Below are 57,671 nucleotides of genomic sequence, written 5' to 3'. Positions count from 1 at the left end.
CCTTGATGATGCGACGCTTGATCTCGTCGGTGATGTGCGGAATGACCTGAATGGTCGCACCCAGGTAATCACCCCGGCGCTCGCGGCGCAGCACGTCTTCGTATACGCGACCGGTGGTGAAGTTGTTGTTCTGGGTCATGCGGGTGCGGATGAACCGCTCGTAGTGCCCCAGATCGAGATCGGTCTCGGCGCCGTCGTGGGTGACGAACACCTCGCCGTGCTGGAACGGGCTCATGGTGCCCGGATCGACGTTGATGTAAGGGTCAAGCTTGAGCATCGTGACCTTCAGGCCCCGCGCCTCCAGGATGGCCGCCAATGAAGCCGAGGCGATGCCTTTCCCCAATGAAGAAACAACACCACCCGTGACGAAGATGTAGCGCGTCATGAAAAACCCTAGAAGTCTGCGTTAAGCGGCCGGCGCCGCCGGGGGAAAGCGAAGATGCCATTGCTCGCGAGCGGCAATAGCGCAACTGCCACGGATTCGAAGAAACCGCAGAAGCTGTATTGAGACGGGAGCGTAGTCTACCGGAAAGGCCTTATCAGCTCAAACCACTTAGAAGTCCGGCACGCACCAATACAGGGCGAACCGCCCGTTAGCCAGGAGTGGCAGATTGGCTACGCCGATCAGTTCATCATTGCAGTAAAGCAATGGCAGACGACTGCGCGCAAAATGGGGAACGCCAGCCTCGTTAAGCAGACGTTTCAGGTCGCGCCGGCCGCGGCCAGGCACGAGAAGCGCCTCGCCACCGTGCCGATAGCGGACCTGGAGTTTACCGGCAGGTGGCTCACCCTCCCCTCGAAGCATGCCATTGCCTGGGAGATCCAGGGCTGTGGACGGATCCGACCAGTCGATCGGCTCGACAACCGGCTCAAGCCAGCTATCGGGCAGCCACCAGACCCGCTCGCCAGTGCGCTGCAGCTCGCCCCCTGCCAAGCACCATCGCGGCGTGGCATCCGGCCGGGCATTCAGCAGCGACGCCCAGCCGGCCCAGTGATCCTCATCCGGCGCCAGCGTGAAGCTCGCCAGCCAATGACGTAGCGCGTTGCGCTGACGCACCGGCGTCAATGCTCGCAACGGCGGTAGCGCAAGGCTGGGCAGGCGCAGCCACTCAAAAGCGCTGGCCATGTTCGCAATGAGCAGATCCTGTTGCGCCAGCTCGTCCAGCAGTTGCTGCGCTTCAGTCATATGAGCCGCTGCTCGAGCCATACTCGAAGCCGCCTGCGGCCAGCGCCGCTTTAAAAGCGGCATGACCTCGCAGCGCAGAAAATTACGCGAATAGTTGTGATCCTGATTGCTCGGATCCTCGACCCAGCGTAATGCGTTGCGCCGGGCGTAAGCCTCGAGTTCGATGCGCGATACCCCGAGAAGCGGTCTCACCAGCCTGCCCAGACCTAGCGACCGCTCCACCGGCATCGCTGCCAGACCGCGCACGCCAGCCCCTCGGAGCAGACGAAACAGCACAGTTTCGGCCTGATCGTCACGGTGTTGACCTGTCAGGAGCAACTCGCCCACCCCCAGGCATTCGGAGAACGCTTCATAGCGAGCCTCGCGCGCCGCACGCTCCAGGCTTGCGCCAGGCACGACCTTCACGCGGACCATCTGCAAAGGAACGTCTAAGCCGTCGCAGATCGCCTGGCAATGCGCCGGCCAGCCGTCACCAGCGGCTTGCAGACCATGATGCACATGGATCGCGCGAATCGCAGGCAGCTCATGCTGTCCAGCGAGCCGTACCAGCAAATGCAACAGGACGGTCGAATCAAGACCACCAGACAACGCGACCCACCACGTCGGTGAACCACGCCAGGGTGCGAGAGCTGAAAGCAGGAGGGAGTCGAGGGACATACGAGCGCTTCGATGACCGGCGTTGACGGCAAGCATAAAGCCCGGCGGCAGAAGCAGCGATAGGACGTTGGGGGCGATCAACCCACTGGCTTACGCGCCTCGATTCCGAACGGCGAAAATCGAGACGCGAATCAGGCGTGACGGATCAGGCGATACCGTAGCTCATCAGGCGCTCATAGCGGCGCGCGAGCAGCGCATCGGTATCCAGCGACTTGAGCATATGCAGCTGGCTGTTCAGCTGCTCACGCATGGCCGCCGCCATGACGGCAGGATTGCGGTGGGCGCCGCCCAGAGGCTCCGGGATCACCTTGTCGACGATGCCCAGGTCCTTGAGACGCTCAGCCGTCACACCCATGGCCTCGGCCGCTTCAGGTGCCTTCTCGGCGGTGCGCCAGAGAATCGAGGCGCAGCCTTCCGGCGAAATCACCGCGTAGGTGGAATACTGCAGCATGTTCAGCTGGTCGCAGACGCCAATAGCCAGGGCTCCGCCAGAACCGCCCTCACCGATCACGGTGGCAATGATCGGCGTCTTCAGACGTGCCATGACGCGCAGGTTCCAGGCAATGGCCTCGCTCTGGTTGCGCTCTTCGGCATCGATACCCGGATAGGCGCCCGGGGTGTCGATGAAGGTCAGGATCGGCATCTTGAAGCGCTCGGCCATCTCCATCAGACGGCACGCCTTGCGGTAACCCTCGGGGCGCGGCATGCCGAAATTACGGCGAACCTTCTCGCGCACCTCACGACCCTTCTGATGACCGATGATCATCACCGGCTGTCCGTCCAGACGCGCAGTACCGCCCACGATAGCGGCGTCATCGGAGAAGTGGCGATCACCGTGCAGCTCTTCGAACTCGGTGAACAGGTGATTGATGTAGTCGAGAGTGTAGGGGCGCTGCGGGTGGCGAGCCAGGCGGGCGATCTGCCAGCTGGTCAGATTGCCGAAGATGCTTTCGGTGAGCGATTCGCTCTTGTCCTGCAGGCGGGCAATCTCATCGCCGATGTTCAGCGAGTTGTCGTTACCAACCAGGCGCAATTCTTCGATCTTGGCTTGCAGGTCGGCGATCGGCTGTTCGAAATCCAGGAAATTCGGGTTCATAGGCATCCGTCATGCGTCGACGGCCAGGCGGCCGGGAGGCTGTTCCGTTTTTTGCGCCTTACCTTACGGGACGGGCGCATTCAGGTCGAACAAAAATTGTTCTGAACCATGACCCGGTCATCACCGGGCCGTTCGGGCCTGACCCGGAAAGCGCCATCGGCGACCTTCCGGGCCTCGGCCCTCTATCGGTATTGCAGGAAGACGTTGTCGCGTCCGAACTGGTCACGCAATGCCTGAATCAAGTTGTCGGCCGGGTCGATCCGCCAGGCTTCACCGAACTGCAGCAGGGCACGCGCGTCACGACCGGTATATTCCAGCGTAATCGGGCAGGCCCCGCGATGACGGCCACAGACCTCGGCCAGCCAACGCATGCGCTCACCCTTGAGCGCTTCACCAGCGACCTTGACCCGTAGACTTTCGGCGAGCCCGGTGCGCGCCTCTTCCAGGCTCATCACCCGCTTGGCGCGCAGCCGCAGGCCACCGGAAAAGTCATCGTTGCTTACCTCGCCCTCCACCACGACCAGCGCATCGGTTTGCAACAACGCCTGAGCAGTATTGAAAGCCTCGGCGAACAGTGACGCCTCGATGCGCCCCGAGCGGTCATCCAGGGTGATGAAACCCATCTTGTCGCCCTTCTTGTTCTTCATTACCCGCAGATTGACGATCAGGCCGGCAATGGTCTGCTCGCCACGCGCCGGACGTAGATCGACGATGCGCTGGCGTGCGAAGCGCCGCACCTCGCCCTCGTATTCATCGATCGGGTGACCAGTGAGATAGAGGCCGAGGGTGTCCTTTTCACCTTTCAGACGCTCCTTCAGAGACAGCTCGCGCGCCTTGCGGTGGTTGGCGTAGACGTCAGCTTCGGGCTCGGCGAACAAGCCGCCAAACAGGTCCATGTGGCCGCTCTCAGCGCTGCGCGCCGTCTGCTCCGCGGCCTGCACCGCTTCTTCCATCGCCGCCAGCAAAACCGCCCGATTGCGGTCGATGTTGGCCTGATAGGCCTTGACCTCTTCGAAGAAATACGGACCCAGACGATCCAGCGCACCGGAACGGATCAGCGCCTCGAGGGTACGCTTGTTGATGCGCTTGAGGTCGATACGCGCGCAGAAATCGAACAGATCCTTGAACGGCCCGCCTTCTGCTCGGCATTCGGCGATGGCCTCTACGGGCCCCTCACCGACGCCCTTGACCGCACCAAGGCCGTAGACGATACGACCGTCATCGTTCACGGTGAACTTGAATTCGGAAACATTCACATCCGGCGGATCGATGCGCAGCTTCATGCTGCGGCATTCCTCGATGAGGATCACCACCTTGTCGGTGTTATGCATATCCGCCGAAAGCACGGCAGCCATGAACGGCGACGGGTAATGCGCCTTGAGCCAGGCGGTCTGATAGGAAACCAGGCCATAGGCGGCCGAGTGCGATTTGTTGAAGCCGTAACCGGCGAACTTTTCCACCAGATCGAAGATGTTGCCTGACAGCTCCTTGTCGATGCCGTTGTTGGAACAGCCTTCGATGAAACCACCGCGCTGCTTGGCCATCTCCTCGGGCTTCTTCTTGCCCATGGCGCGGCGCAGCATGTCCGCACCACCCAGCGTATAGCCGGCCATGACCTGTGCGATCTGCATCACCTGTTCCTGGTACAGGATGATGCCGTAGGTGGGCTTGAGCACTGGCTCCAGCCCGGCGTACTGGTAGTCCGGGTGTGGATAGGAGACTTCGGCACGCCCGTGCTTGCGGTTGATGAAGTCGTCCACCATGCCCGATTGCAACGGACCGGGACGGAACAGCGCCACCAGTGCGATCAGGTCTTCCAGGCAGTCGGGCTTGAGCTTTTTGATCAGCTCCTTCATACCGCGGGATTCGAGCTGGAATACCGCGGTGGTCTCGGCCTTCTGCAGCAACTGGTAGGTTGGCTTGTCATCCAGCGGGATGAAGTCGATGTTGATCGGCTCCAGGCCCTTCTTGGCCTGTTCGCGGTTGATAGTTTCCAACGCCCACTTGATGATGGTCAGCGTCCGCAGGCCGAGGAAGTCGAACTTCACCAGACCGGCCTGCTCGACGTCGTCCTTGTCGAACTGGGTCACCAGGCCGCCACCCTCCTCGTCGCAGGCGATCGGCGCGAAGTCGGTGAGCTTGGTTGGCGCGATCACCACACCACCGGCGTGCTTACCGGTACCGCGGGTAATGCCTTCGAGCTTGAGCGCCATCTCCCAGATTTCCCGGGCGTCCTCGTCAACGGCGAGGAAGTCGCGCAGCGGCTCCTCCATTTCGTAGGCCTTTTCCAGCGTCATGCCGACTTCGAAGGGAATCATCTTCGACAACCGATCAGCCAGGCCGTAGGACTTGCCCTGCACCCGCGCCACGTCGCGCACCACGGCCTTGGCCGCCATGGTGCCGAAGGTGATGATCTGGCTGACCGCATTACGGCCATATGCCTCGGCCACGTAATCGATGACCCGGTCGCGACCATCCATGCAAAAGTCGACGTCGAAGTCGGGCATGGAAATACGTTCGGGGTTGAGGAAGCGCTCGAACAGCAGGTCATAGGCCAGCGGATCGAGGTCGGTGATCTTCAGCACGTAGGCGACCAGTGAGCCGGCACCCGAGCCACGGCCTGGGCCGACCGGTACGCCGTTGTTCTTCGCCCACTTGATGAAGTCCATAACGATCAGGAAGTAACCGGGGAAGCCCATCTGGATGATGGTGCCCAGCTCGAACTCAAGGCGATCGATGTAGACCTGCTTCTTCGCCTCGTAGTCAGGAGTGTCCTTGGGTAGCAGCACCTCGAGGCGTTCTTCCAGTCCTTCAAACGACACCTGACGCAGGTAGTCGTCGATGGTCATGCCCTCGGGCACGGGGAAGTTCGGCAGGAAGTAGGTACCCAACTGCACTTCGATGTTGCAGCGCTTGGCGATCTCGACGGTGTTTTCCAGCGCCTCGGGGAGGTCGCTGAACAGCTCGGCCATCTCTGCCGGAGTCTTCAGATACTGCTGATCAGAGTAGGTACGCGGCCGCCGCGGATCGTCCAGAGTTCGGCCTTCACCGATGCATACGCGGGTCTCGTGGGCCTCGAAGTCTTCCTGCTTGAGGAAACGCACGTCGTTCGTCGCGACCAGCGGCGTACCGCTGCGCTCGGCGAGCGCGACTGCAGCGTGCAGATACTCTTCGTCATTGACTCGGCTGGTGCGCTGAACTTCCAGGTAGAAGCGGTCGGCAAACACATCGCGCCATTCAGCCAGACGCGATTCGGCCAGTGCTTCGTCGCCATTGAGCAGCGCCTGGCCGACCTCTCCCTCCCTGGCGCCAGACAAGGCGATCACACCTTCGGCGGCCTGCTTGACCCAGTCGCGCTCGATGATCACCAGATCGTTGCGCTGGCCTTCGGTCCAGCCGCGAGAGATCAACTCGGTGAGATTGCGATACCCCTTGGGATTCATCGCCAGCAAGGTCAAGCGGCTGAGAGGACCGTCCTCGTCACAACCAGCCATCCAGATATCGGCACCGCAAATCGGCTTTATGCCGGCGCCCTGCGCGGCTTTATAGAACTTGACCAGCGAGCACATATTGCTCATGTCGGTCACCGCCACTGCCGGCATGCCACCTGCCGCGACCGCCTTGATCAGCGGCTTGACCCGAACCAGCCCATCGACCAGCGAGTACTCGGTATGCAGACGTAGATGGACGAAGGAAACAGGCATGAACAGACCTTGAGCTGGCAGAACGACAAGCGCGGAATTGTACCGGAAAGCACGGACGGGCTGGCGACCGCGCTAACGGTAGCCGACACGGCAAAAGGGTGTTCGGCGGCCCAGGACTTCATGAAGCACCTGGCTGGCCCGCGTACAGTTACCAGCTAGACCAGCAGCACGCTGGCCGGGATGTCGGTCTCGACAACTGCCTGCTCAAGCAGCGTACGCACGGGGGCGAAAGAGCGCCGATGAATGGGCGTTGGTCCTAGCCGACGAAGCGCTTCCAGATGGCTTGGAGTCGGATAACCCTTGTGCCCGGCCAGCCCATACCCCGGATAGCAGAGATCCAGGGCCTGCATTTCGCGGTCACGACTGACCTTGGCCAGGATGGATGCCGCAGCGATAGCCGGCACCTGACCGTCGCCCTGGATCACCGGTGCGCTGGGCACGTTCAGCTGAGGGCACCGATTGCCATCGATGAGTGCCAGCCGCGGCGTGACACACAGTCCATCAACCGCACGCTGCATGGCGAGCATCGTGGCGTGAAGGATATTCAGCTGATCGATCTCTTCGACCTCGGCTCGGGCAATGCACCACGCCACCGCCTTTTCGCAGATCTCGTCGAACAACGCTTCACGACGGGCTTCGCTCAGCTTTTTCGAGTCGTTGAGGCCTTTGATCGGACGCGCGGGATCGAGGATCACTGCGGCGGTCACTACAGGACCACACAGCGGCCCGCGCCCGACCTCGTCGACGCCGGCAACCAGCTCTTCGACCAGATTGAAATCGAGCCCGAACTGCATCAACGAACTCCAACCAGGCGCAACACGGCATCGGCGGCCTGACTCGACGCATCGCAACGCAGGGTGCGATGAATACTGTCGAAGCCTTCGGTTTGCACGTCACCATCGTCCAGCAGTGGCGACAGAGACTGCGCAAGCGCTTCGGGGGTAGCGGCGTCCTGCAGCAACTCGGGAACCAGCAGACGCTGGGCCAGCAGGTTGGGAAGCGCAACATAGGGGCTCTTCACTAGCCGCCGGAGGATGCGGTAAGTCATTGGCGCTACGCTGTAAGCCACCACCATAGGACGTTTGAACAACAGCGCCTCAAGCGTTGCCGTACCGGAAGCAATCAACACGGCGTTGCAGGCGGCCAATGCTTCATGGGACCGGCCATCGAGCAGGGTCAGCGGTAAATCACGCGTAACCAGCATCTGCTCAAGCTGCAGCCGCCGCTCGGGGCTGGCGCAAGGCATGACAAAACGAATCCCGGGACGCATGGCGCGCAACCGCTCGGCAGCGAAAAGGAACAGATCCCCCAGGCGAGCGACTTCGCCGCCCCTGCTACCGGGCATCAGCGCGACGACCAGGCCATCCGCTGGCAATCCGAGCGCTTGCCGTGCCGCGGCACGATCGGCGCAAAGCGGAATGGCATCAGCCAGGGGATGACCGACGAAGCGAACAGGTACCTGGTGCTCGTCGTAGAACCTGGCCTCGAATGGAAACAGCGTGAGCATCAGATCGCAGGCGTCACGGATCTTCAGTACCCGCTTCTGACGCCAGGCCCAGACCGACGGACTGACGTAGTGCACGGTCTTGATTCCGACCCGACGCAGCTTGAGCTCAAGCCCGAGATTGAAGTCCGGCGCGTCGATGCCGATGAATACATCCGGCCGCTGCTGGATCAGCGTGTCCACCAGGCGTTTGCGGCGGGCCAGCAGCTCCGGCAAACGACCAAGCACTTCGACCAGGCCCATCACTGCCAGACGCTCGAGCGGAAAGTACGACGGCAACCCTTCGGCCTGCATGCGCGAGCCGCCGACCCCGATGAATTCGACATTCGCGTGCTGAGCCTTCAGCGCCTGCATCAGGCCTGCACCAAGGATGTCACCGGAGGACTCCCCGGCTACCAAGGCAACCCTGAGCGGCCGGTTCATCTCAGCGGGTGATGCCACGAGTTGAAGCCTGGATCGAGTCGCGGAAGATCGCAACCTCGGGGAATGCCGCTGCACTTTCGGCCAGCTCGGTGAGTGCGGCCTCCACGGTCAACCCTTTGCGGTAGACGACCTTGTAAGCGTTGCGCAGGGCGTGAACGGCTTCGGCGCTGAAGCCACGACGACGCATGCCCTCGAAGTTCATGCTGCGCGCCTCCGCCGGATTGCCGAACACGGTGACAAATGCCGGTACATCCTTGCCGATCGCCGTGCCCATACCGGAAAAACTATGGGCGCCGATATGGCAGAACTGATGTACCAGGGTGTAACCGGAGAGAATGGCCCAGTCGCCCACATGGACGTGACCGGCCAGCGCGGTGTTGTTGACCAGAATGCAATGATTGGCGATCACGCTGTCGTGGCCGATGTGAGCATAAGCCATGATCAGGTTGTGATCACCGAGGGTGGTTTCGGAGCGATCCTGCACGGTGCCGCGATGGATGGTAACACCCTCGCGAATCACGTTGTGATCGCCAATCACCAGGCGCGTCGGCTCACCCTTGTACTTCAGATCCGGCGTATCTTCGCCAACCGAGGAGAACTGATAGATGCGATTGTGCCGACCGATACGGGTCGGCCCTTTGATGACCACATGCGACGCGATCACCGTACCCTCGCCAATTTCGACGTCCGGACCAATGATCGACCATGGGCCGACCTGGACGTCATCCGCCAAGCGAGCCGCAGGGTCGATGATGGCGCGAGGGTCGATCAAACTCATATCTTCTGTTCCGCGCAGATGATTTCTGCCGAGCAGACCGGCTTGCCCTCGACGCTCGCACGACAATCGAACTTCCAGATGCCGCGTTTGGCGCTGATGAAGGAAGCTTCCAGCACCAACTGATCGCCCGGAACCACCGGCTGACGGAAGCGCAGCTTGTCAGAGCCGACGAAATAGTAAAGCGTGCCATCGGCTGGCTTGACGCCCATCATCTTGAAACCAAGCAGACCGGCCGCCTGCGCCATGGCTTCGATGATCAGCACGCCTGGCATGATCGGATGCTGTGGAAAATGCCCATTGAAGAACGGTTCGTTGATGGTCACGTTCTTGTAGGCACGAACGCGCTTGGCCTCGACGTCCATCTCCGTCACACGGTCCACCAGCAGGAACGGGTAGCGGTGAGGCAAATATTCGCGAATCTCGTTGATATCCATCATGTCAGGAAAGAGCCTGTAAAAAAGTATAGGGCCGCCTGCGCTGAAAGCCCGCGCGAGCACTGACAGGCATTAACCCCGAAAAAAACCGGATCAGACGGTAAGCTCAGGCATCAGAAGCCGGATTCTGACCCTGAGTCACGGTAGCCAGGCTTTTCTCCAGCTGTTGCAGCCGGCGAGCCATGTCATCCAACTGACGAATACGCGCCGCACTCTTTCTCCAATCGGCAGCATTCTGCATCGCCGTGCCCGAGGAGTAGCTTCCGGGTTCCGTGATCGAGCGCGTGACCATCGTCATACCCGTCACGAACACGTTGTCGCACACTTCGATGTGCCCAACCATGCCGACGCCACCGGCGATCATGCAATTGCGTCCGATCTTGGTGCTACCGGAGATGCCGGCACAGCCAGCCATCGCCGTGTTGTCACCGATCTGCACGTTGTGCGCGATCATGATCTGATTATCTAGCTTCACGCCGTTGCCAATCAGCGTATCGGAAAGGGCGCCGCGGTCGATGGTGGTATTCGAGCCAATCTCCACATCATCCCCGATACGCACACCGCCGATTTGAGCGATCTTCTGCCAGGCACCTTTTTCCTTGGCGAAGCCGAACCCCTCACCACCGATCACGGCACCGGACTGGATCACCACGCGCTTACCGATCTGCACGTCGTGATAAAGCGTGACTCGCGGTGCGAGTCGCCCGCCAGCGCCGATTCGGCTACGGGCGCCGACGAATGACTGCGCACCGATCACCACATCCGCCTCGATGGTTGCGCCGGACTCGATCACCACATAGGGACCAATGCTGGCCGACGAATCTACATAAGCATCGGCAGCGACCACCGCCGTCGGGTGAATGCCGCTATTCGCTACCGGTCGAGTCTCGAACAGGTGCGACGCGCGCGCATAAGCCAGATAGGGGTCGCTAATGACAATTGCCGCGCCTTCGTAGCCTTCAGCATCAGCGGGAGCCAACAACACCGCGGCGGCCTGGGTGGTCGACAGGTACTTGCGATACTGAGCATTGGCAAGGAAGCTCAAATGCGCCGGGCCCGCCTCCTGCAGGGTAGCGAGCCCGCTAATAGCCTGGTCAGCATCGCCGCGCAGGGTGCCACCCAGTTCCTCGGCCAGCTGGCCGAGTGTATAGACTGCGCCTGCCATATCAGCGCAGCTGATTCATGCGCTCGATGACCTGGCGGGTGATATCGAACTGCGGTTTGACATCCACCACGGCACCACGCTCGAACACCAGGTCGTAGTTGCCCTTCTTGATGACTTCTTCGACAGCCTGATCAAGCTTCGGCTTGAGCTGCTTGAGCATGTCCCGATCCGCCACAGCCTTTGCCTCGTTCAATTCCTTGGACTGGAACTGGAAGTCACGGGCCTTTTGCTTGAATTCGAGCTCCAGACGTTCACGCTCGGCCTGCTGCATCTTGTCGCCGTCCTTTACCAGGCGATCCTGAATACGCTTGGCGTCGCTTTCGAGTGTTTTCAGCTTGCTCAGTTGGGGGCCGAACTTCTTCTCCGCGTCGACCGCGTAACGTTTGGCCGCATCCGACTCAAGCAGCGCCATCTGATAGTTCATGACGGCGATCTTCATTTCGGCAAATGCTGGGGTCGCTACCAGCGCGGCAACGACGAAAAACAGTTGAGTCAACTTACGCACGGTAAACACCACTCCTGAAAGAAAACACTGAGGCATCACGCCGCAATGTTAGAACGTTTGTCCCAGCGAGAACTGGAATACCTGAGTATCGGCCTCGTCCGGCTTGACCACCGGCATAGCCAGACTGAAGCTCAGCGGGCCCATTGCGGTAATCCAGGTCAGACCTACACCCACCGAGCTGGCCATATCGCCGAAGTCGATATCGCTGCAATTACTCGACTCTGTTGGGCAATTGGTGTTGTACACATTACCTACGTCCCAGAACACTGAAGTACGCAGCGAGCGCTGATCCTTGACGAACGGCATGGGGAACAGCACTTCCAAGCCCCCCTGGATGAGTACGTTACCACCGAACGGGAGCGGGTCTTGGTCAGGATCGCGAATCGTTCCAGGCTGTCCGCCAGGATTACCTTCACCTCGGCTAGGCGTGCTACGCGGGCCAAGGCTGCTATCCTCGAAGCCGCGTACCGAGTTGAAGCCGCCGGCATAGTAATGCTCGTAGAACGGCAGGCTCGAGGTCGAGCCGTAGGCATCCCCGTAACCCAGGCGCGTATGCATGCGCAGGGTGTAGTCCTTGCTCATCGGCACGAACAGCTGGCCGTTGTAGTCGAGCTTGTAGAAGGACAGGTCGCTACCCGGAATCGTGCTTTCGAATACCAGGCTCTGCGAATGACCGCGAGTTGCGAGCACGCCGCGATTGAGGGTCGACTCGGACCAGCCTGCAGATGCCTTGAAATTGAGGAAGCTGTCGCCCTCCTCTTCCATGAACTTGAAGATCTCGTCCACGGTATAACGGCCAGTATCAAGATCATCCTGCTGCACAGTCAGGCCGAATGACAGTCGAGACGTCTCGCTGATCGGGTAGCCGATGTTGATGCCGCCACCAAGGCTATCCACCGAATAACTGGAAACGTCGTAATCGAGCTCGTCGTAATCGGTGGTGCGATAGAAGGCGTTATACCCCAGGCTGACACCGTCTTCGGTCCAGTAGGGGTCGACGAAACCGAAGTTGTAACGCGTCTGGTATTCGCTGCGGGTCAAGCCCAGGGAGACCCGATTACCGGTACCGAGGAAGTTGTTCTGGCTGATGGAGCCACCCAGAATCAGGCCTGCGTTCTGCGCAAAACCGATGCTGGCCATGATCGAACCGGACGGTTGCTCCTCGACGCTGTAGTTGACGTCGATCTGATCATCCGTACCTGGAACCTGCGGCGTTTCTACGTTCACTTCCTTGAAGAAGCCCAGGCGCTCGAGACGAGTCTTGGATTGGTCGATCAAATAGGTCGACGCCCAACCACCTTCCATCTGGCGCATCTCGCGACGCAGCACTTCATCTTCGGTCTTGGTATTCCCGCGGAAATTGACGCGATTGACGTACGCACGCTTACCCGGATCGACGACGAACGTGATCGACACCGTATTGTCTTCGTCGTGAGCTTCAGGAACACCGTTGACGTTGGCAAAGGTATAGCCTTCGTTACCCAAGCGCCGGGTAATCAGCTCGGAGGTGGTAGTCATCACCTTGCGCGAGAACACCTGACCTTCTTTTGCCAGCAACAGCGCCTCGATCTCTTCCTGCGGAACCTTGAGATCACCGCTCAGCTTGACGTCGCGCACGGTATAGCGCTCGCCTTCGTCGATGTTCACGGTGACATAGACGTGCTTCTTGTCTGGCGTTATGGATACCTGGGTCGAGGTGATATCCATGTTGATGTAACCGCGATCCAGGTAATACGAGCGCAGGCGTTCCAGGTCACCGGAGAGCTTTTCACGCGCGTACTTGTCGTCGTTGCGGAAGAACGACAGCCAGTTTGTGGTCTTCAGCTCGAACAGATCCACCAGATCTTCGTCCGCGAAGACAGAATTGCCCACGATATTGACGTGCTTGATCGCCGCCACCGAGCCTTCGTTGATCTTGATCTTCAACGCCACCCGATTACGCGGCTGCGAAATGACCTCGGTTTCGATGGTCGCCGAATAGCGCCCCTGGGCAACGTACTGGCGCTGCAGTTCATTACGTACACCCTCGAGCGTGGCCTGCTGAAAGATTTCCCCTTCGGCCAGACCGGACTGCTGCAAACCTGACAGCAGATCTTCGGTCTTGATCGCCTTGTTGCCTTCGATCTCGATGCCGGAAATGGATGGTCGCTCGACTACGCTGATGACCAGCACATCGCCATCCCGCCCCAGCTGAATATCCTGAAAGAAACCGGTTCGAAAGAGCGCACGAGTGGCATCGACGAGGCGATTGTCATCGGCAGGCTCACCCACGTTCAAAGGCAGAGCGCCGAATACGCTGCCGGCGGAAACCCGCTGCAGGCCATTGACCCGGATATCGGAAATAGTGAAGGACTCAGCGTGAACTTCGGCGATCATCAATGCGGAGATAACCGCAGGTAGCAGCAGACGTTTCATGAAGTCCTTTCTTATTCAAACCTGATAAATGAACCGGCGATTCGGCATGGCGACACTACGGATTCGGCATTACAGACGGCCAAGGTCATTGACCAGTGCAAGCAGCATCACCCCAACCACCAGGCTGATGCCGATCTGTACTCCCCATCCCTGTACCCGCTCCGACAGAGGACGTCCGCGGACCCACTCGACGAGATAGAAGAGCAGATGGCCGCCATCGAGCACCGGGATAGGCAATAGATTGAGAACCCCCAGACTAATGCTCAGATAGGCGAGGAAATTGAGGAAATCCCCTAGCCCCGACTGGGCAGAAGCGCCCGCCACTTTAGCAATGGTTATCGGACCGCTCAAGTTTTTTACCGAGAGCTCCCCGAAGAGCATTTTCTTCAGCGAATCGAGGGTCAGCAGGCTCATGGTCCAGGTGCGCCTTACGCCTTCGACCACCGCTTCAAGAGGACCGAAGCTGACTTCGCGCAGCATTTCCGCTGGCCATTCACCACCTTCGACACCCGCCCCCAGATAACCGCGGCGCGCATCGCCTTCACCACGCGCGGCCAGCGTCAACGACACCTCGAGTCGCTCACCGGCGCGCTCCACCTGCAGGGATACCGGCTCACCGGGCAGCACCTTGACTGCGTCGATCACCTGCTGCCAATCGTCCAGTGGCTGCTGATCCATACTCAACAGGCGGTCACCGAGACGAATACCTGCGGCCTGCGCCGGACCTTCAGGGTCCAACTGAGCGACCACTGGGACAATCTGAGGGCGCCAGGGTCTGATTCCGAGCGAGGTGATCGGGTCCGGCTCCTCCACGCCTTTCAGCCAATTTTGCAATGGGATCTGCAAGTGCTGCTCGCCAGAACCGACAAGCTCTCGCACCGTTATATCGAGCTGACCGCTCTCGCCCAGGCGCCGTACCAACTGTAGATTGACCTCGGACCAGCCGCTGACTGGCTTGCCATTGACCGCAACGATCTCCTGATCGACCGCCATCCCCGCCTGAGCAGCGAGACTGCCTGGCGCGACAGCACCAACAACAGGCCGCACCTGTTCGCTGCCAAGCATCGCCAGCAGCCAGAAGAACACCATGGCTAACAGGAAATTGGCCAACGGCCCGGCGGATACGATAGCGAAGCGCTGGCGGACGCTCTTGCGATTGAATGCACTGTCGAGCAAAGCGGGAGGCACGTCGCCCTCACGTTCGTCGAGCATCTTGACGTAACCGCCAAGCGGTATCGCAGCGATGACGAACTCGGTGCCCTGCCGGTCATGCCAGCGAAGCAGCGGACTACCGAAGCCAACGGAGAATCGCAGCACCTTCACGCCACAGCGACGGGCAACCCAGAAATGACCGAATTCGTGAAAGGTCACCAACACCCCGAGCGCAACGAGGGTGCCGATGATCATGTAGAGCGCGCCCATATTTTCCTCCGGGAGTGGGTCTGTTGACGTTTCGCTGCAAGCCGCGAGGCCGGCAGACCCTATCGCCCGCGGCAGCTCAACCAGTGGTCGGCAGTTTCACGAGCCTGGTTGTCAGCTGCCAGTACATCTTCAAGGCAGACAGTCGGAACCGATGCCTCTCGATTCAACACGTCGTCGATGATACTCGCGATCTCGGTGAAGCGGATGCGTCGATTGAGAAAGGCGTCAACCGCCACTTCGTTCGCGGCATTGAGCATCGCCGGCGCCGTACCACCGGTCTCCGCGGCCAGGCGAGCAAGCCGCAGACAAGGGAAGCGCAGGTTGTCCGGCGCCTGGAAATCCAGTCGCACAACCTGCAACAGATCCAGCGCCGACACACCGGAATCGATTCGCTCCGGCCATGCCAGCGCATGCGCAATCGGCGTACGCATGTCGGGATTGCCGAGTTGCGCGAGCACCGAACCATCCACGTAGTCCACCATAGAGTGGATAACGCTTTGCGGGTGAATCACCACCTCGACCTGATCTGGTCGCGCGCTGAACAACCAACAGGCCTCGATCAGCTCAAGCCCCTTGTTCATCATGCTGGCCGAATCCACGGAAATCTTGCGCCCCATCGACCAGTTGGGATGAGCACAGGCCTGCTCCGGCGATACATCCGCCAGATGCTGCGGCGCAATATCTCGAAACGGCCCGCCAGAAGCGGTGAGCAATATCCGTCGCACACCGACAGCACCAAGCCCACGGGCATAATCGGATGGCAAGCATTGAAAAATCGCGTTGTGTTCGCTATCGATCGGCAGCAACACCGCATCGCTATCGTGCAGTGCCTGCATGAACAACGCACCGGACATTACCAGCGCTTCCTTGTTCGCCAGCAACACCCGCTTGCCTGCCTGCACGGCGGCGAGAGTCGGCTTCAGCCCAGCGGCGCCGACGATTGCAGCCATCACGACATCGACCTCGGGATGGCCCGCCACCTCGCTCAGACCGCCCTCGCCGCTCAGCACTCGAGTCGCAACGCCATCGGACTGCAACTGCCCCTGCAGCACGCCCGCTTGCGCTTCATCACCGACCACTGCGTAGCTCGGACGATGCTTGAGGCAGAGCGAACGCAGGTCGGCGAGCCGGCTGAAGCCGGTCAGCGCAAATACGCTATAGCGATCGGGATGACGAGCGATGACATCCAATGTGCTAAGTCCGATCGAACCGGTCGCCCCCAGCACGGTTATCTGTAGAGGTCGTGTCACAGCACGCCCCAGCCAGCAAGCCAAAGAAGCACCGCAAAGATCGGAATGGCCGCGGTAAGACTGTCTATGCGATCCATTACACCGCCATGCCCGGGCAGCAGCTGACTGCTGTCCTTGATGCCCGAGCTACGCTTGAACATGCTCTCGGTGAGGTCACCGATCACCGAGATCAACACCACCATCGCCGCACCCAGCAGCCCTAGCACCAGCTCTCGCACCGACCAGCCGCGGTAAATGCCAACCGCCAGCGTGATCAGCAGACTGGTCAACAGGCCACCTATCAGCCCCTCCCAGCTCTTGCCAGGACTGACCTGCGGTGCAAGCTTGCGCTTGCCGAACGTCTTGCCGGAGAAATACGCCCCGATATCCGCAGCCCAGACCAAAATCATTACGGCAAGGATCAACCAGTTACCCAATGGCCATTGCTTGAGCACGACCAGTGCCTGCCACGACGGAAGCAGAATCGCCAGACCGATCACCAGACTGCCAGCGGAGCCACCCCAGAGACGACTGCTCTGCGGATAGGTCAACACCAGATAGGTTGCTGCCAGCCACCAGAGCACGGCGAGCGCCAACAGCCAGGGGGCCAGTGCCGGAAGTTGATACAGCACGGCAAGCAGCACCACGACCAGCGCCGCATAACCGATTCTCACCGGCTGGCCCGCGAACCCGGCCAACCGGGCCCATTCCCAGGCACCTAGCGCAACGACCAGCCCAATGAAGATGGCGAAAGCGAGCCCATGAAGGAGAAAGAACCCAATGATCGCGACGGGCAGAAGGATGGCGGCGGTGATGATGCGCTGCTTCAGCATTCGGCCTTGACCTCGCTTTCGACCTGTTCGCCCGTTTTGCCAAATCGCCGCTGTCGAGTGGCGAAATCGGCGAGCGCCTTGCGCATGGCAACGTGCTTGAAGTCGGGCCAATAAAGATCGGAAAAATACAGTTCCGCATAGGCGAGCTGCCAAAGCAGGAAATTGCTGATGCGCCGCTCACCGCCGGTGCGAATGCACAGATCGGGCAACGGCATGTCGCCGGTCGCCAGATAGCTCTGAAACAGAGCAGGCGTAATTTCTGCCGGATTCAGACGCCCGGACTGCGCCTCGGCAGCCAAGTGCTGAGCCGCCTGAAGAATGTCCCACTGCCCACCGTAATTGGCGGCAACCTGGAGGACGAAACGATGATTGGCGGAAGTCATCTCTTCCACCTCCAGCATCGCGGCCTGCAATTCGGGATGGAAACGGGCACGATCCCCGATGATGCGCAGGCGAATGCCGTTCTCATCGAGCTTGCGCGCCTCACGCCGCAACGCCGACAGGAACAGTTCCATCAGCGCACCGACTTCATCTGCCGGGCGCTGCCAGTTCTCGCTGGAGAACGCAAACAGTGTCAGCACCTCGACGCCGGAATCGGCGCAGACCTCAATCACGGCGCGAACCGCGTCGACACCGGCTTTATGCCCGGCCACACCGGGCAGCAAACGCCTCTTCGCCCAGCGATTGTTGCCATCCATGATGATCGCCACGTGACGGGGTACATTCCGCCCGGCGATCTGCCTGACCTTTTCCATGAACAACTCTACTTGCGCTAAAACACGCTGCGAACCAAAAGAAAAAGCTGCAAGCAACAGCTCTGGGGCATCTGCACTGTCGCATCACGAACCGGCCCCCCGATTCAGGACACGACAGCAGCGATTCGATGCCGGCCTTATACGGCCATCAGGTCGCCTTCTTTGGCTTCGAGGGCCTTGTCGATCTCGGCAACGTACTTGTCGGTTAGCTTCTGGACGTCATCCTGGCCACGACGTTCCTCGTCCTCACTGATTTCCTTTTCCTTGACCAGGTCCTTCAGCTGCGCGATCGCATCACGGCGGATGTTGCGCACTGCGACTCGGGCGTTCTCGGCCTCTGCGCGGGCCTGCTTGGTGTAGCCCTTGCGGGTCTCCTCGGTCAGCGCGGGCATCGGCACACGAATCGTGGTGCCAGCGGTGGCCGGATTCAGCCCCAGGTCCGAGGTCATGATCGCCTTCTCTACCGCCTGGATCATGCTCTTGTCGAACACTGTCAATGCCAGAGTGCGGGAGTCTTCGGCGATTACGTTGGCAACCTGACGCAGCGGAGTGTCGGAACCGTAATAGGAGACCATAACGCTATCGAGAATACTGGGATGCGCACGGCCGGTACGGATCTTGGCGAATGCATGGTCCAGCGATTCCAGGGTTTTCTTCATGCGCTCCTGCGCGTCTTGCTTGATCTCGTTGATCATTCTTTCGATTCCTCGATCAGGGTTCCTTCAGCGCCACCTAGCACGATGTTGAGCAGGGCGCCGGGCTTGTTCATGTTGAAGACCCGCAGCGGCATGTTGTGGTCACGGCACAGACAGATGGCTGTCAGATCCATCACGCCAAGCTTGCGATCCAGCACTTCGTCGTACGTGAGCTCGGCAAATTTCTCCGCATTCGGATCCTTGAACGGATCTGCGGTGTAAACACCATCGACCTTGGTGGCCTTGAGCACGACATCCGCCTGGATCTCGATCGCACGCAGACAGGCGGCCGAGTCGGTGGTGAAGAATGGGTTGCCGGTACCGGCGGAGAAAATAACCACCTCGCCGGTCTTCAAATGACGCATCGCCTTGCGACGGTCATAGTGATCAGTCACACCGACCATGGAAATGGCAGACATGACCAGCGCCGGGATGTTCGAACGCTCAAGCGCGTCGCGCATGGCCAGCGCGTTCATCACAGTGGCCAGCATACCCATATGGTCGCCGGTGACGCGATCCATACCGGCCGCCGAGAGCGCAGCACCACGAAAGAGGTTGCCACCACCGATGACCAGTCCGACCTCGACGCCGATGCCCACCAACTGGCCGACTTCCAGAGCCATACGGTCAAGGACCTTGGGATCTATGCCAAAGTCTTCGGAGCCCATCAGGGCCTCGCCGCTCAATTTGAGCAGAATGCGTTTATAGCGAGGATTGCGTGCACTCATCTGCTGAGCCATTGGCGTGTTATCTCCTGCGGCGTGCTGTGATGAAGTCTGAATGACTCAGACCAAAAAATATCTGCGCTTTGACAGCTCAACCCGGGGTTGGTGCCAGGCGATGACTATATCGTTACAAAAAAACAATTCCGCTGCCCAATTCGACAAAGAGGCCGCGCGCGTGAGCGGGCAGCCTCTTTGCCAGAACCACCGAAGCGGCCTTATTTCTTGGTCGCAGCGACCTGAGCAGCAACTTCGGCAGCAAAGTCGACTTCGGCCTTCTCGATGCCCTCGCCTACTTCGTAGCGAACAAAGGATACGATTTCGGCACCAGCTTTCTTGGCCAGCTCACCAACCTTGATTTCCGGGTTCTTGACGAACGCCTGCTCAACCAGGCTGGCTTCGGCCAGGAACTTGTTGATACGGCCCTTGACCATGTTCTCGACGATGTTTTCCGGCTTGCCGGCGATCTTGTCGGCATTGAGCTGCAGGAAGATTTCCTTTTCCTTGGCAACCAGCTCTTCGGAAACATCAGCCGGGCTCAGAACCGCAGGATTGCTGGCAGCCACGTGCATGGCGATATCCTTGGCCAGCTCGGCATCGCCACCCTTCAGGGTGACCAGCACACCGATGCGGTGACCGTGCAGATAAGCACCAACCACTTCACCTTCCACTGCGGTCAGGCGACGGATGTTGACGTTCTCGCCGCACTTGGCGACCAGCGCTTCGCGCGCGGATTCACGAGAAGCGATCAGCGGGGCCACATCGGTCAGCTTCTGCTCGAAGGCCTCGTCCAGGCTTTCCTTGACGAACGCCTTGAAGTCATCCTGCAGAGCCAGGAAGTCAGTCTGCGAGTTGACTTCGATGATCAGACCACGGCCACCCTCGACGCGAACGGCGATCGAGCCCTCGGCAGCGATGTTGCCCGACTTCTTGGCGGCCTTGATGGCGCCCGAGGCACGCATGTCGTCAATCGCCTTTTCGATGTCACCACCAGCGGCGACCAGAGCCTTCTTGCACTCCATCATGCCCTGACCGGTACGCTCGCGCAGTTCTTTGACCAAGGCTGCAGTGATTTCTGCCATGTTGGGAATCCTCTCGATTTGGTTTCTAAACCACTCACCCAATACACGGGTGATCAATTCGCAAGAGACAAAAAGGGGGCCTAGCCCCCTTTTTGTTCATCGGGTGTCACGCTGCAGTGCGCCGCACTCAGCCCTGAGCCGCCTCGGAAGCAACTTCCTCGACGAACTCGTCAGCGCCACCGGCACCGTTCTGGCGACCGCGCAGAACAGCGTCAGCCATGGAGCCGAGGTAGAGTTGCACGGCACGGATGGCGTCATCATTACCGGGAATGATGTAGTCAACGCCTTCCGGGCTGCTGTTGGTATCGACGATGCCGATGACCGGGATACCCAGCTTGTTGGCTTCGGAGATAGCGATGCGCTCGTGATCGACGTCGACGACGAACATGGCGTCCGGCAGGCCGCCCATATCCTTGATACCACCCAGGCTGCGCTCGAGCTTCTCGAGATCACGGGTACGCATCAGAGCTTCTTTCTTGGTCAGCTTCTCGAAAGTACCGTCCTGGGACTGCCCTTCCAGCTCACGCAGACGCTTGATGGAGGCGCGGATGGTCTTGTAGTTGGTCAGCATGCCACCCAACCAGCGATGATCGACATACGGCGAGCCACAACGAGCAGCCTCTTCGCGAACGATCTTGCCGGCGGAACGCTTGGTGCCAACGAACAGAATCTTGTTCTTGCCTGCAGCCAGCTTCTCAACGAAACGCAGTGCGTCGTTGAACATCGGCAGGGTTTTTTCCAGGTTGATGATATGGATCTTGTTGCGCGCGCCGAAAATGTATTTATCCATTTTCGGATTCCAGTAACGGGTCTGGTGGCCGAAGTGCACACCGGCCTTCAGCATATCGCGCATAGTGACTTGAGACATGATCAGTCCTCGAATAAGTCGGGTTAGGCCTCCACGCGTCCCGATATCCAACTCTTGCGAGCACCCAGGATACCGTGTCGACACGTGTGTGGGGTTAGGCTCGACGGGGTCTACCCCGCTGAGCGGCGCGTTTTATAGCACAACGACCATCGAGAGGCTACTGCTTTGAACTCTCTACAACAGGCTCAGCGGTGCAGTCAGCCCTGACCTGCAGGCCGCAGGCGCTTTGGTTTATCATCGCGACTTTCCGTTATTGCCTTCGCCTGCGGGCATACAAGAGGTTTGCATGACTGTCACCATCAAGACGCCCGAAGATATCGAGAAGATGCGCATTGCCGGGCGCCTCGCCGCCGAAGTTCTCGAGATGATCGGCGAGCACGTCAAGCCAGGCGTCACCACCGAGGAACTCGACCGCCTTTGCCACGAGCATATCGTCAACGTTCAGCAGGCCATTCCCGCTCCGCTGAACTACAAGGGCTTTCCCAAATCGATCTGCACCTCGATCAACCACGTTGTCTGCCACGGCATCCCGAACGACAAGCCGCTGAAAGACGGCGACATCCTCAACATCGATATCACTGTGATCAAGGACGGCTATCACGGCGACACCAGCAAGATGTTCATGGTCGGCAAGGTGCCCGAGTGGGCCGATCGCCTCTGCCAGGTCACTCAGGAATGCCTCTATAAAGGCATCGAGCTGGTTCGCCCAGGTGCACGACTCGGGGACATCGGTGAAGTCATCCAGAAACATGCCGAGAAGAATGGGTTCTCCGTGGTCCGCGAATACTGTGGCCACGGCATCGGCAAGGTCTTCCATGAGGAGCCGCAGGTTCTGCATTACGGCCGTGCCGGCACCGGCATGGAGCTCAAGGAAGGCATGACCTTCACCATCGAGCCGATGATCAACCAGGGTCGCTCGGAAACCCGCCTGCTTGGCGATGGCTGGACCGCGATCACCAAGGATCGCAAGCTGTCGGCGCAATGGGAACACACCATCCTGGTGACCGCCGACGGCTACGAGATCTTCACTCTGCGCAGCGACGACACCATCGCTCGCACCTCTGCCTGAGATTTCACAGCCGCAGCCCCCACGGGAGGACGTTCGCATGCCCCAGGTTGACCCGGAGCTGTTTGACCGCAGCCAGTTTCAGGCGGAGCTGGCTCTGAAGGCCAGCCCCATCGCTGCGTACAAGAAGGCCATACGCCAGGCGCGGCAGGTACTGGACGAGCGGTTCAAGGCAGGCCGGGACATCCGTCGCCTGATTCAGGATCGCGCCTGGTTCGTCGATCAGATTCTGCGCTCGGCCTGGGATCGCTTCGACTGGAACAATGGCGCAGATATCGCGCTCGTCGCCGTGGGTGGCTACGGCCGAGGTGAACTGCACCCCTACTCCGATATCGACCTGCTCATTCTGCTCGACGCCAACGACCAGGAAATCTTTCGCGACTCGATCGAGGGCTTTCTGACCCTGCTCTGGGATATCGGCCTGGAAGTCGGGCAGGCCGTGCGCTCCGTTGCCGAATGCGCCGACGAAGCGCGCGCCGACCTCACGGTCATCACCAACCTCATGGAAAGCCGGACGATCGCCGGCCCGGAGCGCCTGCGCCAAGCGATGCTGCGGGTCACCAGCACCCAACAGATGTGGCCTAGCAAGGAATTCTTCCTCGCCAAGCGCAACGAGCAGCGCGCACGACACGCCAAGTACAACAACACCGAGTACAACCTGGAGCCCAATGTCAAAGGCTCCCCCGGCGGCCTGCGCGACATCCAGACCATCCTCTGGATCGCCCGTCGCGAGTTCGGCACGCTCAATCTGCAGGCGATGGTCGATCAGGGCTTTCTTACCGAGGGTGAACACAGCCTGCTGACCGCCGCCCAGGAGTTTCTCTGGAAGGTGCGCTACGGCCTGCACATGCTTGCCGGTCGCGCCGAGGATCGCCTGCTGTTTGACCATCAGCGCAGTTTGGCCGCGCTGCTGGGCTATGAAGACAATGATGCCAAGCTGGCCATCGAACGCTTCATGCAGAAGTACTACCGGATCGTCATGAGCATTGCCGAACTCAGCGATCTTGTCGGTCAGCACTTCGCCGAAGTGATTCTCTGGGAAGGCGAGTCAGGCCCGATCGTGCCACTAAACAGCCGATTTCAGGTACGCGACGGCTACCTTGAGGTGAGCAACGCAGCTATCTTCAAACGCACCCCTTTCGCGATCCTGGAAACCTTCGTGCTGCTCGCCCAGCATCCCGACATCCAGGGTGTTCGCTCGGACACCATTCGCCTGCTCCGCGATCACCGCTACCTGATCGATGACATCTTCCGCCAGGATCTGCGCAACACCAGCCTGTTCATCGAGCTGTTCAAGTGCAAGGAAGGTATTCACCGCAACCTTCGCCGAATGAACCGCTACGGCATCCTGGGTCGCTATCTGCCGGAGTTCGGCCACATCGTCGGGCAGATGCAGCACGACCTGTTCCACATCTACACCGTCGACGCGCACACGCTCAATGTCATCAAGTACCTGCGCAAGCTGACCAAGCCGGGCGTCGCCGAGAAATATCCGCTGGCCAGCAAGCTGGTCGAAAGGCTGCCCAAACCAGAGCTGATCTACATTGCCGGGCTCTATCACGACATTGCCAAGGGCCGTGGCGGCGACCATTCGGAGCTCGGCGCGGTGGATGCCGAGCAATTCTGCAGTCGTCACAAGCTGCCGGCGTGGGATACCCGACTGGTGGTCTGGCTGGTGGAAAACCATCTGGTCATGTCCACCACAGCGCAGCGCAAGGATCTGTCCGACCCGCAGGTGATCAATGATTTCGCCCAACTGGTCGGCGACGAGACGCACCTGGACTATCTCTACGTCCTGACCGTGGCCGACATCAACGCCACCAACCCGACCCTGTGGAATTCCTGGCGCGCGAGCCTGCTGCGTCAGCTCTATACCGAAACCAAGCGAGCCCTGAAACGCGGGCTGGAAAACCCGCTGGGACGCGAGGAGCAGATTCGCCAGACCCAACGCGCTGCGCTGGATGACCTGGTGCGCCAGGGCACCGATCCGGACGATGCCGAGCAACTCTGGGCGCAGCTGGGTGACGACTATTTCCTCCGGCACACCGCCACCGATGTGGCCTGGCATACCGACGCGATCATCGAGCACCCGGCCAACGGTGGACCGCTCGTCCTGATCAAGGAAACCACACAGCGCGAATTCGAAGGCGGCACGCAGATATTCATCTACGCACCGGACCAGCATGACTTCTTCGCGGTGACCGTGGCGGCCATGGATCAGCTCAACCTGAACATCCATGACGCACGCATTCTGACGTCGAGCAGCCAGTTCACGCTGGACACCTACATCGTGCTGGACGCCGACGGCAGCCCGATCGGCAATAATCCGAAGCGGATCGAGGAGATTCGCAGCGGCCTGATCGCCGCCCTGCGCAACCCGGACGACTACCTGACCATCATCCAGCGCCGTGTCCCACGGCAACTCAAGCACTTCGCTTTCCCGCCGCAGGTCACCATCCACAACGACACACAGCGGCCGCAGACCATTCTGGAAATCATTGCACCGGACCGACCCGGCCTGTTGGCGCGGGTGGGCCAGCTGTTCCTCGATTTCGATCTATCGGTGCAGAACGCCAAGATCGCGACCTTGGGCGAACGCGTGGAGGACGTATTCTTCGTCACCGACGCAGACAACCAGCCGCTGTCCGACCCGCAGTTCTGCCTGCGCCTGCAGCAGGCGCTCGTCAAGGAGCTGCAGCAGGAGAACGAACAGCAACCCTCACCGAGCAGCATCCTGATCTGAAATGGCCTCGCCTGCTCACCTACCTGGCGCTGCAAGACAGGTAGGAGGCAGGCTCAATCCCAAGGCTGACCCCGCGTTTGTTCGACAGCTGGCAGTTTCTGCTGCATTGCAGCCTTGGCCAGCATGTGCGCACTGACCGGCGCAGTGAGGAAGAGAAACAGCGTGATCAGCAGCTCGTGCAGGCTCAAGCCATCGTTCTGGCTGCTGAAGAAGATCATCGACGCGATCACGATACCGCCAACACCCAGCGTCGTCGCCTTGGTCGGGCCATGCAGGCGCGTGTAGAAATCCGGCAGCCGGTAGAGGCCGATCGCACCGATCAGCGCAAACAGGCTGCCGATAATAAGGAACACGCTTACCAGCACTTCGATCCAGAATGGCATGTCGTTTCCCTCAATCAATGATGTCGCCGTGCAGCAAGTGTTTACCGACTGCCACGGTACTGACGAAACCCATCACGGCAATCAGCAGTGCCGCCTCGAAGAACAGGTCGGAGGCGAGCCAGATGCCGAACAGCACGATAAGCGCGAGCGCGTTGATGTACAGCGTATCGAGCGCGAGCACTCGGTCGGGCATGTCCGGCCCCTGGATCAGACGAACGACATTCAACACCGCCGCCAGCCCCAAAACGGCCATACAGAACGGAATCACGTAGGCGAGCATTCGAAGATCTCCAGCAGTGGCGCTTCATAGTTACGCTTGACGTCAGCGATCAGCGCATCGACGTCAGGCACGTCCAGCGCATGCACCATAAGCATCTGGCGATCCTGACTCAGACAGGCAGATACCGTCCCAGGCGTCAGCGAGATGATGCTGGTCAGTGTGGACAGGACGAACTCGTTCTCGATGGCCATGGGCACCTCGATGAACGCAGGGCGCAGGCTTTTCTTCGGCCCCAGCACCAGCTTGGCGACGTGCACATTGGCCACGACGATGTCAAAGAGCACCTTGAGCGAGAACACGCACAGCTGCAGCGGCTTGCGTATGCGCGGCACCTCGATGAGAAACCCCCGAACCAGAAGTGGAATCGCCCAACCAAGAAACAGACCGAGCAAGAACTGCCCGAAGCTCAGCGTGTTGTTGAGCAGCAGCCAGAGAATGGCCAGCATCAAGGTCAGGGCGGGATTAGGTAACCAGCGCGCTTTCATGCCGCACCTCCCTGAAGTATCTGCAGATAAGGCGCAACATCCAGCAGCTGCGCAGCAGTGGCGTGCACGAACGCCTGCAGCGGGCCGGCGGCGACAACCAGCATCACACTACCAAGCAGCAAGCCGACCGTCGCCAGAACCCGAATGGCATCGGCAGGCTGCCCCACCGCCTCGGCACTGGGACGCCAGAACACCAGGCTGCCGGCTCGGCTCAGTGAAATCAGCATGCCCAGCCCGCCGACCAGCACCACGGCCCACAGCGCGATAGCGTCTGCGCCAAGCTCGATGGCGCGCAGCAGCATCACCTTGCCGAGAAAGCCGGAAAACGGAGGCAAACCGGCCACGGAGATGGCGCCCATGAAGAACAGCGTGCCAAGCAGCAGCGGCTGACGCAGCGCAGGCGCCGAAATCAGATCGGTCCCCAGGTCTCCGCGCTGACGAGCTATCAGATCGGCGAGCAGGAACAAACCGCCCGCAACCAGCGTGCTGTGGACTAGGTAATAAAGTGCCGCAGCAAGCCCGGCCTCGCTGCCGAGCGCAATACCCGCCAGAAGCGTGCCCACCGACACGACCACCAGATAGGCCAGCAGCACCTGCAGGCTGCGAGCGGCCAATGCGCCTATCACGGCCGCACCGAGCGTCAGCAGAGCTAGCGGCCAGAGCCAGAGATCGACCATGCCGCTCAACTCGCCCGCTTCGCTGCCGAAGACCAGGGTGAACACACGAATGATCGCGTACAGACCGACCTTGGTCATGATCGCGAATAGCGCAGCGACCGGCGCGGTGGCCGATGCATAAGCCCGCGGCAACCAGAAGTACAGCGGCAGGATTGCGCCCTTGAGCGCGAACACCACCAGCAGCAGATACCCGGCGGCCGCCAGCAGCGGCGCATCGGCCGGATCGGCCGCGCTCACACGGGCAGCCATGTCGACCATGTTCAGGGTGCCCAGCAGCCCGTAGAGCATGCTCACGCCGATCAGAAACAGCGAGGAGCCGAGCAGATTCAGCACAACATAGTGCATGCCCGAGCGCACCCTGCGCTGACCATGGCCGTGCAGCAGCAAGGCATACGAAGAGATCAACAGGATCTCGAAGAACACGAACAGGTTGAACAGGTCGCCGGTCAGGAAGGCACCATTGATGCCGAGCAACTGGAACTGATAGAGGGCGTGAAAGTTCGGCCCGCGCTCATCATCACCACGGCAGGCATAAAGTGCTGCGAAACCAGCCAGCACCGCCGTCACCAGCAGCATCAGCGCGCTCAACCGGTCCAGCATGAGAATGATGCCGAATGGCGGCTGCCAGCTACCCAGCGCATAAATCCGCAGCTGACCATCATCGGCAAGCAGCACCAGCCATATCGCAATCGGGACCAGGGTCCAGGTTGCCGCCAGTGAAAGCAGGCGCTTGGTCGACTTGTTCGCGCGATGAGCGAACAGCAACAGCGCCCCCATGAACAACGGCAGCAGCAGCGGGAGAATCAACGCATGATTCATTTGCGCGGCTCCTCACCATCGACGTGATCGGTACGCAGCTCTCCGATGCTGCGCAACGCCAGCACCACCACGAAGGCGGTCATGGCGAAGCCGATGACAATGGCCGTAAGCACCAGCGCCTGCGGCAGCGGATCGCCATACTCCGCGCTCTTGCCTATCACCGCCGGAACGCCGGTCGCCAGCCGGCCCATGGAAAAGATGAACAGATTGACCGCATAGGAAATCAGCGTCAGCCCCATCACCACCGGAAAGATCCGGGCACGCAGGAGCAGATAGACGCCACTGGCCGTCATGATTCCCAGCGTGATCGCAAACAGCGCTTCCACTACAGCACCTCCCTGTTGGAATCGTCCTGGCTGACCTGGCCGATGTTGGAAAGAATCAGTAATGTCGCGCCGACAACCACCAGATAAACCCCCAGATCGAAGAGCATTGCAGTCGCCAGCTCGAACTCTCCGACGAGAGGCAGATGGAAATACCCGAATGACGACGTCAGGAACGCGTAGCCGAACGCCCAGCTGCCCAGCCCCGTCAGCCCCGCAATAAGCAGGCCTGCGCCGCAGAGTGCGTGATAGCTGATCGGTTGCCGCGCCTGTGCCCAGCTCACGCCATGCGCGATGTATTGGAGAATCAGTGCCACCGCGGTGATGAGACCGGCAATGAATCCGCCACCCGGCAGGTTGTGCCCGCGCAGGAAGATGAAGGCGGAAATCAGCAGCGCCATCGGTAGCAGCGCGCGGGCAAGTGCATCCAGAACCATGGGGTGCCGGTCAACCGACCAGGGTCGCCCGCCGTAGTCGCGAACCGGGTGCGGCAGGCGCAGGCCTTTGAGTAGCGCATAGATGCCTACGCTGGCGATCGCCAGCACTGCGATCTCGCCCAGGGTATCGAACCCACGGAAGTCCACCAAAATCACATTCACGACGTTCTTGCCGCCGCCGCCGGAAACACTGTTCTCGAGGAAGTACGACGCGATGCTGTCATAGGGCCGGGTCAGCACGGTGTAGGCAAGCAGCGCGACCATGGTGCCGCTGCCGCCCGCGAGAACGAAATCGCGGAAGGCACGCAGGCTGCTCGACTCGGCCGGCGTACGGTCGGGCATGAAGAACAGCGCGAGAATCAGCAGGATGATCGTCACCACCTCTACCGAAAGCTGGGTCAGCGCCAGATCCGGGGCGGAATAACGGGCAAACCCGAGCGCGACCATGAGACCAACGACACTGAGTACGATCAGCGCGGTCAGACGGCGGCGATGGAAAAGCACGGTCAGCAGCGAAGTCAGCGCCAGAATCGCCATGCCCAGCACGGTGATTCCATCAAGCGGCGTCAGCGCGACCGGCCCATGCAGCGTTTCCAACGGGGTCAACGCAAAAACCACGAGCACCAGCGTACTGAGCAGCATGAGGGCGATGTAGCGTTGCAGCGAGCCGTTTTCCAGCAGACAGGTGACGTGACGTGCAGCGAGGGTCAGTCCGCCCATCACCCGTTCGAACACTTCCAGCGAATCGACCGAGGGCAACCCTTCGTACCAGCGGAACGCCCACTTGCGCAGCGAATAGATCATTATCCCGCCAATCAGCGCTGCAAAGCTCATGGCCAGCGGCAAATTGAAGCCGTGCCAGATCGACAGGCTGTATTCAGGCACGTTGCCATTCAGCGTTCCCGACACCGCCGCCGCCAACAATGGACCCACGGTGAAAGCCGGTAGCATCCCCACCAGCAGGCAGAGCAACACGAGGATTTCCACCGGGATCTTCATGTAGCGTGCAGGTTCGTGAGGCGGGTACTTCGGCAGATCGATCGGCTCGCCGTTGAAGAACACGTCGTGAACGAAACGCAGCGAATAGGCGACCGAGAACGCACCGGCCAGCGTCGCTGCCGCGGGAATCGTCCAATAGAAGCTACCGAGCAGGTGCTGATCGAGCGTCTCGGCGAAGAACATTTCCTTGCTCAGGAAACCATTGAGCAATGGGACACCGGCCATTGCCAGCGACGCCACCATCGCGAGTGCCGCGGTGTGTGGCATGTACTTCCACATGCCATTGATGCGGCGCATGTCGCGAGTGCCCGTCTCGTGATCGATGATCCCGGCGGCCATGAACAGCGAAGCCTTGAAGGTTGCGTGGTTAATGATGTGAAAGATCGCCGCCACCGCTGCAAGACGCGAATCCAGGCCAAAGAGCAAGGTAATCAGGCCCAGGTGGCTGATAGTGGAATAGGCCAGCAGGCCTTTCAGGTCGTGCTGGAACAGCGCCATCACCGCACCCAGCAGCAATGTCGCCAGCCCGGTGACGCTGACCATGTAGAACCACCACTCCGACTCGGCCAGCGCCGGATACAGCCGAGCGAGCAGGAAGACACCGGCCTTGACCATCGTCGCGGAATGCAGGAAGGCCGATACCGGCGTGGGCGCTGCCATTGCCTGTGGCAACCAGAAGTGAAAAGGGAACTGCGCGGACTTGGTGAACACACCGAGCAACACGAGAATCAAGGTCAGCGGGTACAGCGAATTGGCACGGATCAAATCGCCCGAAGCGAGCACGGTTGTGAGCTCGAAGCTGCCGACGATATGGCCGATCAGCAGAATCCCGGCGAGCAAGGCGAGGCCGCCCCCCCCGGTGATGGCGAGCGCCATGCGCGCGCCTTGGCGCGCATCGGCGCGGTGATTCCAGTAACCAATGAGCAGGAACGACGAAAGGCTCGTCAGCTCCCAGAACATCAGCATCAGCAGCAGATTCTCGGACAGCACCACGCCGAGCATGGCGCCCATGAACAACAGGAAGAAGCCGAAGAATCGCCCCATCGGGTCTTTCTTCGACAGGTAATAGCGAGCGTAAAGAATGACCAGAAGACCGATGCCGAGAATCAGCAGGGCGAAGAGGAAGCCCAATCCATCAAGGCGCAGGCTCAGGTTGAGTCCGAGCTGCGGTAACCACTCGTAATGGATGATTTCGGTTTGGCCGGCAAATACGTCGGCCCGTTTGGTCAGCAGCAGAATCAGCGCTGTCAGTGGCGCCAGGCCCGCGCCAAAGGCACAAGCGGAGCGGCCAAACCGCTCCAGGAGCAAAGGCAGGAAGATGCCCAGAAATGGCAAAGCGATGATCAGCGCAAGCGCCATGAACGAGACCCCTTAAGCCACCTGAGCGGAGGCATTCTTATCCTTGCAGGCACAGCAACTGCCTGAAACAGCACATAAATGTGTGCCCGATTATCCATACCGATGATGCTGGCGTCATGGATTCATGTATTTCGAAAAACAAAAAGCGCTGTCACCGCTCCGTGAACGGAGCGGTGACAGCGCTCTGACTTCAGCCTCGGGCAGCTGCTATGAAGATCAGGGCGCCACGCGACTGGTGCCACTGACGGTCATGATGCGAACTCGCTGTCCCACGCGAAATACCTGATTGGGCTCCACGGCCTGCACATAGGCGCGCACGTTGCCGTCATCCTCACGCACGGTGATCTCGACACCCTGGGTACGGGTAATCCCCTCTTCCGCCGCCGACCCCAGCATGCCACCTGCCACCGCACCAATCACTGCAGCAACCGCACTGCCACGGCCGCCGCCGATGCCACTGCCGGCAACGCCACCAACCACTGCGCCGGCGCCGGTGCCGATGGGGGTCTTGGTTCCCTCGATCTTCACTGGACGCAGCGATTCGATGGTTCCGTAACGCACGGTCTGTACGGCTCGCGCCTCGTCCCGAGAATAGGTATCTCCGGTCAGGCTGGAGGCGCACCCACCCAGAGCGAGCGTCAGAGCTGTAAAGGAAGCGACATAAATGGACCTACGCATTGCAATTCTCCTGCGGACAGCTGTTTCGTTCTGAACGGCGGCATGAGCAGTAGCGACAAAAAAGCGCTTGGCAACTTCTCCGTCCTGACTCAGCATTACTACCTTCCTAGCATACATATGCGAGTCGAACCTGGCGCACCGGTTCCTCTCGCCGAGACGATCCATGGATTACTTCATCATAGCCATCACCACCATAGCTGGCCTGGCTTTTCACGGCTGGCTGATCATGCGCTTCCGACTTTGGGCCGATCGGGACCTGGCGCTTTCAATCGCCGGCAGCGACCCAGACAAGCGCAGCTGGATGCTACAACGCCTCGCCGACGCGAAGAGTCAGAAGATCAAGCGGCGGGAACTACAAAGCTGGCTGGAGCAGCAGGTACAACACTACCCCGGCCTCTGATTCGGACACTTTCAGAAGATCAGACCCGAACAAACAAGCCACGCTTTCATGGTCTCTGACCATCGGAAAGCACATCCTTAGCACCAGGTGATCGTTTGCTGGTTACAGAACGTTGCCAGCACGGCGCGAGAGCTTACCCGCTGGCGCTCCAGCAAAGCGCCGCTCTCCGGTACAAGAGGCTTGGAGCAACAGCGCCTGGACTAGTTCGTTGCTGGGAGACCATTTAGGGCGCCAAGCGCTCCCGCTGCCAGCTGTTTGCGATCAAACGATAGTCGAGACGATCATGAAGGCGGCTAGGCCGGCCCTGCCAGAACTCCATACGCTCCGGCAACAGGCGATACCCACCCCAGTGCGGCGGACAATGGGGCGCCGTGTCGAGAAAGCGCTGCTCGGTTTCCGCCAGCAAACGCTCAAGTTCGGCGCGATCGCGAATCACCTGGCTCTGCGGCGATGCCCAGGCACCGAGCCGGCTACCCAAGGGACGGACTTGAAAATAAGCATCCGACTCCTCCTGAGTAACCTTCTCCACCCGCCCCTCGATACGAACCTGACGCTCGAGTGTCGGCCAGAAGAAAGTCATGGCTGCATAGGGCGAAGCATTCAGTTGCTCACCCTTGGCGCTGTCGTAATTGGTGAAAAAGGTAAAGCCTCGATCATCCAGCGCCTTGAGAAGCAGGATGCGACAGTGAGGACGGCCCTCGGAGTCGACCGTAGCCAGGGACATCGCGTTAGGCTCCACCGGCGCCTGTTCGGTTTTCGTGGCCTCGGTGAACCACTGACGAAACAATCCGAACGGCTCGGCTGATGCATTGGCCTCACTGAGTCCGTCACGGGTGTAGTCACGGCGCATATCGGCCAGGGTCTGGATCATCGCGGGGCTCCTTGTAGTCGAATAAGCAGGCTTCAGCCTACCAGGCGGCCATTCGCCGGGCGACGGTGGTTGAACCCAGCCGGCCTGCATGAACTAGCTTATCCGCGTGCTCAGGCAACGCGCTTGATTCAAGGCAACCATGCCCAACGAAAACAGGCCCGCATGCGGGCCTGTCGATATCCAATGCCTGGGAGCGCTACTTGGCGACCTCGGCTTGCGCCACCTGTGTCGCGGACTGCGCCGGCTGCTCGTACTTGGCGATCAATGCGAGCATCGTCGCCTGCGGCGCCAGTACCATCTCGACCCGACGGTTCAGAGCTCGGCCTTCCTTGCTGTCGTTGGCTGCACGCGGCATGTCGGAACCCAGGCCTCGAATGCGCAGGCGGTTATGCTTGAGGCCACTCAGGCGGAAAATGGCCGCCACGGCACCGGCACGCTCGCGACTTACGGTGCGATTGGTGTCCGCAGAGCCAGTGCTGTCGGCATGACCGAGTACGACTACGGCAGTCTTGTCGTCCTTCTCGACCAGCTTTGCAACACGGGTGATCGGCCCGAGGGTTACCGGCAGGAGCATGCCGGGACGATCCGGATTGAAGGACGAGTCCACCGGCGCTGTCACCACCAGCACGCTGTCACGGCGCTCCACCTCGAAACCACTGCCCACGAGCGCATCCTTCAACTGCGGCTCGTACTCATCGAGCCAAGCGTAATCCACCTTGACCGTAGCCGGGGCAGCGGCCTCGCTCGGTTTCTCGCTCTTCGAGCTGCAGCCGGCAACGACGATCATGCAGAAAATCAGGGAGACGCTCTTCAGCAGGTTCATGAGGCAGGTTCCGTCAACCAGAAGCGTTCTAGGAGGGTGCGACCAATCGAGGTGAGGCCACTATTGAGTTCGAGTTGAAATTGTGGACGCAAGCCCTTCTTTTGAAAAGCCTGCGAGGCCAGAAGTGACGAGTGGTTCAACGCAGACATGCTGCAACGCTGCGCGCCAGCGACTGCGCACGCGGGTCCATCAGCACATAGGGGCCGAGGGTATTGGTCACGAAACCGAACCCCAGTTCACGCTCCGGATCGGCAAAACCAACACTGCCACCGGCACCAGGGTGACCGAACGCCTGCTCTCCCATGCCAAAGGTGGCATTGGCGACGTGCGGCTGATCCAACCAGCAGCCGAGGCCGAAACGCGTGGCGGCCAATAGAGTGCGGTCTTGTCCTGCGCTGTGCTCGCTGGTCATCTCGCGCAGCAGCGACTCATCCAGAAGTTTGCCCTGCAGCAGCCCTGTATAGAACCCCGCCAACGAGCGGGCATTGCCATGGCCGTTGGCTGCCGGTTGCGCCATGCGTCGCCATTCCGGTTTGTTACCACTGCTCATGATGGACGGTGGATTGTTGAAGGCCCGGACACTTATTGACTCCGGCTCGCTCATCAAGGCCTTGAACAGGCGCTGCGCGGCAGCGTCACCGAAGTCGTTCTTGGTGCGCGTGAGATAAGCGACACGATGAGCCTCGGAATCGCCGAGACCGATATGGAAGTCAAGCCCGAGCGGCACCGCCGTACGACGAACGATCGACTCCCCAGGCCCACAGCCATCGGCACGACGCAGGAGCTCACCAACCAGCCAGCCGTAGGTCATCGCCGCGTAGCCCTGATCGGTGCCGGGCGTCCACCATGGCTCTTCGGCTGCTAGCGCGGCAGTCATGACGTCCCAGTCGTACAGCGCTTCAGCGGCTAGCGGTCTGCGAATCGCCGGCAATCCCGCCCGATGACAGAGCAGCTGACGCAGGGTGATGGCTTCCTTGCCATTGACTGCGAACTCCGGCCATATACGGCCGACGGGCTCATCCAGCTGCAGCTTGCCTTCCTCGACCAGCTGTAGCGCAGCAACCCCGGTGAAGGTCTTGGTGCAGGAGAACAGGTTGACCACCGTATCGCTGTGCCACACCTGCTCGCCCTGATTGTCGGCAACGCCGGCCCAGAGATCGACGACCGTCTCGCCGCCGATCTGCACGCAGAGTCCCGCGCCGCGCTGCTGGGTGCCGTCGAACAGCGCGCCGAACGCATCGCGAACGGCCTCGAAACGAAGATCGAAATAGCCCTGAACCTGCACGCTGTCACCTCTCGCAATCAATTCTCGGGATCGTTGCAGCCGCCATTACGCAACAAAACCGCCAGACGAGGCGGTGATGGGGTGATATCGCGACCGGTTATCTCGCCTATCAACCGATCTCGCGACGGAACGGCGGCAGCGCATTGAGGATCGCCTTGCCATAGCGCTGCGTCACTACCCGCCGGTCGAGCAGCGTGATGGTTCCACGGTCCGCCTCGGTACGCAGCAGCCGCCCACAGGCCTGCACCAGTCGCAGAGAGGCATCTGGAACGGCGATCTCCATGAACGGGTTGCCGCCGCGCGCCTCGATCCACTCTGCCAATGCGGCCTCGACCGGGTCATCGGGGACTGCAAACGGAATCTTCGCAATCACCACATGCTCGCAGTATGCCCCCGGCAGATCGACGCCTTCGGCAAAGCTGGCAAGCCCGAACAGCACGCTGGACTCGCCATCGTCCACCCGCGCCTTGTGCTTGTTCAGGGTTTCCTGCTTGGACAGGTTGCCCTGGATCAGCACCCGCCGACGCCATTCACGCTCCAGGCCGTCGAACACGTCCTGCATCTGCTTGCGTGACGAGAACAGTACAAGTGTTCCCCGTGCACCTTCGACCAATCCCGGCAGTTCGCGGACGATGGCTGCCGTGTGTGCTGCAGCATCGCGCGGATCGGCTTTCAGATCGGGAACGCGCAGCACCCCGGCATCGGCATGATGAAAAGGACTCGGCACCACGGCGGTGACCGCAGCCTTGGGCAAGCCGGCCCGCATGCGGTAGCGGTCGAAACTGTTCAGCGCCGTGAGCGTCGCCGATGTCACCAGCGCACCAAAGGCGACATTCCAGAGATTTCGCCGCAACGTTTCCGCTGCAAGGATCGGGCTGGCATTGACCTCGATATCGAACAGCGCCCCGCCTTCCGCCAGGGTCAGCCAGCGCGCCATTGGCGGGCTATCCTCCGGGTCTTCGACGGTGAATGCGGTCCACAACTCCCAATTGTTCTGCGAACGCGTCAGCAGACTGCCGAACAGCGGGTACCACTCCTCAGCCTGATGGCTGGCGATTCCGCCACCTGCTTCGCCGTCCATGGCCTCCTTGAGCAGTTCAGCGATCCGACTGAACAGATCGGTCAGCTTGGAAAAACCCTTCTTCAGCTCGGTGCCCAGCTCGATCAGATGCTCCGGCACCACGCCACCGACGAAGCGGTGCCGCGGCCGCTCACGGCCCTCCATGTCCTCACCGGCCTTGAAATCGGCCAATTGCTCACAGGCGCTGAACATGAACTGCTGCTGGGTGCGCAGATCACGAGCCAGTTCTGGGATGCCCTCCACCAGCCGACCGAGCTCGCCCGGCAGCGGATGTTGGGCAAGCAGCTTGGTCAGGTTCTTTTCCACCTGCCCGAGCCAGTCAGCCGTGGAGCGCAACCGGGTGAAATGGGCGAAGTGACCGATGGCCTTGTCCGGCAGATGATGCCCTTCGTCGAAGACGTAGATGGTGTCACGTGGATCGGGCAACACCGCACCGCCGCCAAGGGCCAGGTCAGCCAGAACCATGTCGTGGTTGGTGACGATCACATCGACCTTGGTCATGCCCTCGCGCGCCTTGTAGAACGCGCACTGCTGAAAGTTGGGGCAATGCCGGCCGGTGCATTGGCTGTGATCCGTGGTGAGCTGCGACCAGTCCGCATCGCCCAGCTCCTCCGGCCAGCTGTCGCGGTCGCCATCCCAGCGATTACCCGCCAACTTCTCGATCATGCCGGTGAAGAGCTTCTGGCTGCGCTCGTCGACCTCGATGCGGAAGCCTTCTTCCTCGAACAACTGGGCGGTCGCGCTCTGCGCCTGGCCTTCCTGCAGTAACAGATCAAGCTTTGACAGGCACAGGTAGCGCCCGCGGCCCTTGGCCAATGCGAAGCTGAAATTCAGTCCGCTGTTGCGCATCAGGTCCGGCAGGTCCTTGTGCACGATCTGCTCCTGCAGGGCGACCGTTGCCGTGGCGATCACCAGCCGCTTGCCAGCTGCCTTGGCGGTGGGGATCGCCGCCAGACTATAGGCGACGGTCTTGCCTGTACCGGTGCCCGCCTCGACCGCGACGACCGCGGGCTTGCTCTCGCGACGCCCTTCATCGTCGGTCTTGATAGTGCCGAGCACCTTGGCGACCTCGGCGATCATCAGGCGCTGGCCATAGCGGGCCTTGAGCCCCTTGGCTTCGAGAAAACGGCTGTAGGCGCCCTGGATCTGGGACTTGAGTTCGGTGCTGAGCATGGGCGCGGAGCTGTATATATTTTCAGTACTTCGACGGGGCGGCTATGATAGCGCGCGTTCGCCCTGCCGCCACCGGAGATTTGCCCCATGACGTCATTTGCCCTGCTTTACACCCTGCATGTACTCGCCGCGACGGTCTGGGTGGGCGGAATGTTTTTCGCCTGGATAGTGCTGCGCCCGGCGGCGGTGGCGGTGCTGCAGGCACCGGAACGGCTGACCTTATGGGCAGATGTGTTCCGACGTTTTTTCGTTTGGGTCTGGGTGGCGGTGCTGGTATTGCCGCTAAGCGGCATCGGCATGTGGCACATGCGTTTCGGCCCGCTGGAAAGCGCACCGCGCAACGTTCACATCATGGCCGGTCTGTATCTGGTGATGCTGGCGCTGTTTCTGCGTATCCAGCTACTGCAGTTGCCGGTCCTCAAGCGCGCGGTCGAGGCCGAGCGGTGGCCGGACGGTGGTGCGGTGCTGGGGCAGATTCGCCGACTGGTGGGCATCAACCTCGTGCTCGGCCTGCTGGTGATCGCGCTGGCCAGCGTACGGCCGTCGTTCTGACAGCCGTAAAATAAAACAGCCGGACACTGGGCCCGGCTGGATCTGTTACCGCATTCGACTCAAGGGCGTGCTTCGACCTCAGCCTCTACGCGACGGTTGATAGCTCGGCCTTCTTCGGTTGCGTTATCGGCCACCGGGCGCGACTCACCGTAGCCAACCGCATTCACCCGATCGCCACCAACGCCATACTCGTCGACCAGCACTTTACGAACCGCATTGGCGCGGCGCTCGGAAAGGCGCTGATTGTAGGCATCGGTACCGACGGAGTCGGTGTGGCCTTCGAGCACGGTCGTGGTCTGGCCATATTCCTTCATGAAATCAGCCAGATTCTGGATGTCGCCATAGCTATCCTGCTTGACCACATCACGATCGAAGTCGAACTTGACGTCCAGTTCGACGCGCACCGGCTCTGCCGCTGGCTCCGGTTCCGGCTCGGACTGAGGCATAGGCTCGACCGTCTCGACGACGGCGACCGTTTCCTCTTCCATGCCGTTGGCCCAACAATAGGCTGCCGCGACACCACCACCGACCAGCGCACCCCAACCGGCATAGGAGCTGCTCTCGATGGCCCCCAGCGCGGCACCGGTCACGCCACCCACGGCCGCACATGTCGGCCAATCCTGTTTCTGCACGCCTGCACAACCAGCCAGGAACGTGGTCATGACAATAACGGGTACTGCTGTCCGTAATGTACTCATCGATCAAAACCTCCAGTGTGGACATTCAGCCAGAATCGCCACGTACGGGAATCCGGGCGGCTCCGGTTATTTTCAGACTAGGCCGACAAACGGCACCGCGCTAGTCTTCACCTTTGAAACGAGGATTCTCGATTGACTGAAAACCCTGTAGTGCACACGCCACAACAAGCGCTTGCGGCGATGCTCGAGCACTATGCCCCAAGCCATCTATTGCACGTGGGGCGCAGTGATCAACCTGCTCTGGCTGCCTACGCCGAATGTCATCCGGAGTTTCAGCTAGACCGCGCCGATGCCGCGCCGCTATCAGAACAACTGGCCTCTCAGCGCTACGATTTGGCCCTGTTCGTCGACTGTCTGGAGCACATGCCCAAGCGTAACGGCCTGGAGCTGCTCGGCAGCGTTCGCAATCTGAATGCCAGCCGTATGGCAGTACTCGTGGATCTCGACGCATCCGAATGGAGGACCACAGACTTCTATGCACTAGCCCTGCAAGTCAGCGAGCGCTTCCAGCGCGACGGACAGACCTTGACGCTCTTCACCTACGACCTGCTCCAATACAAGCAGGTTCCGGACTGGCTGAATGCCAGGTTCTGGGCCAACCCGGAAAACTTCGGAAAGTACTGGTGGTGACATGAGCGAACAGCGCCCCCTCGCGCCTAACTGCCCTTGCGGCAGCGGCAATACGCTTGACCAGTGCTGTGGCCGTTATCACGCGGGCACACCGGCACCCAGCGCCGAACTGCTGATGCGCTCGCGCTATAGCGCCTACGTGCTGGGTCTGGTCGACTATCTGCAGGCCACCACGCTGCCGGTGCAACAGACGGCGCTGGACATGGACGGCATGCGCCGCTGGAGCCTGGACAGCACCTGGTTGGGGCTGGAAGTGAACGAGAGTGCAGTGCTCGGCGGCAAGCCTGAACATGCACGGGTGACCTTCACCGCCCGCTGGCACGACCAGGCGGGCGAGCATGTCCACCAGGAACGCTCGGCCTTCGTTCAATGCGACGGAAAATGGTATTTCATCGATCCGACGGTGCCACTCAGGGCCGGACGCAACGATCCCTGCCCATGCGGCAGCGGTTCGAAATTCAAGAAGTGCTGCGCCGCCTACGTCTGATGCCAGACCGCACCGGGATAGCCGCCGCGCGAGGCGGCGGCGTGGAGCGGTGCGCTACTTCTCGACGAATGCGCGCTCGATCAGGTAATGCCCCGGATCGCCCATCCGCGGCGAGACGCTCAGACCGAAGCTGTCCAGCACCTGGCTGGTTTCGTCCAGCATGCTCGGGCTGCCGCAAATCATCGCGCGATCGTCCTGCGGATTGATCGGAGGCAGGCCGATGTCGCTGAACAGTTTGCCGCTGCGCATCAGCTCGGTCAGGCGGCCCTGATTCTCGAAAGGCTCGCGCGTCACAGTCGGGTAATAGATCAGTTTTTCTTTCACCGCCTCACCAAAGAACTCGTTCTGCGGCAGGTGCTCGGTGATGAATTCGCGATAGGCGACTTCGTTTGCGTAGCGAACACCATGCACCAGCACGACCTTTTCGAAGCGCTCGTAGGTTTCCGGGTCCTGGATGACACTCATGAATGGCGCCAGGCCCGTGCCGGTGCTCAGCAGGTAAAGATGCTTGCCAGGCAGCAGGTCGTCGAGCACCAGTGTTCCGGTTGGCTTGCGGCTGACCATGATCTGGTCGCCTTCCTGCAGGTGCTGCAGTCGAGAAGTCAGCGGGCCGTTCTGCACCTTGATGCTGAAGAACTCCAGATACTCTTCGTAGTTGGGACTGGCGATACTGTAGGCGCGCATCAGCGGACGGCCCTCGACCTCTAGGCCGATCATGACGAACTGGCCGTTCTCGAAGCGCAAGCCTGCATTGCGGGTGGTCTTGAAGCTGAACAGCGTGTCGTTCCAATGGTGCACACTGAGAACGCGCTCTACGTTCAGATTGCTCATGCTACGAATTCCTCGTGGTGTCGCGACGGGCGTCGTTACGTGGCGCCAGTCTAGCGATGGCGTCTTTATTCGTTAACTGGATAATAAAGATATAGGTTATCGGTTACATAGATATGCATTTCACCCTCCGTCAGATCGAAGTGTTTGCCGCTGTCGCCCGCCAGGAAAGCGTGTCGCGCGCAGCCGAGAGCCTCTCGTTGTCACAGTCCGCAACCAGTACGTCGCTGGCCGAACTGGAACGCCAGTCCGGCTGCCAGCTCTTCGACCGAGCCGGCAAAAGGCTCTGCTTGAACGCGCTCGGACAACAGCTGCTGCCGCAGGCGGTTGCCCTGCTCGATCAGGCACGCGCCATCGAGGATTTGCTCAACGGCAAGAGCGGCTTCGGCTCACTGGCGGTCGGTGCGACGCTGACGATCGGCAACTACCTCGCCACGTTACTGATTGGCAGCTTCATGCAGCGCCACCCGGAATGCCGAGTGAAGCTGCACGTACACAACACTGCGCACATCGTGCATCAGATCGCGCAACACGAACTTGATCTGGGTTTGATCGAAGGTGATTGCCAGCACCCGGACCTTGAGGTCCAGCCGTGGATCGAAGATGAGCTGGTGGTGTTCTGCGCACCGCAGCACCCGCTGGCCGGGCGGGGCGAGGTGGGCCTGGACGAGCTGACCAGCGAAGCGTGGATTCTCCGCGAGCAGGGCTCCGGCACGCGGATGACCTTCGAACAGGCTGTGCGACATCGGCCAGGCAAGCTGAACGTGCGGCTCGAGCTGGAGCACACCGAAGCGATCAAACGCGCGGTGGAGTCGGGACTGGGGATCGGCTGCATTTCTCGACTGGCGCTGCGTGACGCCTTTCGCCGTGGCAGCCTGGTACCGGTGGCGACGCCCGAGCTGGACCTGCGCCGCCAGTTCTACTTCATATGGCATTCGCACAAGTATCAGACCGCGGCCATGCTCGAGTTCGTCGAACAGTGCCGCGCCCTGACCTCAGGCGTGCGCCGCAGCGATGAAATCCAGCTGCCGCCGATCGCCTGAGGCCCGCATCTGGATCAGCTGGTTGGAATGGAACCCATCTGCTGCAGCAACAGCGCTGCCTGGGTGCGGGTACGCACGCCGAGCTTGCGAAAGATAGCGGTAACGTGAGCCTTGATGGTCGCTTCAGAAACGCTCAGTTCGTAGGCGATCTGCTTGTTCAACAGCCCGTCACAGACCATGGTCAGCACTCGGAACTGTTGCGGCGTCAGGCTGGCAAGCCCGGCGCTGGCGGCCCTGGCCTCATCGCTGACGTTGGCTACATCCTGGATGTTGCTAGGCCACCAGACATCGCCATCCAAAACAGCACGTACCGCTTCCTGGATGGTTTCCAGAGAACTGGACTTGGGAATGAAACCGCTGGCACCGAACTCACGGGAGCGCGCAACGACCGCTGCGTCCTCCTGTGCCGAGATCATGACTACCGGTAGATGCGGATACTGCCCCCTCAGCAGTACCAGCCCCGAGAAACCATAGGCTCCAGGCATGTTCAGATCCAGCAGCACCAGATCCCAATCGGCGCCCTGATTTAGAAGGCTTTCCAGTTCGGCGATGCTGGCCGCTTCCACCAGACGTACGTTTTCCCCTAGCCCCATGGTGAGCGCCTGTTGCAGCGCGCTGCGGAAAAGCGGGTGATCATCGGCAATGATTATTTCGTAAGCAGCCATTGGCAGACCTGTAGTTTTTATTGGCGCTTTTTCATCGGCTTGAGCAGCCGATGCCGACAAGATGACGGCAGAAACCCCGAGACAACGCTCCGGGGATGGTCCGATGTGAAATTTTCGGCCGGCCAGACCGAATATCGGCCGCCCGCCACAACAAATCAAGCGGCGCAAGCATGCCCACCCATGAATAAGTGGTCAAGCGCGGCGCTTTGTAGCAAAGTCTGCGACTTTTCCCGACCGAGCCGAAACATGCGTAGCCAAGCCCTCCGCGCCGACTTCCTGATGCTGATCACCGCCATGATCTGGGGCACGGCCTTTGTTGCCCAACGCATCGGCATGGACAACATCGGCCCGTTTCTATTTACCGGCCTGCGCTTCGCCCTGGGCGCTCTCGCGCTGCTGCCACTGGTGATCTACCAGGGCCGCACCAAAGCCCGGCACGAACCCTTTCTGCAACGTGGCCTGCTGCTCGGCGGCCTGAGCATGGGGCTTGCGCTGACCGTGGGAATCAACCTGCAGCAGGTCGGCCTGCTGTTTACCAGCGTGATCAACTCAGGATTCATCACTGGCCTGTACGTGATCGTGGTGCCACTGCTGGGACTGATCATTGGCCACAGGACAGGCCTCGGAACCTGGGTCGGCGCCTTTCTCGCCGTTGCCGGCATGGCGCTGCTGAGCATCGGCGAGGATTTCACCGTTGCCTCTGGTGACTGGATCCAGTTGGCCGGCGCCTTCGTCTGGGGCCTGCATGTGCTGCTGGTGAGCTTCTTCGTCAGCCGCCACGACGCGATTCGCCTGGCCTTCCTGCAGTTTGCCACCTGTGCCGTGGTGAGCCTGCTGCTGGCACTGATCTTTGAAGAGATCGAGCCGACCAGCATCTGGCTCGCCGGGCCGGCCCTCATCTATGGCGGATTGTTCGCCGTTGCGGTTGGCTACACGCTGCAGGTTGTTGCGCAGAAGCATGCGATCGCCTCCCATGCGGCGATCATCCTCTCACTGGAAGCGGTGTTCGCAGCCATCGCGGGCGCACTGTTCCTTGAGGAAAGCCTGACGCTGCGCGGCTACATGGGCTGCGTATTGATGTTCATCGGCATGCTCGCCGCACAGCTCTGGCCGCGCAAAGCCGAGCCGCTAACCGCAGCCAGTCCTGCCAAGGCCTGACGGCCAATCGAGTTCAGCGCGCAGGCTTCAATGCCAGATGCGCGGCGTTCTGCAGGTCCGGCTGGCGATGATACTTGGCGCCCAGATAGTGCTCGGTGAACACGTCGAGCAAGGCATCGAGCGTGTTCGCCGCGGCCGAATCTCCAGCCAGATCCAGACAGAGCGCTGCGACCTCGGCGGTGCACAGATGGTCACTGCGGGTCGACCGGCGCAGCCGGTAGCGCGACAGCGCCTCCGGTCGCAGGCTCAGCACCGGCAGGCCATCCAGGTAAGGGCTCTTGCGAAACATTTTGCGCGCCTCGGTCCAGGTGGCATCGAGCAGTACGAACAGCGGGCGCTTAGCGTTCTCTCGCTCGACTTGCTCGACCACCCGCCTCGACTCGGCGTATTCACCCGGGAAGATCACCAGCGGCTGCCATTGCGGATCGGCCAGCAGCGCCAGCAATCGCGGGTCCACGCCCGTGCGCTGCCAGGTGAAGGCGAAGGTATCGCGCACCACATCGGCAATCAGCCAGCCCGTATTGCTAGGCTTGAGCGGCTCGATATCGTGCATCAGCAGGCAGACACCACAATCGCTTTCGATCGTCGGAAGCCAAGGGCAAAGGCAATGGCTGAATGGTACCCGGCAGCGCTCGCAGCGCGACGTCCGGGAGCCGCGGGCAACGAAGGGTTTGAGGCTCTTGGCCAGGCGTTCGCTGCGCAGACGGGCTACGGCATGGGGCATGAATCGACTCGAGGGTGACGATGAAGCGCGGCAGTCTACCAGCGCCAGCGAGACTTCTGCCCAGCACCGTTAAATGAACCGCACCACAGGCAGCCGGTCGAAATAGCGCAGTCAAAAGGAGACCGCCATGTATCGTCTGACCACCCTGCTCGCTCTGAGCCTCGCCCTCCCCGTTGCCCACGCCGCCTCGCTGCAGGAGCAACAGCTGAATCAGCTGCTCGAGCAGGTCGCCCGCGAAAGCAGTGTCGGAACGCCTCGCGCGATCAACGAAGACATTCTTGATCAGGGCTACACCGTAGAAAACAACATGCTGGTAAACCATCTCAGCGTACAGCCGCGGCATGCGGCGCAGATGCGCGATAACCCGGCCGATGTGCGCAGCCAGCTCGCTGTTAGCGTCTGTGGCAATGAAGGACTACGCAAGCTGATGAGCCAGGGCGCAGTCCTGCGCTATGACTTCAGCGAGTACCAGAGCAACAAGCCCATCGCCAGCGAGCGCTACAAGGCCTCGGACTGCGACCGCTAACAGGTGAACGCTGGCAGGCGCAGGCCACGGCCCGCCGTCCTGCCAGGTTTATTTATCAAGCGTCGCCCCGCAGTATCTGCGGATCACCCTTGCCAGCTACAGCGGCAGCCTCGTCCCTGGTAAGCAGCGCCGTGCGTGGCACGTTACGCAGGCGTGCGCAGGCCGCGAGCACGTTGGCCCAGCTGGCGCGGTTGGCGAACTGCATACCGAACTCATCCAGCGTACCTCCGCGGTTGCGATAGCCGAGCGCCGAGCACTTGCGCGCGTCCGGCAGAATCGGCCACAGGTGACCGCGCGCCACTTCCGGCCGCATGTGCGTCAACAGCACGCGCATTTCCATCGAATCCGGGAACAACCGCTCCGCCACGCCTTCGCTGGCGCGCGCCCCGACTTCCCAATGATCGCGCGGCCCGCGGAAGCGGCCCGGCTCCTGCAGATAGACCAGCCGATAGGCGCAGTCGGCCTCCTTGAGCCGCTTGGCCGCACGGAGCATCTCGCCCAGCTGATAGCTGCCGTTGGCAATCAACAATAATGCCTCGTTGCCCGGCTGCTCCTCGACCACGATGGCGCCGTCGCGCGCCAACTGTTCGGCCTGGGCCTGATCGAAGTAGCACGGCCGGTCGCGTTTGGGCATGACCACACAGGCCAGCTCGCCGCGCGCCTGGTAGATCGATGGCAGCAGCGCCAGGGCGCTGTTGTGATCGGCCGGAAACAACACCCGGACCATATCGTTCATCTCTCCGAGTAGCGCCTCGCAGAAGGTCGTGTCCTGGTGGGACTGCTGGTTCTTGCCGTTTTCCCAGGTGTGCGACGTCGCGATCAAGGGCCAGCCGAGCCAGCCTGCAGGCCTGCCAATCTCCTTTTGCTGCCGGGAAAAAATAATGCTCTGCCGCACCACGCCCAGCATCTTCACGCAGAAGGCTTCGTAGCTGGCCACCAGGTTCAGGCCGCCCTGGTTGGCAAGGCAGGCGGATACCACCGCCTCCTCGTTGAGAGCGGTGATGATGGCGCCGTCCACGGCCTCTAGCTCGCTTTCCGGCTCGATGACGCGATGCTTGAGCGCCTTCAGCACGCCGCCCAAACGGTTGCTGGCCAGCTCGTCCGGATTACCCACCCGCGGCCGCAACGCGGGGTTGGCGGCCGTCAGCTCGACGAAGAAACGATCGACCGCTGCCATGGGTGAACAGGCGTCGTCGCGGTAGTTCAACTTCGGCATGGTCGGCGCAGGCGGGCGTCGCGAGGCGAGCGGGTTGTCGCGCTCCAGCGTTCGACCCTGGCGACTGCGCGCGAACAGCTCCAGTGAAGCAGCCAGCTCCTGTTGCGGTACGAACAGACGCGCCGCGTGCTCGTTGAACAGGTCGCGTGACTGCTCATCGCGGCTCGGATTACCCGGCAATGGCAGGTTGTGCGCTGCGTTGCTGCCGGCACCATAGAAGCCGAAGCCTTTCACCGTCTCGGCGATGCCGTAGGGCATCGGCAGCGGATAGTTGAGAATGCCGCGCGCCTTCTCTTCCACGCGTCGCTCCAGGCGCAGCTCCATCTCCCACAGGGTTGTGACGAAAGCAGCAGGGTCACGCCCATCGAACGGCATCGGGTCGAAGCCGCACTGACTCAAGTGCTGACGGAAATCCTCGAGCCCCTGCTCGGTGCCAAGCGCGGTACGCTGCTCGATTCGCCGCCCGTTGGCAATCATCACCGGCAGCGCGACGCCGCAATCTTCGGCACGCCACCAGCGAGGAATCCAGTCACTGCCGCGCTGTTCTTCCGCCGCGCCATCTGAGAGGAAGGCCACCAGCGTCTCGCCCGGCAGCGGCATGTGTGCGTATTGCAACTCGGCGAAACCGAGATAACCGCCCTCGGCAATGCCGCCGGCGGTGTGCGGATTGACATGGCTGCCCAGCGGCGCGAGCGGACTGCCGTCGGCGGCCTGGCCGTAACCGTAGAAATCCTGCAGCAGGCGATTCATGCCCGCCTCGCCGCCCGCATAGGCTTGCGCCTGCTCCGGATGCAGGTTGCCCGTCAGCAGGTTGAGCGCATCGACGGCCGCCACACAGTGGCCCTGCCCCATCAGCCAGGCGCGGGTGCGGCCAGTCAGCGCATTCAGGGCCAGGTAACCGGCATAGGCCGGCACCATGTTCAGCGCGCCGCCGGTATGCCCCTCGGGGTTCTGCTTGAAATCCTCGGCAGCCAACGGCGAACCGTCCAGATGCACCTGGCGCGCGTAGGTCATGTGCACCACCAGCCAGAGTCCGGCGCTGGCGACCCGGTCGACCGCCTGCAGCAGCCGATAAACACTGGCCAAATCCGGCTGATGACCTGCCTGTACCAGCTGATGGGCCAACCGGAACACCGCCGCCTGGGTCTCCAGCGCGTGCTTGAACGGCCCGAAACCTACACGCCAGGTGGCGAACTCCGGTTCGGCTTGCGCGTGTTGATCCAGCTCGACAAGGCTGGGCAGTAGCTGACTCATGGGTTCACTCCGTTGGTAAGCGGGTTGTGCTGTAGTCTAGGCAGCGCTCGATTCGTTATCTCTGATATGTATCAAGTGGTCATGGCAACCGAGCGGGCAATGTGGACATCATCGTACAGACAGGAAGGCAACATGGCTTTGCTCAGTTTTCTAGGCGCCATTCAGCAGGTCACCGGCTCCTGCTATCTCATTGAGACCCATGACGGTGCAAGGGTTCTGCTCGAATGCGGCATGCATCAGGGCCGTAGGGAAGAAGCCGGCGGCGACCGCAGCACCTTCGCCTTCGACCCCAAGACGATCGATGCGGTGGTGCTGTCCCACGCGCATATCGACCACAGCGGCCTGCTCCCGCGCCTGGTCGCCCTCGGCTACCGCGGCGAGGTGCACTGCACCGATGCCACCGCGGAGCTGCTCGAACTGATGCTGCTGGATTCGGCGCAGATTCAGGAAAAGGATGCCGAGTGGGAAAACAAGTGGCGCGCACGGATCGGCAAACCGATGATCCAGCCGCTCTACACCCGCGTCGACGCCGAGCGCATGTTGAGCCAGCGCACTCCCCACGCCTATGGCGAGACGTTCGATGTCGCGCCAGGTGTCGCGGTGACCTTCCACGATGCCGGTCACATCCTCGGCTCCTCGATCGTGCAACTGGATGTGCACGACCATGGCAGAACACGGCGCGTGGTCTTCTCGGGCGACCTGGGCAACGACTGCTCGCCGCTGATGCATGCGCCGACCGTGCTCAAGGAAGCTGACGTGGTGCTCATGGAGTCCACCTATGGCGACCGCGACCACCGCAGCCACGAAGACACGATCGAGGAGCTGGCCGGCATCCTGCAACAGGCCCATCGCGATGGCGGCAACGTGCTGATGCCCTCCTTCGCCGTCGGACGTACGCAGGACCTGATCTACTACCTCGGGCGCTTCTACCGGGAAGGCCGTCTGCCGCAGCAAGCGGTATTCCTGGACAGCCCGATGGCCATCGGCGCCAACGCCATCTACTCGCACTACAAGGATCAGCTGGAGCTCGACGGCATCGACAATGCCCTGAGCGGAGCCAGCGGCAAGCTTTACGCCGAGCGCTGGTTGCCGATCCTCCGATCCACGCCGACACCGGAAGAATCGATGGCGATCAACCGCTTCAAGAGCGGCGTGATCATTATCGCTGGCAGCGGCATGTGCACCGGCGGGCGCATCCTGCACCACTTCAAGCACAACCTCTGGCGCGAGGAGTGCCATCTGGTGATCCCTGGTTTCCAGGCACGCGGTACCCTCGGCCGTACCATCGTCGACGGAGCGAAGAGCGTCAAGTTGCTGCACCAGCGCATCGCCGTGAATGCCAAGGTGCATACCCTCGGAGGGTTCTCCGCCCACGCCGGCCAGTCTCAGCTCATCGACTGGGTCAGCAACTTCGAAAGCCGTCCGGAGCTCTACCTGGTGCACGGCGAGCTGGAGAAGATGCAGACGCTGCAGCAGACCATCCGTGAACGTCTCGACTGGGAAGCACGCATTCCTGAACCTGGCGACCGAATCGCCATCTGAACGCAGCCCGCCGAAGCCGCTTGCGGCTTCGGCCGACTGCGCGCCACGCAACCGGCTTGAGCCGGCTGATCGCACCCTATAGCCTGAACGCGACGCTCATACATGGAGATGTTGTATGTCCTTTGATTCGGATGACTATCTGTCGCGGCATTTCAAGACCAGCGGCGCCGAGCTGGAAAGCAAGATCGATGAGCTGGCCGCCTTGGTCGTTCCGGAGAACAGTGCGAACCTGCCGCTATACCGGGAGATGCTGGTGACCGTCATGCGCATGGCTCAGGCCGACCGCAGCCGCTGGGATGCCAAGATCCTGCTGCAGACGATGCGCGAAATGGAGCACGCATTCAGCCGGCTCGACCAGTTCAAGCGGCGCCGCAAGGTCACGGTATTCGGCTCAGCCCGTACGCCGGTCGAACATCCCCTGTATGCGCTGGCCCGTCAGTTGGGCTCCATCCTTGCGCATTACAACTTCATGGTCATCACCGGCGCCGGTGGCGGCATCATGGCCGCCGCTCACGAGGGCGCCGGGCGCGACAGCAGCCTCGGGCTGAACATCACGCTGCCTTTCGAGCAACACCCCAACCCGACGGTGGGTGGCACCGAGAACCTGTTGTCGTTCCATTTCTTCTTCGTGCGTAAACTGTTCTTCATCAAGGAAGCCGATGCGCTGGTGCTCTGCCCCGGGGGGTTCGGCACGCTGGACGAAGCGCTGGAAGTGCTGACGCTGATCCAGACTGGCAAGAGTCCGCTGGTCCCGATCGTGCTGCTCGACGAACCCGGCGGCACCTACTGGAAGGATGCACTGCAGTTTATGCGCGGACAGCTGGAGGAGAATCGCTACATTCTGCCCAGCGACATGCGCTTGATGCGCCTGGTGGACGATGCCGAGGAAGCAGCCAGGGAAATCGCCAACTTCTATCGCAACTTCCACTCGAGCCGCTGGCTGAAGGATCGTTTCGTTCTGCGCCTGAACCACGCACTGAACGACCAGGCGATGGAATACCTGAACGCGGAGTTCACCGATCTGTGTCTGAAAGGCGTATTCGAACAGCAGAACTGCTGTGAATCGGAACTGGACGAGCCGGAACTGCAGCGCCTGCCGCGCTTGAGCTTCGTCTTCAACGGCCGCAACCACGGTCGCTTGAGGGAGCTGACGGACTACGTCAACGAACCGGCCAACTGGGCGCGGCCGCTGGCGAGCGAGGACTGATGGCCTTTGATGGCCTGGACTCTGGATATTGCGAGCGCTCGTAAGGCTGGTCGGCTTCAGCACCGACTGGTCTCCGACGCGCACAACCTGGCATAGAGCCCCGTTACCGCATCAATCCGCCGAGCTGTCGCCGCGCAACACTCGACTGATCAACTCCAGCGGATAACCGCGATAGCTGAGAAAGCGCCCCTGCTTCGCCCGCTCTTTGGCATCGGCAGGCAACCGTCCAGCGAACTTGCGCTGCCAGAGTTCGCGCAGCTGCTCACCCCAGTCAAAACCACTGTCACGCAATGCCTGCTCGATATCCGCTCTGGCCAGCCCGCGCTGGGCCAATTCCTCGCGGATACGCAACGGCCCATAGCCGGCATTGGCCCGGCTTCTGACAAAGCTTTCGAGATATCGGGATTCGGAAAGCAGCCCCTGCTCGCATAGACGATCCAGGGCCTGCTCGATCAACTCAGGCGGGGCGCCACGCTGGCGCAGCTTGCGAGCCAGCTCGACGCGACCATGTTCGCGTCGAGCCAGCAGATCCATGGCCGTCCGCCGTACCGCGACGGGGTTATCGAGCACGGCAGCCATGGGGATCAGAGATCGGCGTCAGCCAGATCTTCGGTAACCGGGTTGGCCTTGGTGTTTGGCGCAACCACCAGCAACTTGTCGCGGATCTGTTGCTCGATTTCCTGACCGATCTCCGGATTGTCTTCCAGATACTTGGCGGCGTTGGCCTTGCCCTGGCCGATCTTGTTGCCCTTGTAGGCGTACCAGGCGCCGGACTTCTCCACCAGGCCCTGCTGCACGCCGAGATCGATGACCTCGCCATTGCGGTAGATGCCCTTGCCATAGAGGATCTGGAACTCAGCCTGACGGAAGGGCGGCGCCACCTTGTTTTTCACTACCTTGACGCGGGTTTCGCTGCCGACCACTTCGTCGCCTTCCTTGACCGCGCCGGTACGGCGAATGTCCAGACGAACCGAGGCGTAGAACTTCAGCGCGTTACCACCAGTGGTGGTTTCCGGGCTGCCGAACATCACGCCGATCTTCATGCGGATCTGGTTGATGAAGATGACCAGGCAATTGGCGTTCTTGATGTTGCCGGTGATCTTGCGCAGCGCCTGGGACATCAGACGTGCCTGGAGGGGAAGCAGTACGGGCAGGGGTTCACATAGGCTGGTGCCTGAGAAACCAACGCGCTGCAAAGCCATACTGTTCATACCTTTCACCCTTACGGAAGCACTATCCCTGTCTACACTGTCTATCTGAACCAATTTCAGGTAGGAAAGCGATGAGCAGGATGCGGGAAAATTTTGTCGATAGTATCAGGACCTACTGCCCTGAGGACATCCTAACTTGGGTAGAGAAGCATCCTCCCAAGCGCAGGGCTCCCCTCATCCGCGTTTTTTTCATGATCGCTCACGAGCTTGATCCAGAGTGGTATCGGAAGCCTGTGGCAATTACCAATGCCTGCCGTCAATTTCTCTCTCATCGACGCAGTGCAATATCCAAAATTACAGGCAAGCCAGTCAAAGTAGTCACCGTCATCTCTGACTACACCGTCGTTCGTTATTACTTGAACAGGCTTCAAAAAGCCAAAAAGCTGCCTAGCAATGCGCTGATCCTACCAGTCCCGAATTCGACAGACGTATTCTCAGAAAAAGAATGCAACATTCTCGGCTATCTGACCTTGGAACATGCCGTTCAAGCGACTTCAATGGAAGACGCTCTAAACGAGATTGCTCAACAAATCAAAAAACATAGGGCTGTCATTCTCTCCAAATGCAAACGCATTGTAGCAGAGGGTTATGCCAGGTTTTTGAAAGCTCCAGACATGATTCACAGAAGCGATGTGGCTGCCATCCGACTCACAAAGGATAACCTAGATCCTAACCTGAGAGGATTTGGCTCTGGCCAGCATATAAGTTTTTTCTCTCCATCACACCCAAATGGATTCGGTAACTCTGTTGCTTACTTAGCCACAGAACAAGACGGTCTATTTACACGCAAATCTTTCCCTGGCGCGCACCACATTTATTCCTGGTCTACTACGAAAGTCAAATCCTATCTGGGAATTACCGAAGAATTTGCTGTGGCGGCCATGTGCATCATTATTGACGAACTCGGAATAAATGTTTTCGACTTAGCAAATGCCCAAGTCAAGAAAACAAAAGATGGTCAATTTGTCACCATCCGAGAGGATGGCGGCATCACTATCACCACCCTTAAACCTAGGGCTAACAAATTAATTGAGCGCCACGCACCAAAAGCTACGGACGAGATTGAAATCGATGCAGAAAGTATAGACGCCCATACTGCGCTATGGATGCTATTGCAAATGAGAGTCCAGCACTCCAAAGCCTTGAACTCCAACTATCTTTTCGTCATGGATGGTTCTAGCCCCACTCGCCAAGGGGATGAACACCTCTACCGTATCTTAGACACGAGACGTAAAAACACTTTCAAAGCAATCATTGATTCGCTGCCCTCATGGGTAGCTGAAGCTGAACCAACCATGCCTAAAATTAGGGTTTCACGGGGACTGCTGAAATGGATTGAGAGTGGTGGAGACACCCTGGAAACGACCATTTACCTAGGAAACTCCCTGCTAACAGCCCTGAGAAACTACATCCCACCTTCAATTCAAGAATTTGTTTACCGAAAGAGAATACGTGACCACCAAAAAATTCAATTACTAATAGCGGAAGATATCTCAGCCCCCTCCCCCCATATTAAGAATAATAATTACGAGTGCGCCAAGATACAGTTGATCGAGGCTGTGAAATGTTTAAGGGCTAACAGCCGCAACCCGACAACCCACAACCTAGGTCAAGTATTCTGCTTCCTTTGCTCACCTGAAGCAATTGAGTTGATAGTCTCTTACGCGACATATGGGACAGAACAAGAGCTCATTTCGACTTGCAAGAAAATCATCACAAAAATCCAAGACGAAGGCAGTCGAAAGATGATCAAGCTACTGGCGGACGCTACTCCGAAACCAATGAACTTTGAGCTTCTTGAGGTACACGCAAATGAATAATGAAAAGATCAAGAATAGCTCTCCATCTACAGCAACTTCCCAAGCGATCCTTCCTAGTTGGATCCACCCCAACTCCTCAAATATGAAGTGGTATCTTCCTCGCACCGGCACCAAGGTTACAGTTTCGGAAGATCCGAACAGCAGTCGCTATGTAAAGCTTAGCTTTGACTACCAGCTATTTGATGGGTCATCCACATCAGATCTGATATGGAATTTATTTGTCAGAGATTTACAATCATCAGCGATAGCCCTCATCGAAAGCTCAAAGTCAAAACGACCGCGCGCATTAGTCGACTTTGTTAGAACGGCCTTTGAAATTGCCGACCATGTGTATGAAGCCAAACACCGCTTAAATCAGCCCCCTAAAATCGTCACCCTAGCCGATATCACCCTGGAAGACATAAAGACCTTCCTAGAAGCTCACGACCTCACGTTCATGGGCATAAATGTCCTCAATCTCGACACGCAGTTAGGGCCTACTCCAAGAGGCCGCGAAAACATTGCATCCTACATTTCAGGAATGCACATACCACCCATAACACAAAAGATTTTAATCCAAAAACTTAAAAACAACAGGTCTGACATCTGTCGGGAATTCACCTGTACGCATTCAGCAAATGAAGAGAATGAAGAGGACACACTCAGTATCTCCACAATCCAAAACAAATGCACTAACTTAACCTACCTACACTCCACTAAAGAATATCAATTTCACCCCTTTAAGGTTGGAGTGCACGACATCTCGGATGTACTTAACAGTATGACCGGCAGATTTGTCGAGAAAAACCAAACCCCACTGATGCCTACAAATATTGCATTCCACTACATCAGCAATGCGATTGTTTTTCATCGCAATTATGCGCCACATATCCGAGCCTATATAAAGCAACTGGACAACTATTACAACAGAGAAATTATAGAGAAATATGCCGCAAGCACAATCAGATCAAATGTGCACATTTTCAAGAAGCAAACCTTTGAGGCTGTACCAATCCCCAAGACACTACAACACCTAAACATTAAAACATATGGTAAATGCGGCAGCAACAGAGGTGGCATTTATTGCAACTCGATTATGCGCGATCACATCTCCACTGACGAACTAATTGATTTTTACGCTATCACAACACGCATCCTTATTCATACTTTTTCAGCTTGCCGAGTATTGAGTACCGCCTTGCTCGACGCTGACTGCCTTACAGTTTCGAAACTGGATGGCTTGTGGGATCTGAAGCTTAAAATCCCGAAAGCCAGTAACAGCCATGAGCTTGAGATTATAAAGCGCCCAATACCTAAAGTCATTTGGGACTTCATTAACGAGTACATAGCGTTTATGGAGGATCGCCACCCAGGCATGACCTCCATCTGGCCCTCCGGCTCATTCAAAGGAAAAGATCGCAGTGAAATGACTCTACTAAAAAAACTGGATCAATACTCCGATTGGATTCAAGTACCTAAGATAGGCGAAACCAGATGGTATGCACGACCTCATCAGTTCAGGCGTTTCTTCGCCGCCTTTTTCTTCTACCTAAGCGGCGGTACAGAAATTGAACCATTGCGCTGGATGATGGGGCATATTGAACCTAGCGTGACGCTTTACTACGCCAACATCGCGAACCAGCCCGGCTGGGAGCGAGAAACCTTAGAATTCTTAATAGACTACTTGGAGGGGCATGTAGGCAAAAACGTATTAGTCGACGAAGATCTGCAGGAAAATTTTGCCGAGTGTGAGCTTGAAATCAAACTTGGCGACCACGCCTTATTATCTGAACACCTTCAGGAACTGGCAAACCATCGCGAAATAAGACTCCAAATAATCAACAACAAAAAAATCTTTGTGTACGCGAGTAAATAATATGAGCCGTTATTCAAAGGGTGAAACTTCAGCAGCCAAGCTTCAGGAGAAGCAAGCCAAAACACAAAGCCTGATTACCAAAATATTGCTGATTAGAAAAGCAATCGAAGACCGTCAAAGACTTCCTTCCCTGGACGCACTTAAGAGCAAAAGAGGCATACCTTTCAAGTCCGCCCTTAATTGGTCAGACGCCGACCTTGGAGTTATTTCGTGCTCTTATAATACATCGCGAGAACCCTACAACACTGAATACTCAGATCAACTAGCAGCCGCCTTAGAAACATACAACAACCTCACACCCGCCACACAAACCCTTCCACCTCAAAAGCGAATAACCCAGCGCTCACAGCAAGAAGAAATCTCCACTCTAAAAAATCAAGTCGACTACCTCACAAATACATTAGGTGAAGTCTACAGGGCGTATATGCAACTGGTTGCTAGAGTGGACGAACACACTCGCCAGGACCTCAGATATCAGCAAGTCTTGAAAAGCCACACCCTGGCACTTGATAGAGCTCATCTCACCTTGGTGAAACCATGATACATGTAGCAAAAGCTCCGCGTCTTGACTTCCTTTTTAATCACGGCCACACCACACCTCCGCCTCTTCCAATGCTTTTTGACTCCCGTGGAAATTTTTGCTGGGAGCTCAATAGCTACCTTACGAGTATCGGCGGTGGTGCCAACAGCTATGGGGTCCGGCCAGCAATTAAAACAGTGTTCAGCTATGCTGATACTCTAAACGTCTTCCAGGAATACATAGAACGCAACAAGTTAACCATTCTTGATGTCACTGACGAAACCCTATACGACTTCGTCAAGCACAAAAAACATTCTAGAACGGCAAACTCGACCACGATCAAGAAAATTGTACGACGCATATTAGCTCTGTTAGAGCACACGCAAAAAGAAAATAAATTCCACAATCTACTTACCACTGACCCTAGCGCACATGACTTTCAAATTAATGCTACAGAGAATTTCTACAGACTTAACAGACGGACGCCACTGCGTTTTTTAACCCACCCCTGCATAGACGAGTTAAGGGATACTCCGACCGAGCCGACAAGCTTCATCCGAAATAATGAACTGAACGCATGGCATGAAGCAATTCATGACTACACACCCAACCAGTATCTAATTGATAGATGGTACATCCTTGCCACACTACTTGAACACACAGGCAGCCGAATAGAAGAAGCTATTAATATCCCAGCAAGCTCCATTATTAATGCCTATAAAAATAACGGCCCTGTAATAAACATCCCCGTTTTAAAAGGCAAACACAAGGGTTGCTTACGCCAGGTACTAATACCGAGGACCGAGCTTCAAGAAATCTACAAATTCGTTCTGCTCACTCGCTCCAACCATCCTCACAGCGAGCTTCATGACAGGATATTCGTTAGCGAAGATACTGGATATCCTCTGGCACGAAGCACCTTTAACTCCTATTACAACGTAGTCATCAAGGCTTCAAGACACGCAGAACTCCTCAAAGGTATCTCCTATCATAATTTCCGCCACCGGTACTTCACCATATTAGTCGCCAAGAACATCAGTACGCTTTCAAAAATATCGAAAGCCAATATTCTAGATGTAGCGATGGCCATCGCTCGCAAGGACTCATACCATGCATCCAAGAGCACACTCTCTACTTATATTCACCTCACACAAGATGCTGAAATACAAGACATCCTAAAAGCAGAACCAAATGCGTCCACGACCCTCCAAACGATCCAAAGCATTGTCGATGCAACTGACGACAGGTCCTCTGATGAGAAGCTCGCGGCAATAACGGCATTGATAAAAGCCAAGTTTCCTTGAGATGCTATTCTTGCTACTCTCCTGATCAGTCCCCAGATACCTAGCGACCCTAGTTACACTCTTGCAAGTTAAGGCTCAGCTCGACCGCCTACTGCATGCCACAGCGCTATTCGGTCACCTGTGAAGCGGTGGCGTTTTGAGTAGCTGTTCGATAGGTTGTCGTATAGCCCAGCCGACAAGCCTTGTTTTCAATAGCACAGGCCAGCTAGGTCTTACCTACTCCAGTAGCACCAAGGCCAACCCCAACAACCCGGACGCCATACTGGTGCAGAAACTGGTGCGCGAGCTGAAGCAGGACAGTACCCTGGATGTACTGCGCCATGGCTTCAAGCTGCCGAGGGTGAAGATCGAGGCGTGCAGTTTCAAGCCCGACCACAGTATGAACTCGCCCCCCTCAAGCGCTACCAGTGCAACCGCCTGCGCGTTGTGCAGGAGGTGTCTTACTCGCCGTATTACCGTGAGGGGGAGTTACAACCCGCGCCTCGATCTGGTGCTGTTCGTCAACGGCATCACCGCCGCCACACTGGCGCTGAAAAGCTAGTTCAAGCAAAGCGTAGAAAACGCCAAGCGCCAGTACCGCTACGACCGCCCGGTTAAAGACCCGCTGACGCGCAAGTCGGAGCCGCTGCTGACCTTCAAACGTGGCGCGCTGGTGCACTTTGCCGTGAGCCAGGATGAAGTAGCAATGACCATCAAGCTGGCCGGCAAGGAGACCTTCTTCCTTCCGTTCAACCTCGGCAGCCTCGACGGCGGTGTGCGTGTATGCAAAACACCTGTACCCCCTGCTGCGCGTGGATCACCTCGATCAGGAAGACGTGGACGTGGGCGAACTGCAACTAACCCACTACCGCCTGACCAAGCGCGCCGAACATCAGCTGCGCATGCACGAAGAGGGCGGCGAATATGGCCTCAACCCGGCCAGCGCGCTGAGCAGCGGCAAGGCCCATGACCCGGAGAAGAAGCGGCTATCGGAAATCATCGAGGCGCTGAACGATATCTTCGGTACCGAAGTGAGCGATGAGGTGTTGGCGCTGATGGAAAATTGACCCACCCTGCCGATTGAAATTTGACCCAGG

The 57,671-nt window shown here is 59.4% G+C and carries 52 protein-coding genes and 2 pseudogenes (1 of these 54 running past the window's edge); 17 read left to right on the top strand and 37 right to left on the bottom strand.

Annotated elements, in window-relative coordinates; translation table 11 throughout:
- The 19 genes from RT582_RS11510 to rpsB all read right to left on the bottom strand — a co-directional run.
- Positions 1–385 carry the start of a CTP synthase gene (locus RT582_RS11510; RefSeq protein WP_014819917.1) on the bottom strand. The gene continues 1,247 nt to the left of window position 1, outside the view, so the window shows 385 of its 1,632 coding nt (coding positions 1–385); it begins with the start codon at positions 383–385; the stop codon falls past the left edge of the window.
- A gap of 168 nt (positions 386–553) precedes the next feature.
- A complete protein-coding gene (gene tilS / locus RT582_RS11505) occupies positions 554–1,843 on the bottom strand; it encodes a tRNA lysidine(34) synthetase TilS (protein WP_313477535.1) in 1,290 nt (429 codons plus the stop codon).
- Between the two features lie 145 nt (positions 1,844–1,988).
- The gene (locus tag RT582_RS11500; protein WP_014819915.1) at positions 1,989–2,939 is read right to left on the bottom strand and encodes an acetyl-CoA carboxylase carboxyltransferase subunit alpha; all 951 of its coding nucleotides are present in this window, start codon (positions 2,937–2,939) and stop codon (positions 1,989–1,991) included.
- A gap of 182 nt (positions 2,940–3,121) precedes the next feature.
- Positions 3,122–6,643 carry a DNA polymerase III subunit alpha gene (dnaE, locus tag RT582_RS11495; protein ID WP_313477456.1) on the bottom strand — a complete coding sequence of 1,174 codons (3,522 nt, stop codon included), beginning with the start codon at positions 6,641–6,643 and terminating at the stop codon, positions 3,122–3,124.
- Positions 6,644–6,798: 155 nt separating this feature from the next.
- Entirely contained in the window at positions 6,799–7,437 is a 639-nt protein-coding gene (gene rnhB, locus RT582_RS11490) for a ribonuclease HII (protein WP_278349229.1), read from the bottom strand.
- Positions 7,437–8,570, bottom strand: coding sequence for a lipid-A-disaccharide synthase (gene lpxB, locus RT582_RS11485; RefSeq protein ID WP_313477533.1), 1,134 nt, complete (start codon positions 8,568–8,570; stop codon positions 7,437–7,439). The genes rnhB and lpxB overlap by 1 nt, the downstream gene beginning before the upstream one ends.
- Position 8,571: 1 nt before the next feature.
- The gene (gene lpxA, locus RT582_RS11480; protein WP_003299358.1) at positions 8,572–9,348 is read right to left on the bottom strand and encodes an acyl-ACP--UDP-N-acetylglucosamine O-acyltransferase; all 777 of its coding nucleotides are present in this window, start codon (positions 9,346–9,348) and stop codon (positions 8,572–8,574) included.
- Positions 9,345–9,785, bottom strand: a complete 441-nt coding sequence (gene fabZ, locus RT582_RS11475) for a 3-hydroxyacyl-ACP dehydratase FabZ (protein WP_003299359.1) — start codon at positions 9,783–9,785, stop codon at positions 9,345–9,347. Before fabZ ends, lpxA begins: the two co-directional genes overlap by 4 nt.
- A gap of 103 nt (positions 9,786–9,888) precedes the next feature.
- Complete coding sequence (gene lpxD, locus RT582_RS11470) at positions 9,889–10,947, bottom strand: UDP-3-O-(3-hydroxymyristoyl)glucosamine N-acyltransferase (protein ID WP_313477453.1); 1,059 nt, start codon at positions 10,945–10,947, stop codon at positions 9,889–9,891.
- Between the two features lies 1 nt (position 10,948).
- Positions 10,949–11,452 (bottom strand): OmpH family outer membrane protein, encoded by a 504-nt coding sequence (locus tag RT582_RS11465; RefSeq protein ID WP_313477451.1) that lies wholly within the window; start codon positions 11,450–11,452, stop codon positions 10,949–10,951.
- Between the two features lie 48 nt (positions 11,453–11,500).
- The gene (gene bamA, locus RT582_RS11460; RefSeq protein ID WP_125897183.1) at positions 11,501–13,867 is read right to left on the bottom strand and encodes an outer membrane protein assembly factor BamA; all 2,367 of its coding nucleotides are present in this window, start codon (positions 13,865–13,867) and stop codon (positions 11,501–11,503) included.
- Between the two features lie 69 nt (positions 13,868–13,936).
- Positions 13,937–15,289, bottom strand: coding sequence for an RIP metalloprotease RseP (gene rseP, locus RT582_RS11455; RefSeq protein ID WP_313477449.1), 1,353 nt, complete (start codon positions 15,287–15,289; stop codon positions 13,937–13,939).
- Positions 15,290–15,348: 59 nt separating this feature from the next.
- A complete protein-coding gene (gene ispC / locus RT582_RS11450; protein ID WP_313477447.1) occupies positions 15,349–16,539 on the bottom strand; it encodes a 1-deoxy-D-xylulose-5-phosphate reductoisomerase in 1,191 nt (396 codons plus the stop codon).
- On the bottom strand, positions 16,536–17,351 hold the full coding sequence (locus RT582_RS11445) for a phosphatidate cytidylyltransferase (RefSeq protein WP_313477445.1): 816 nt from the start codon (positions 17,349–17,351) through the stop codon (positions 16,536–16,538). The genes ispC and RT582_RS11445 overlap by 4 nt, the downstream gene beginning before the upstream one ends.
- Complete coding sequence (gene uppS, locus RT582_RS11440) at positions 17,345–18,106, bottom strand: polyprenyl diphosphate synthase (protein WP_014819906.1); 762 nt, start codon at positions 18,104–18,106, stop codon at positions 17,345–17,347. Before uppS ends, RT582_RS11445 begins: the two co-directional genes overlap by 7 nt.
- Positions 18,107–18,243: 137 nt before the next feature.
- Positions 18,244–18,801, bottom strand: coding sequence for a ribosome recycling factor (gene frr, locus RT582_RS11435; RefSeq protein ID WP_014819905.1), 558 nt, complete (start codon positions 18,799–18,801; stop codon positions 18,244–18,246).
- Positions 18,798–19,541: a UMP kinase gene (pyrH, locus tag RT582_RS11430; RefSeq protein ID WP_014819904.1), complete on the bottom strand. Its 744-nt coding sequence runs from the start codon at positions 19,539–19,541 to the stop codon at positions 18,798–18,800. Before pyrH ends, frr begins: the two co-directional genes overlap by 4 nt.
- Positions 19,542–19,741: 200 nt before the next feature.
- On the bottom strand, positions 19,742–20,605 hold the full coding sequence (gene tsf / locus RT582_RS11425; RefSeq protein WP_014819903.1) for a translation elongation factor Ts: 864 nt from the start codon (positions 20,603–20,605) through the stop codon (positions 19,742–19,744).
- A gap of 127 nt (positions 20,606–20,732) precedes the next feature.
- On the bottom strand, positions 20,733–21,473 hold the full coding sequence (gene rpsB, locus RT582_RS11420) for a 30S ribosomal protein S2 (RefSeq protein WP_014819902.1): 741 nt from the start codon (positions 21,471–21,473) through the stop codon (positions 20,733–20,735).
- Between the two features lie 286 nt (positions 21,474–21,759).
- On the opposite strand from rpsB, the gene map reads away from it, so the two are divergent.
- Together map and RT582_RS11410 are read left to right on the top strand one after the other, a co-directional pair.
- On the top strand, positions 21,760–22,542 hold the full coding sequence (map, locus tag RT582_RS11415) for a type I methionyl aminopeptidase (protein ID WP_014819901.1): 783 nt from the start codon (positions 21,760–21,762) through the stop codon (positions 22,540–22,542).
- A gap of 37 nt (positions 22,543–22,579) precedes the next feature.
- Positions 22,580–25,282: a [protein-PII] uridylyltransferase gene (locus RT582_RS11410; protein WP_014819900.1), complete on the top strand. Its 2,703-nt coding sequence runs from the start codon at positions 22,580–22,582 to the stop codon at positions 25,280–25,282.
- A 53-nt stretch (positions 25,283–25,335) separates the two neighbouring features.
- Here RT582_RS11410 and RT582_RS11405 read toward each other — a convergent pair whose 3' ends face one another.
- The 7 genes from RT582_RS11405 to RT582_RS11375 all read right to left on the bottom strand — a co-directional run bounded on the left by RT582_RS11405 (position 25,336) and on the right by RT582_RS11375 (position 31,722).
- Positions 25,336–25,665: a Na+/H+ antiporter subunit G gene (locus RT582_RS11405; protein WP_003299378.1), complete on the bottom strand. Its 330-nt coding sequence runs from the start codon at positions 25,663–25,665 to the stop codon at positions 25,336–25,338.
- 10 nt (positions 25,666–25,675) lie between these two features.
- On the bottom strand, positions 25,676–25,945 hold the full coding sequence (locus tag RT582_RS11400; RefSeq protein WP_125878147.1) for a K+/H+ antiporter subunit F: 270 nt from the start codon (positions 25,943–25,945) through the stop codon (positions 25,676–25,678).
- Entirely contained in the window at positions 25,930–26,430 is a 501-nt protein-coding gene (locus tag RT582_RS11395) for a Na+/H+ antiporter subunit E (RefSeq protein WP_278412333.1), read from the bottom strand. The genes RT582_RS11400 and RT582_RS11395 overlap by 16 nt, the downstream gene beginning before the upstream one ends.
- Entirely contained in the window at positions 26,427–27,926 is a 1,500-nt protein-coding gene (locus tag RT582_RS11390; RefSeq protein ID WP_278412334.1) for a monovalent cation/H+ antiporter subunit D, read from the bottom strand. Before RT582_RS11390 ends, RT582_RS11395 begins: the two co-directional genes overlap by 4 nt.
- A complete protein-coding gene (locus tag RT582_RS11385) occupies positions 27,923–28,252 on the bottom strand; it encodes a Na+/H+ antiporter subunit C (RefSeq protein WP_003299385.1) in 330 nt (109 codons plus the stop codon). The genes RT582_RS11390 and RT582_RS11385 overlap by 4 nt, the downstream gene beginning before the upstream one ends.
- A complete protein-coding gene (locus RT582_RS11380) occupies positions 28,252–31,044 on the bottom strand; it encodes a monovalent cation/H+ antiporter subunit A (RefSeq protein WP_313477441.1) in 2,793 nt (930 codons plus the stop codon). The genes RT582_RS11385 and RT582_RS11380 overlap by 1 nt, the downstream gene beginning before the upstream one ends.
- Positions 31,045–31,260: 216 nt before the next feature.
- Complete coding sequence (locus RT582_RS11375; RefSeq protein ID WP_041754299.1) at positions 31,261–31,722, bottom strand: glycine zipper 2TM domain-containing protein; 462 nt, start codon at positions 31,720–31,722, stop codon at positions 31,261–31,263.
- Between the two features lie 163 nt (positions 31,723–31,885).
- Between RT582_RS11375 and RT582_RS11370 the strand changes: the two genes are divergently transcribed.
- Positions 31,886–32,122, top strand: coding sequence for a hypothetical protein (locus RT582_RS11370; RefSeq protein WP_023443738.1), 237 nt, complete (start codon positions 31,886–31,888; stop codon positions 32,120–32,122).
- A gap of 223 nt (positions 32,123–32,345) precedes the next feature.
- Here RT582_RS11370 and pdxH read toward each other — a convergent pair whose 3' ends face one another.
- From pdxH to dinG, 4 genes are all read right to left on the bottom strand, one after another.
- Entirely contained in the window at positions 32,346–32,993 is a 648-nt protein-coding gene (gene pdxH, locus RT582_RS11365; RefSeq protein ID WP_125862388.1) for a pyridoxamine 5'-phosphate oxidase, read from the bottom strand.
- A 196-nt stretch (positions 32,994–33,189) separates the two neighbouring features.
- On the bottom strand, positions 33,190–33,816 hold the full coding sequence (locus tag RT582_RS11360; protein ID WP_042925679.1) for an OmpA family protein: 627 nt from the start codon (positions 33,814–33,816) through the stop codon (positions 33,190–33,192).
- Between the two features lie 136 nt (positions 33,817–33,952).
- The gene (locus RT582_RS11355; RefSeq protein WP_313477531.1) at positions 33,953–35,101 is read right to left on the bottom strand and encodes a serine hydrolase domain-containing protein; all 1,149 of its coding nucleotides are present in this window, start codon (positions 35,099–35,101) and stop codon (positions 33,953–33,955) included.
- A 109-nt stretch (positions 35,102–35,210) separates the two neighbouring features.
- Entirely contained in the window at positions 35,211–37,355 is a 2,145-nt protein-coding gene (gene dinG, locus RT582_RS11350) for an ATP-dependent DNA helicase DinG (protein WP_313477439.1), read from the bottom strand.
- A gap of 87 nt (positions 37,356–37,442) precedes the next feature.
- Here dinG and RT582_RS11345 point away from each other — a divergent pair, with 87 nt between their 5' ends.
- The gene (locus tag RT582_RS11345; RefSeq protein WP_313477437.1) at positions 37,443–37,907 is read left to right on the top strand and encodes a CopD family protein; all 465 of its coding nucleotides are present in this window, start codon (positions 37,443–37,445) and stop codon (positions 37,905–37,907) included.
- A 59-nt stretch (positions 37,908–37,966) separates the two neighbouring features.
- Here RT582_RS11345 and RT582_RS11340 read toward each other — a convergent pair whose 3' ends face one another.
- A complete protein-coding gene (locus RT582_RS11340) occupies positions 37,967–38,569 on the bottom strand; it encodes an OmpA family protein (RefSeq protein WP_313477434.1) in 603 nt (200 codons plus the stop codon).
- Positions 38,570–38,737: 168 nt separating this feature from the next.
- Between RT582_RS11340 and RT582_RS11335 the strand changes: the two genes are divergently transcribed.
- Positions 38,738–39,235, top strand: coding sequence for a DUF6231 family protein (locus RT582_RS11335; protein WP_031297457.1), 498 nt, complete (start codon positions 38,738–38,740; stop codon positions 39,233–39,235).
- A gap of 1 nt (position 39,236) precedes the next feature.
- The gene (locus RT582_RS11330; RefSeq protein ID WP_042927380.1) at positions 39,237–39,722 is read left to right on the top strand and encodes a YchJ family protein; all 486 of its coding nucleotides are present in this window, start codon (positions 39,237–39,239) and stop codon (positions 39,720–39,722) included.
- A gap of 54 nt (positions 39,723–39,776) precedes the next feature.
- On the opposite strand, the gene fpr is transcribed toward RT582_RS11330, so the two are convergent.
- The gene (fpr, locus tag RT582_RS11325) at positions 39,777–40,553 is read right to left on the bottom strand and encodes a ferredoxin-NADP reductase (RefSeq protein WP_014819886.1); all 777 of its coding nucleotides are present in this window, start codon (positions 40,551–40,553) and stop codon (positions 39,777–39,779) included.
- 113 nt (positions 40,554–40,666) lie between these two features.
- On the opposite strand from fpr, the gene RT582_RS11320 reads away from it, so the two are divergent.
- The gene (locus tag RT582_RS11320) at positions 40,667–41,593 is read left to right on the top strand and encodes a LysR family transcriptional regulator (protein ID WP_014819885.1); all 927 of its coding nucleotides are present in this window, start codon (positions 40,667–40,669) and stop codon (positions 41,591–41,593) included.
- 14 nt (positions 41,594–41,607) lie between these two features.
- Here RT582_RS11320 and erdR read toward each other — a convergent pair whose 3' ends face one another.
- Positions 41,608–42,258, bottom strand: a complete 651-nt coding sequence (erdR, locus tag RT582_RS11315; protein ID WP_313477432.1) for a response regulator transcription factor ErdR — start codon at positions 42,256–42,258, stop codon at positions 41,608–41,610.
- A gap of 246 nt (positions 42,259–42,504) precedes the next feature.
- Between erdR and RT582_RS11310 the strand changes: the two genes are divergently transcribed.
- Entirely contained in the window at positions 42,505–43,416 is a 912-nt protein-coding gene (locus RT582_RS11310; protein WP_313477431.1) for a DMT family transporter, read from the top strand.
- Positions 43,417–43,429: 13 nt separating this feature from the next.
- On the opposite strand, the gene RT582_RS11305 is transcribed toward RT582_RS11310, so the two are convergent.
- A complete protein-coding gene (locus tag RT582_RS11305) occupies positions 43,430–44,140 on the bottom strand; it encodes a tRNA-uridine aminocarboxypropyltransferase (protein WP_042925695.1) in 711 nt (236 codons plus the stop codon).
- 127 nt (positions 44,141–44,267) lie between these two features.
- On the opposite strand from RT582_RS11305, the gene RT582_RS11300 reads away from it, so the two are divergent.
- Positions 44,268–44,666 carry a PA3611 family quorum-sensing-regulated virulence factor gene (locus RT582_RS11300; protein ID WP_014819882.1) on the top strand — a complete coding sequence of 133 codons (399 nt, stop codon included), beginning with the start codon at positions 44,268–44,270 and terminating at the stop codon, positions 44,664–44,666.
- Between the two features lie 55 nt (positions 44,667–44,721).
- On the opposite strand, the gene RT582_RS11295 is transcribed toward RT582_RS11300, so the two are convergent.
- Positions 44,722–47,136 (bottom strand): xylulose 5-phosphate 3-epimerase, encoded by a 2,415-nt coding sequence (locus RT582_RS11295; protein ID WP_313477428.1) that lies wholly within the window; start codon positions 47,134–47,136, stop codon positions 44,722–44,724.
- A gap of 132 nt (positions 47,137–47,268) precedes the next feature.
- Here RT582_RS11295 and RT582_RS11290 point away from each other — a divergent pair, with 132 nt between their 5' ends.
- The gene (locus RT582_RS11290; protein WP_313477426.1) at positions 47,269–48,678 is read left to right on the top strand and encodes an MBL fold metallo-hydrolase; all 1,410 of its coding nucleotides are present in this window, start codon (positions 47,269–47,271) and stop codon (positions 48,676–48,678) included.
- A gap of 115 nt (positions 48,679–48,793) precedes the next feature.
- Complete coding sequence (locus RT582_RS11285) at positions 48,794–49,885, top strand: LOG family protein (RefSeq protein WP_023444835.1); 1,092 nt, start codon at positions 48,794–48,796, stop codon at positions 49,883–49,885.
- Between the two features lie 111 nt (positions 49,886–49,996).
- On the opposite strand, the gene recX is transcribed toward RT582_RS11285, so the two are convergent.
- Entirely contained in the window at positions 49,997–50,464 is a 468-nt protein-coding gene (recX, locus tag RT582_RS11280; RefSeq protein WP_041013536.1) for a recombination regulator RecX, read from the bottom strand.
- A 5-nt stretch (positions 50,465–50,469) separates the two neighbouring features.
- A pseudogene (locus RT582_RS11275) lies at positions 50,470–51,021 on the bottom strand (recombinase RecA); the annotation flags it as partial.
- A 266-nt stretch (positions 51,022–51,287) separates the two neighbouring features.
- Between RT582_RS11275 and RT582_RS11270 the strand changes: the two are divergent.
- The 6 genes and pseudogenes from RT582_RS11270 to RT582_RS11245 all read left to right on the top strand — a co-directional run bounded on the left by RT582_RS11270 (position 51,288) and on the right by RT582_RS11245 (position 57,641).
- Positions 51,288–52,916 carry a hypothetical protein gene (locus RT582_RS11270; RefSeq protein WP_191833144.1) on the top strand — a complete coding sequence of 543 codons (1,629 nt, stop codon included), beginning with the start codon at positions 51,288–51,290 and terminating at the stop codon, positions 52,914–52,916.
- Entirely contained in the window at positions 52,909–54,771 is a 1,863-nt protein-coding gene (locus RT582_RS11265) for a hypothetical protein (RefSeq protein ID WP_191833145.1), read from the top strand. The genes RT582_RS11270 and RT582_RS11265 overlap by 8 nt, the downstream gene beginning before the upstream one ends.
- Before the next feature lies 1 nt (position 54,772).
- Entirely contained in the window at positions 54,773–55,312 is a 540-nt protein-coding gene (locus RT582_RS11260) for a hypothetical protein (RefSeq protein WP_153896436.1), read from the top strand.
- On the top strand, positions 55,309–56,595 hold the full coding sequence (locus RT582_RS11255; RefSeq protein WP_313477422.1) for a tyrosine-type recombinase/integrase: 1,287 nt from the start codon (positions 55,309–55,311) through the stop codon (positions 56,593–56,595). The genes RT582_RS11260 and RT582_RS11255 overlap by 4 nt, the downstream gene beginning before the upstream one ends.
- Positions 56,596–56,827: 232 nt before the next feature.
- Positions 56,828–57,349, top strand: a pseudogene (locus tag RT582_RS11250) (type I restriction endonuclease); the annotation flags it as partial.
- Between the two features lie 4 nt (positions 57,350–57,353).
- A complete protein-coding gene (locus tag RT582_RS11245; RefSeq protein WP_313477538.1) occupies positions 57,354–57,641 on the top strand; it encodes a hypothetical protein in 288 nt (95 codons plus the stop codon).
- Positions 57,642–57,671 lie beyond the last annotated feature (30 nt).

This window comes from Stutzerimonas kunmingensis (genome assembly GCF_032106285.1).
Classification (GTDB): domain Bacteria; phylum Pseudomonadota; class Gammaproteobacteria; order Pseudomonadales; family Pseudomonadaceae; genus Stutzerimonas; species Stutzerimonas kunmingensis_B.
The sequence above is the reverse complement of the archived record's forward strand: the minus strand, read 5'-3'. Positions and strand labels throughout refer to the sequence as shown.

Coding starts and splice junctions, on each gene's coding strand:
- uppS (WP_014819906.1), bottom strand. CDS start 18,106: ATGGAAAAGGTCAGGCAGATCGCCGGGCGGAATGTACCCCGTCACGTG.
- fpr (WP_014819886.1), bottom strand. CDS start 40,553: ATGAGCAATCTGAACGTAGAGCGCGTTCTCAGTGTGCACCATTGGAAC.
- RT582_RS11400 (WP_125878147.1), bottom strand. CDS start 25,945: ATGCTCGCCTACGTGATTCCGTTCTGTATGGCCGTTTTGGGGCTGGCG.
- rpsB (WP_014819902.1), bottom strand. CDS start 21,473: ATGTCTCAAGTCACTATGCGCGATATGCTGAAGGCCGGTGTGCACTTC.
- tsf (WP_014819903.1), bottom strand. CDS start 20,605: ATGGCAGAAATCACTGCAGCCTTGGTCAAAGAACTGCGCGAGCGTACC.
- RT582_RS11405 (WP_003299378.1), bottom strand. CDS start 25,665: ATGCCATTCTGGATCGAAGTGCTGGTAAGCGTGTTCCTTATTATCGGC.
- RT582_RS11410 (WP_014819900.1), top strand. CDS start 22,580: ATGCCCCAGGTTGACCCGGAGCTGTTTGACCGCAGCCAGTTTCAGGCG.
- RT582_RS11290 (WP_313477426.1), top strand. CDS start 47,269: ATGGCTTTGCTCAGTTTTCTAGGCGCCATTCAGCAGGTCACCGGCTCC.
- lpxB (WP_313477533.1), bottom strand. CDS start 8,570: ATGAACCGGCCGCTCAGGGTTGCCTTGGTAGCCGGGGAGTCCTCCGGT.
- RT582_RS11330 (WP_042927380.1), top strand. CDS start 39,237: ATGAGCGAACAGCGCCCCCTCGCGCCTAACTGCCCTTGCGGCAGCGGC.
- frr (WP_014819905.1), bottom strand. CDS start 18,801: ATGATCAACGAGATCAAGCAAGACGCGCAGGAGCGCATGAAGAAAACC.
- RT582_RS11395 (WP_278412333.1), bottom strand. CDS start 26,430: ATGAAAGCGCGCTGGTTACCTAATCCCGCCCTGACCTTGATGCTGGCC.
- RT582_RS11310 (WP_313477431.1), top strand. CDS start 42,505: ATGCGTAGCCAAGCCCTCCGCGCCGACTTCCTGATGCTGATCACCGCC.
- RT582_RS11500 (WP_014819915.1), bottom strand. CDS start 2,939: ATGAACCCGAATTTCCTGGATTTCGAACAGCCGATCGCCGACCTGCAA.
- recX (WP_041013536.1), bottom strand. CDS start 50,464: ATGGCTGCCGTGCTCGATAACCCCGTCGCGGTACGGCGGACGGCCATG.
- RT582_RS11270 (WP_191833144.1), top strand. CDS start 51,288: ATGATCGCTCACGAGCTTGATCCAGAGTGGTATCGGAAGCCTGTGGCA.
- lpxA (WP_003299358.1), bottom strand. CDS start 9,348: ATGAGTTTGATCGACCCTCGCGCCATCATCGACCCTGCGGCTCGCTTG.
- dnaE (WP_313477456.1), bottom strand. CDS start 6,643: ATGCCTGTTTCCTTCGTCCATCTACGTCTGCATACCGAGTACTCGCTG.
- RT582_RS11295 (WP_313477428.1), bottom strand. CDS start 47,136: ATGAGTCAGCTACTGCCCAGCCTTGTCGAGCTGGATCAACACGCGCAA.
- erdR (WP_313477432.1), bottom strand. CDS start 42,258: ATGGCTGCTTACGAAATAATCATTGCCGATGATCACCCGCTTTTCCGC.
- RT582_RS11300 (WP_014819882.1), top strand. CDS start 44,268: ATGTATCGTCTGACCACCCTGCTCGCTCTGAGCCTCGCCCTCCCCGTT.
- pyrH (WP_014819904.1), bottom strand. CDS start 19,541: ATGGCTCAGCAGATGAGTGCACGCAATCCTCGCTATAAACGCATTCTG.
- RT582_RS11340 (WP_313477434.1), bottom strand. CDS start 38,569: ATGACCACGTTCCTGGCTGGTTGTGCAGGCGTGCAGAAACAGGATTGG.
- dinG (WP_313477439.1), bottom strand. CDS start 37,355: ATGCTCAGCACCGAACTCAAGTCCCAGATCCAGGGCGCCTACAGCCGT.
- RT582_RS11265 (WP_191833145.1), top strand. CDS start 52,909: ATGAATAATGAAAAGATCAAGAATAGCTCTCCATCTACAGCAACTTCC.
- bamA (WP_125897183.1), bottom strand. CDS start 13,867: ATGAAACGTCTGCTGCTACCTGCGGTTATCTCCGCATTGATGATCGCC.
- RT582_RS11260 (WP_153896436.1), top strand. CDS start 54,773: ATGAGCCGTTATTCAAAGGGTGAAACTTCAGCAGCCAAGCTTCAGGAG.
- map (WP_014819901.1), top strand. CDS start 21,760: ATGACTGTCACCATCAAGACGCCCGAAGATATCGAGAAGATGCGCATT.
- RT582_RS11370 (WP_023443738.1), top strand. CDS start 31,886: ATGGATTACTTCATCATAGCCATCACCACCATAGCTGGCCTGGCTTTT.
- RT582_RS11320 (WP_014819885.1), top strand. CDS start 40,667: ATGCATTTCACCCTCCGTCAGATCGAAGTGTTTGCCGCTGTCGCCCGC.
- RT582_RS11445 (WP_313477445.1), bottom strand. CDS start 17,351: ATGCTGAAGCAGCGCATCATCACCGCCGCCATCCTTCTGCCCGTCGCG.
- tilS (WP_313477535.1), bottom strand. CDS start 1,843: ATGTCCCTCGACTCCCTCCTGCTTTCAGCTCTCGCACCCTGGCGTGGT.
- RT582_RS11285 (WP_023444835.1), top strand. CDS start 48,794: ATGTCCTTTGATTCGGATGACTATCTGTCGCGGCATTTCAAGACCAGC.
- RT582_RS11255 (WP_313477422.1), top strand. CDS start 55,309: ATGATACATGTAGCAAAAGCTCCGCGTCTTGACTTCCTTTTTAATCAC.
- rnhB (WP_278349229.1), bottom strand. CDS start 7,437: ATGCAGTTCGGGCTCGATTTCAATCTGGTCGAAGAGCTGGTTGCCGGC.
- lpxD (WP_313477453.1), bottom strand. CDS start 10,947: ATGGCAGGCGCAGTCTATACACTCGGCCAGCTGGCCGAGGAACTGGGT.
- RT582_RS11380 (WP_313477441.1), bottom strand. CDS start 31,044: ATGGCGCTTGCGCTGATCATCGCTTTGCCATTTCTGGGCATCTTCCTG.
- RT582_RS11375 (WP_041754299.1), bottom strand. CDS start 31,722: ATGCGTAGGTCCATTTATGTCGCTTCCTTTACAGCTCTGACGCTCGCT.
- RT582_RS11305 (WP_042925695.1), bottom strand. CDS start 44,140: ATGCCCCATGCCGTAGCCCGTCTGCGCAGCGAACGCCTGGCCAAGAGC.
- RT582_RS11360 (WP_042925679.1), bottom strand. CDS start 33,816: ATGAACCTGCTGAAGAGCGTCTCCCTGATTTTCTGCATGATCGTCGTT.
- RT582_RS11345 (WP_313477437.1), top strand. CDS start 37,443: ATGACGTCATTTGCCCTGCTTTACACCCTGCATGTACTCGCCGCGACG.
- rseP (WP_313477449.1), bottom strand. CDS start 15,289: ATGGGCGCGCTCTACATGATCATCGGCACCCTCGTTGCGCTCGGGGTG.
- pdxH (WP_125862388.1), bottom strand. CDS start 32,993: ATGATCCAGACCCTGGCCGATATGCGCCGTGACTACACCCGTGACGGA.
- fabZ (WP_003299359.1), bottom strand. CDS start 9,785: ATGATGGATATCAACGAGATTCGCGAATATTTGCCTCACCGCTACCCG.
- RT582_RS11390 (WP_278412334.1), bottom strand. CDS start 27,926: ATGAATCATGCGTTGATTCTCCCGCTGCTGCTGCCGTTGTTCATGGGG.